The sequence below is a fragment of the Bacillus sp. AFS029533 genome (assembly GCF_002585125.1).
Taxonomy (GTDB): domain Bacteria; phylum Bacillota; class Bacilli; order Bacillales; family Bacillaceae_G; genus Gottfriedia; species Gottfriedia luciferensis_B.
Genome location: NZ_NUQC01000036.1, coordinates 1 through 57,671 on the forward strand (window position 1 = coordinate 1; position 57,671 = coordinate 57,671).

The 57,671-nt window shown below is 31.7% G+C and carries 62 protein-coding genes, 2 pseudogenes and 1 other annotated feature (1 of these 65 running past the window's edge); of the genes and pseudogenes, 35 read left to right on the top strand and 29 right to left on the bottom strand.

Annotation, left to right across the window (positions count from 1 at the left end):
- Nucleotides 1–80 precede the first annotated feature (80 nt).
- The 6 genes from COE53_RS18430 to COE53_RS18455 all read left to right on the top strand — a co-directional run bounded on the left by COE53_RS18430 (nt 81) and on the right by COE53_RS18455 (nt 4,019).
- A complete protein-coding gene (locus COE53_RS18430) occupies nt 81–380 on the top strand; it encodes a hypothetical protein (protein WP_069032617.1) in 300 nt (99 codons plus the stop codon).
- Nucleotides 381–601: 221 nt separating this feature from the next.
- The gene (locus tag COE53_RS18435; RefSeq protein ID WP_069032618.1) at nt 602–1,768 is read left to right on the top strand and encodes an MFS transporter; all 1,167 of its coding nucleotides are present in this window, start codon (nt 602–604) and stop codon (nt 1,766–1,768) included.
- Nucleotides 1,769–1,845: 77 nt separating this feature from the next.
- Nucleotides 1,846–2,694 carry a MerR family transcriptional regulator gene (locus tag COE53_RS18440; RefSeq protein ID WP_069032619.1) on the top strand — a complete coding sequence of 283 codons (849 nt, stop codon included), beginning with the start codon at nt 1,846–1,848 and terminating at the stop codon, nt 2,692–2,694.
- 294 nt (nt 2,695–2,988) lie between these two features.
- On the top strand, nt 2,989–3,357 hold the full coding sequence (locus COE53_RS18445; RefSeq protein WP_069034026.1) for a DUF2089 domain-containing protein: 369 nt from the start codon (nt 2,989–2,991) through the stop codon (nt 3,355–3,357).
- A 2-nt stretch (nt 3,358–3,359) separates the two neighbouring features.
- Nucleotides 3,360–3,746, top strand: coding sequence for a hypothetical protein (locus COE53_RS18450; protein WP_069034025.1), 387 nt, complete (start codon nt 3,360–3,362; stop codon nt 3,744–3,746).
- A 3-nt stretch (nt 3,747–3,749) separates the two neighbouring features.
- Nucleotides 3,750–4,019: a hypothetical protein gene (locus COE53_RS18455; RefSeq protein ID WP_069034024.1), complete on the top strand. Its 270-nt coding sequence runs from the start codon at nt 3,750–3,752 to the stop codon at nt 4,017–4,019.
- Between the two features lie 126 nt (nt 4,020–4,145).
- On the opposite strand, the gene COE53_RS18460 is transcribed toward COE53_RS18455, so the two are convergent.
- On the bottom strand, nt 4,146–5,300 hold the full coding sequence (locus COE53_RS18460) for a tyrosine-type recombinase/integrase (RefSeq protein WP_069034023.1): 1,155 nt from the start codon (nt 5,298–5,300) through the stop codon (nt 4,146–4,148).
- A gap of 285 nt (nt 5,301–5,585) precedes the next feature.
- Between COE53_RS18460 and COE53_RS18465 the strand changes: the two genes are divergently transcribed.
- Complete coding sequence (locus COE53_RS18465) at nt 5,586–6,593, top strand: helix-turn-helix domain-containing protein (protein WP_098948515.1); 1,008 nt, start codon at nt 5,586–5,588, stop codon at nt 6,591–6,593.
- 114 nt (nt 6,594–6,707) lie between these two features.
- On the top strand, nt 6,708–7,730 hold the full coding sequence (gene ltaE, locus COE53_RS18470; RefSeq protein WP_091021308.1) for a low-specificity L-threonine aldolase: 1,023 nt from the start codon (nt 6,708–6,710) through the stop codon (nt 7,728–7,730).
- A 208-nt stretch (nt 7,731–7,938) separates the two neighbouring features.
- On the opposite strand, the gene COE53_RS18475 is transcribed toward ltaE, so the two are convergent.
- The gene (locus tag COE53_RS18475; protein ID WP_025568359.1) at nt 7,939–8,145 is read right to left on the bottom strand and encodes a helix-turn-helix transcriptional regulator; all 207 of its coding nucleotides are present in this window, start codon (nt 8,143–8,145) and stop codon (nt 7,939–7,941) included.
- A 193-nt stretch (nt 8,146–8,338) separates the two neighbouring features.
- On the opposite strand from COE53_RS18475, the gene COE53_RS18480 reads away from it, so the two are divergent.
- The 3 genes from COE53_RS18480 to COE53_RS18490 all read left to right on the top strand — a co-directional run bounded on the left by COE53_RS18480 (nt 8,339) and on the right by COE53_RS18490 (nt 10,112).
- On the top strand, nt 8,339–8,779 hold the full coding sequence (locus COE53_RS18480; RefSeq protein WP_180242448.1) for a YybH family protein: 441 nt from the start codon (nt 8,339–8,341) through the stop codon (nt 8,777–8,779).
- Nucleotides 8,780–8,996: 217 nt separating this feature from the next.
- Entirely contained in the window at nt 8,997–9,374 is a 378-nt protein-coding gene (locus tag COE53_RS18485) for a DMP19 family protein (protein WP_091021306.1), read from the top strand.
- Between the two features lie 258 nt (nt 9,375–9,632).
- Nucleotides 9,633–10,112 (top strand): PaaI family thioesterase, encoded by a 480-nt coding sequence (locus COE53_RS18490; RefSeq protein WP_091021305.1) that lies wholly within the window; start codon nt 9,633–9,635, stop codon nt 10,110–10,112.
- A gap of 263 nt (nt 10,113–10,375) precedes the next feature.
- Here COE53_RS18490 and dltD read toward each other — a convergent pair whose 3' ends face one another.
- From dltD to COE53_RS18515, 5 genes are all read right to left on the bottom strand, one after another.
- Complete coding sequence (gene dltD / locus COE53_RS18495; RefSeq protein ID WP_025568363.1) at nt 10,376–11,593, bottom strand: D-alanyl-lipoteichoic acid biosynthesis protein DltD; 1,218 nt, start codon at nt 11,591–11,593, stop codon at nt 10,376–10,378.
- Nucleotides 11,594–11,627: 34 nt separating this feature from the next.
- Nucleotides 11,628–12,776: a D-alanyl-lipoteichoic acid biosynthesis protein DltB gene (gene dltB / locus COE53_RS18500; protein ID WP_025568364.1), complete on the bottom strand. Its 1,149-nt coding sequence runs from the start codon at nt 12,774–12,776 to the stop codon at nt 11,628–11,630.
- Nucleotides 12,777–12,808: 32 nt separating this feature from the next.
- Entirely contained in the window at nt 12,809–12,964 is a 156-nt protein-coding gene (gene dltX / locus COE53_RS18505; RefSeq protein ID WP_091021304.1) for a teichoic acid D-Ala incorporation-associated protein DltX, read from the bottom strand.
- A gap of 420 nt (nt 12,965–13,384) precedes the next feature.
- Nucleotides 13,385–14,041 carry a phosphatase PAP2 family protein gene (locus tag COE53_RS18510; protein ID WP_025568365.1) on the bottom strand — a complete coding sequence of 219 codons (657 nt, stop codon included), beginning with the start codon at nt 14,039–14,041 and terminating at the stop codon, nt 13,385–13,387.
- A 171-nt stretch (nt 14,042–14,212) separates the two neighbouring features.
- On the bottom strand, nt 14,213–15,475 hold the full coding sequence (locus COE53_RS18515) for a VTT domain-containing protein (protein ID WP_139226476.1): 1,263 nt from the start codon (nt 15,473–15,475) through the stop codon (nt 14,213–14,215).
- A gap of 580 nt (nt 15,476–16,055) precedes the next feature.
- Here COE53_RS18515 and COE53_RS18520 point away from each other — a divergent pair.
- The 3 genes from COE53_RS18520 to COE53_RS18530 all read left to right on the top strand — a co-directional run bounded on the left by COE53_RS18520 (nt 16,056) and on the right by COE53_RS18530 (nt 18,908).
- Nucleotides 16,056–17,078 (top strand): ROK family transcriptional regulator, encoded by a 1,023-nt coding sequence (locus COE53_RS18520; RefSeq protein WP_483295438.1) that lies wholly within the window; start codon nt 16,056–16,058, stop codon nt 17,076–17,078.
- A gap of 86 nt (nt 17,079–17,164) precedes the next feature.
- Nucleotides 17,165–17,545, top strand: a complete 381-nt coding sequence (locus COE53_RS18525) for a VOC family protein (RefSeq protein WP_025568367.1) — start codon at nt 17,165–17,167, stop codon at nt 17,543–17,545.
- 121 nt (nt 17,546–17,666) lie between these two features.
- Nucleotides 17,667–18,908 carry an MFS transporter gene (locus COE53_RS18530; RefSeq protein WP_091021302.1) on the top strand — a complete coding sequence of 414 codons (1,242 nt, stop codon included), beginning with the start codon at nt 17,667–17,669 and terminating at the stop codon, nt 18,906–18,908.
- 339 nt (nt 18,909–19,247) lie between these two features.
- On the opposite strand, the gene COE53_RS18535 is transcribed toward COE53_RS18530, so the two are convergent.
- Nucleotides 19,248–19,448: a cold-shock protein gene (locus tag COE53_RS18535; protein WP_025568369.1), complete on the bottom strand. Its 201-nt coding sequence runs from the start codon at nt 19,446–19,448 to the stop codon at nt 19,248–19,250.
- Between the two features lie 283 nt (nt 19,449–19,731).
- Between COE53_RS18535 and COE53_RS18540 the strand changes: the two genes are divergently transcribed.
- Nucleotides 19,732–20,199, top strand: a complete 468-nt coding sequence (locus COE53_RS18540) for a CarD family transcriptional regulator (protein ID WP_025568370.1) — start codon at nt 19,732–19,734, stop codon at nt 20,197–20,199.
- Between the two features lie 237 nt (nt 20,200–20,436).
- On the opposite strand, the gene COE53_RS18545 is transcribed toward COE53_RS18540, so the two are convergent.
- Nucleotides 20,437–20,649 (bottom strand): hypothetical protein, encoded by a 213-nt coding sequence (locus COE53_RS18545; protein WP_025568371.1) that lies wholly within the window; start codon nt 20,647–20,649, stop codon nt 20,437–20,439.
- A gap of 358 nt (nt 20,650–21,007) precedes the next feature.
- Complete coding sequence (locus tag COE53_RS18550) at nt 21,008–21,208, bottom strand: cold-shock protein (RefSeq protein WP_025568372.1); 201 nt, start codon at nt 21,206–21,208, stop codon at nt 21,008–21,010.
- Nucleotides 21,209–21,475: 267 nt separating this feature from the next.
- Between COE53_RS18550 and COE53_RS24425 the strand changes: the two genes are divergently transcribed.
- Entirely contained in the window at nt 21,476–21,655 is a 180-nt protein-coding gene (locus COE53_RS24425; protein ID WP_286143672.1) for a hypothetical protein, read from the top strand.
- Between the two features lie 15 nt (nt 21,656–21,670).
- A pseudogene (locus COE53_RS24430) lies at nt 21,671–21,853 on the top strand (DUF1259 domain-containing protein); the annotation flags it as partial.
- Between the two features lie 132 nt (nt 21,854–21,985).
- Here COE53_RS24430 and COE53_RS18560 read toward each other — a convergent pair.
- Nucleotides 21,986–22,321 (bottom strand): YciI family protein, encoded by a 336-nt coding sequence (locus COE53_RS18560; protein WP_091021301.1) that lies wholly within the window; start codon nt 22,319–22,321, stop codon nt 21,986–21,988.
- Nucleotides 22,322–22,558: 237 nt separating this feature from the next.
- On the opposite strand from COE53_RS18560, the gene COE53_RS18565 reads away from it, so the two are divergent.
- The 5 genes from COE53_RS18565 (at nt 22,559) to COE53_RS18585 (ending at nt 29,337) form a co-directional block, all read left to right on the top strand.
- Nucleotides 22,559–23,017, top strand: coding sequence for a MarR family winged helix-turn-helix transcriptional regulator (locus COE53_RS18565; protein WP_025568374.1), 459 nt, complete (start codon nt 22,559–22,561; stop codon nt 23,015–23,017).
- Nucleotides 23,018–23,032: 15 nt separating this feature from the next.
- Nucleotides 23,033–24,871 (top strand): ABC transporter ATP-binding protein, encoded by a 1,839-nt coding sequence (locus COE53_RS18570; protein ID WP_254664563.1) that lies wholly within the window; start codon nt 23,033–23,035, stop codon nt 24,869–24,871.
- A 190-nt stretch (nt 24,872–25,061) separates the two neighbouring features.
- Nucleotides 25,062–27,677, top strand: coding sequence for a phosphoenolpyruvate synthase (gene ppsA, locus COE53_RS18575; protein WP_091021300.1), 2,616 nt, complete (start codon nt 25,062–25,064; stop codon nt 27,675–27,677).
- A gap of 137 nt (nt 27,678–27,814) precedes the next feature.
- Entirely contained in the window at nt 27,815–28,432 is a 618-nt protein-coding gene (locus tag COE53_RS18580; protein WP_025568377.1) for a LysE family translocator, read from the top strand.
- Between the two features lie 176 nt (nt 28,433–28,608).
- Nucleotides 28,609–29,337 carry a type II toxin-antitoxin system HicB family antitoxin gene (locus tag COE53_RS18585; protein ID WP_091021299.1) on the top strand — a complete coding sequence of 243 codons (729 nt, stop codon included), beginning with the start codon at nt 28,609–28,611 and terminating at the stop codon, nt 29,335–29,337.
- Between the two features lie 71 nt (nt 29,338–29,408).
- Here COE53_RS18585 and COE53_RS18590 read toward each other — a convergent pair whose 3' ends face one another.
- The 5 genes from COE53_RS18590 to COE53_RS18610 all read right to left on the bottom strand — a co-directional run bounded on the left by COE53_RS18590 (nt 29,409) and on the right by COE53_RS18610 (nt 34,355).
- On the bottom strand, nt 29,409–29,717 hold the full coding sequence (locus tag COE53_RS18590; protein ID WP_025568379.1) for a CHY zinc finger protein: 309 nt from the start codon (nt 29,715–29,717) through the stop codon (nt 29,409–29,411).
- A gap of 47 nt (nt 29,718–29,764) precedes the next feature.
- Complete coding sequence (locus COE53_RS18595) at nt 29,765–30,865, bottom strand: acetyl-CoA C-acyltransferase (RefSeq protein WP_098948517.1); 1,101 nt, start codon at nt 30,863–30,865, stop codon at nt 29,765–29,767.
- Nucleotides 30,861–32,327, bottom strand: a complete 1,467-nt coding sequence (locus COE53_RS18600; protein ID WP_091021297.1) for an AMP-binding protein — start codon at nt 32,325–32,327, stop codon at nt 30,861–30,863. The genes COE53_RS18595 and COE53_RS18600 overlap by 5 nt, the downstream gene beginning before the upstream one ends.
- A 49-nt stretch (nt 32,328–32,376) precedes the next feature.
- Nucleotides 32,377–32,955 (bottom strand): biotin transporter BioY, encoded by a 579-nt coding sequence (locus COE53_RS18605; RefSeq protein WP_025568382.1) that lies wholly within the window; start codon nt 32,953–32,955, stop codon nt 32,377–32,379.
- 323 nt (nt 32,956–33,278) lie between these two features.
- Nucleotides 33,279–34,355, bottom strand: a complete 1,077-nt coding sequence (locus tag COE53_RS18610; RefSeq protein ID WP_069033115.1) for a DUF3900 domain-containing protein — start codon at nt 34,353–34,355, stop codon at nt 33,279–33,281.
- A gap of 347 nt (nt 34,356–34,702) precedes the next feature.
- Here COE53_RS18610 and COE53_RS18615 point away from each other — a divergent pair, with 347 nt between their 5' ends.
- The 6 genes from COE53_RS18615 to COE53_RS24095 all read left to right on the top strand — a co-directional run bounded on the left by COE53_RS18615 (nt 34,703) and on the right by COE53_RS24095 (nt 40,200).
- A complete protein-coding gene (locus COE53_RS18615; RefSeq protein ID WP_098948518.1) occupies nt 34,703–35,623 on the top strand; it encodes a DMT family transporter in 921 nt (306 codons plus the stop codon).
- 84 nt (nt 35,624–35,707) lie between these two features.
- Nucleotides 35,708–35,919, top strand: a binding site (T-box leader).
- Nucleotides 35,920–36,066: 147 nt separating this feature from the next.
- A complete protein-coding gene (gene proS / locus COE53_RS18620) occupies nt 36,067–37,500 on the top strand; it encodes a proline--tRNA ligase (RefSeq protein ID WP_091021296.1) in 1,434 nt (477 codons plus the stop codon).
- Nucleotides 37,501–37,541: 41 nt separating this feature from the next.
- Entirely contained in the window at nt 37,542–37,898 is a 357-nt protein-coding gene (locus COE53_RS18625) for a nuclear transport factor 2 family protein (protein ID WP_069033113.1), read from the top strand.
- 83 nt (nt 37,899–37,981) lie between these two features.
- Entirely contained in the window at nt 37,982–38,212 is a 231-nt protein-coding gene (locus COE53_RS18630) for an excisionase family DNA-binding protein (RefSeq protein WP_025569189.1), read from the top strand.
- Between the two features lie 42 nt (nt 38,213–38,254).
- The gene (gene putP / locus COE53_RS18635) at nt 38,255–39,730 is read left to right on the top strand and encodes a sodium/proline symporter PutP (RefSeq protein ID WP_069033112.1); all 1,476 of its coding nucleotides are present in this window, start codon (nt 38,255–38,257) and stop codon (nt 39,728–39,730) included.
- 320 nt (nt 39,731–40,050) lie between these two features.
- Entirely contained in the window at nt 40,051–40,200 is a 150-nt protein-coding gene (locus COE53_RS24095) for a hypothetical protein (RefSeq protein ID WP_175403466.1), read from the top strand.
- 131 nt (nt 40,201–40,331) lie between these two features.
- On the opposite strand, the gene COE53_RS18640 is transcribed toward COE53_RS24095, so the two are convergent.
- The gene (locus tag COE53_RS18640) at nt 40,332–40,583 is read right to left on the bottom strand and encodes an alpha/beta-type small acid-soluble spore protein (protein WP_069033111.1); all 252 of its coding nucleotides are present in this window, start codon (nt 40,581–40,583) and stop codon (nt 40,332–40,334) included.
- Nucleotides 40,584–40,715: 132 nt separating this feature from the next.
- On the opposite strand from COE53_RS18640, the gene COE53_RS18645 reads away from it, so the two are divergent.
- The 3 genes from COE53_RS18645 (at nt 40,716) to COE53_RS18655 (ending at nt 43,172) form a co-directional block, all read left to right on the top strand.
- Nucleotides 40,716–41,123 (top strand): cytosolic protein, encoded by a 408-nt coding sequence (locus COE53_RS18645; protein ID WP_069033110.1) that lies wholly within the window; start codon nt 40,716–40,718, stop codon nt 41,121–41,123.
- Between the two features lie 277 nt (nt 41,124–41,400).
- Nucleotides 41,401–42,306, top strand: coding sequence for a beta/alpha barrel domain-containing protein (locus COE53_RS18650; RefSeq protein ID WP_175495542.1), 906 nt, complete (start codon nt 41,401–41,403; stop codon nt 42,304–42,306).
- 86 nt (nt 42,307–42,392) lie between these two features.
- Nucleotides 42,393–43,172 (top strand): undecaprenyl-diphosphate phosphatase, encoded by a 780-nt coding sequence (locus tag COE53_RS18655; protein ID WP_069033108.1) that lies wholly within the window; start codon nt 42,393–42,395, stop codon nt 43,170–43,172.
- An 88-nt stretch (nt 43,173–43,260) separates the two neighbouring features.
- On the opposite strand, the gene ypeB is transcribed toward COE53_RS18655, so the two are convergent.
- Together ypeB and sleB are read right to left on the bottom strand one after the other, a co-directional pair.
- Nucleotides 43,261–44,580 carry a germination protein YpeB gene (ypeB, locus tag COE53_RS18660; RefSeq protein WP_069033107.1) on the bottom strand — a complete coding sequence of 440 codons (1,320 nt, stop codon included), beginning with the start codon at nt 44,578–44,580 and terminating at the stop codon, nt 43,261–43,263.
- A gap of 15 nt (nt 44,581–44,595) precedes the next feature.
- Nucleotides 44,596–45,381, bottom strand: a complete 786-nt coding sequence (gene sleB / locus COE53_RS18665; RefSeq protein WP_439097772.1) for a spore cortex-lytic enzyme — start codon at nt 45,379–45,381, stop codon at nt 44,596–44,598.
- A gap of 199 nt (nt 45,382–45,580) precedes the next feature.
- Between sleB and COE53_RS18670 the strand changes: the two genes are divergently transcribed.
- The 3 genes and pseudogenes from COE53_RS18670 to COE53_RS24435 all read left to right on the top strand — a co-directional run.
- Entirely contained in the window at nt 45,581–45,919 is a 339-nt protein-coding gene (locus COE53_RS18670) for a DUF3889 domain-containing protein (RefSeq protein WP_098948519.1), read from the top strand.
- 680 nt (nt 45,920–46,599) lie between these two features.
- Entirely contained in the window at nt 46,600–46,854 is a 255-nt protein-coding gene (locus COE53_RS18675) for a site-specific integrase (protein WP_098948520.1), read from the top strand.
- Nucleotides 46,855–46,940: 86 nt separating this feature from the next.
- A pseudogene (locus COE53_RS24435) lies at nt 46,941–47,141 on the top strand (tyrosine-type recombinase/integrase); the annotation flags it as partial.
- A 75-nt stretch (nt 47,142–47,216) separates the two neighbouring features.
- Here the strand turns inward: COE53_RS24435 and COE53_RS24440 are convergent.
- From COE53_RS24440 to COE53_RS18720, 8 genes are all read right to left on the bottom strand, one after another.
- A complete protein-coding gene (locus tag COE53_RS24440; protein ID WP_286162599.1) occupies nt 47,217–47,378 on the bottom strand; it encodes a hypothetical protein in 162 nt (53 codons plus the stop codon).
- A 198-nt stretch (nt 47,379–47,576) separates the two neighbouring features.
- A complete protein-coding gene (locus COE53_RS18685; protein WP_098233963.1) occupies nt 47,577–47,876 on the bottom strand; it encodes a hypothetical protein in 300 nt (99 codons plus the stop codon).
- A 498-nt stretch (nt 47,877–48,374) separates the two neighbouring features.
- Complete coding sequence (locus COE53_RS18690; protein ID WP_098233966.1) at nt 48,375–48,803, bottom strand: organic hydroperoxide resistance protein; 429 nt, start codon at nt 48,801–48,803, stop codon at nt 48,375–48,377.
- A 440-nt stretch (nt 48,804–49,243) separates the two neighbouring features.
- On the bottom strand, nt 49,244–49,429 hold the full coding sequence (locus tag COE53_RS18695; protein ID WP_098948522.1) for a hypothetical protein: 186 nt from the start codon (nt 49,427–49,429) through the stop codon (nt 49,244–49,246).
- A gap of 408 nt (nt 49,430–49,837) precedes the next feature.
- On the bottom strand, nt 49,838–50,152 hold the full coding sequence (locus COE53_RS18705; protein WP_098948523.1) for an iron-sulfur cluster biosynthesis family protein: 315 nt from the start codon (nt 50,150–50,152) through the stop codon (nt 49,838–49,840).
- 175 nt (nt 50,153–50,327) lie between these two features.
- Complete coding sequence (locus COE53_RS18710; protein WP_176525975.1) at nt 50,328–50,759, bottom strand: universal stress protein; 432 nt, start codon at nt 50,757–50,759, stop codon at nt 50,328–50,330.
- A 405-nt stretch (nt 50,760–51,164) separates the two neighbouring features.
- The gene (locus COE53_RS18715) at nt 51,165–52,337 is read right to left on the bottom strand and encodes an MFS transporter (protein WP_098948524.1); all 1,173 of its coding nucleotides are present in this window, start codon (nt 52,335–52,337) and stop codon (nt 51,165–51,167) included.
- 504 nt (nt 52,338–52,841) lie between these two features.
- Nucleotides 52,842–53,417, bottom strand: a complete 576-nt coding sequence (locus tag COE53_RS18720; RefSeq protein ID WP_098948525.1) for a TetR/AcrR family transcriptional regulator — start codon at nt 53,415–53,417, stop codon at nt 52,842–52,844.
- A gap of 582 nt (nt 53,418–53,999) precedes the next feature.
- Here COE53_RS18720 and COE53_RS24510 point away from each other — a divergent pair.
- Nucleotides 54,000–54,386, top strand: coding sequence for a tyrosine-type recombinase/integrase (locus tag COE53_RS24510; protein ID WP_353616545.1), 387 nt, complete (start codon nt 54,000–54,002; stop codon nt 54,384–54,386).
- Between the two features lie 156 nt (nt 54,387–54,542).
- On the opposite strand, the gene wrbA is transcribed toward COE53_RS24510, so the two are convergent.
- Both wrbA and COE53_RS18735 read right to left on the bottom strand, forming a co-directional pair.
- Nucleotides 54,543–55,214, bottom strand: coding sequence for an NAD(P)H:quinone oxidoreductase (gene wrbA / locus COE53_RS18730; protein ID WP_098948526.1), 672 nt, complete (start codon nt 55,212–55,214; stop codon nt 54,543–54,545).
- 603 nt (nt 55,215–55,817) lie between these two features.
- Nucleotides 55,818–57,671 carry the 3' portion of a S8 family serine peptidase gene (locus COE53_RS18735; RefSeq protein WP_286162596.1) on the bottom strand. Its footprint extends 1,689 nt past the window's final position, so 1,854 of the gene's 3,543 nt are visible here — the last part of the coding sequence; its start codon lies beyond the right edge, outside the window; the stop codon is at nt 55,818–55,820.

Below are 57,671 nucleotides of genomic sequence, written 5' to 3' on the forward strand. Positions count from 1 at the left end.
TATGAATTTCTAACTTATAAAGGTATTTCATTACTTTTTAGCAAAACCTCCTCATACAATTAGAATGAGGAGGGATATGGATGCAGAACATCGATTTTCATATACTTCAATGGTTTTTTGGTAGTACACCAATTCTTGGTTTAGCTTTAATGATGTTTATTGCTTCATCACTTGGGAAACGGCTGACTATACCAATAATTACAGTTATTGTAACATCATGCTTGTGGTTTATTTGGAAATCGCTTCCAAATGATATTTGGCATCATATGGGAGCAAACAATAATGTTGGACTTTACCAGCATATAACATTTGCGCTAATCCTTGGTTTTGTCACATCGAGCATTCTCGGAATGTTTCAAAAAACTCTTCACGCTAAATAAGATTCTCATTAAATATATGAAAATTTTAAAGGTTATCCATGATTTTAAATAGATGAATAGAATGAACCAACAACTATGAGCTTCTCTAAAAGAGGCTCCTTTTTTTATTTTAAAGAAATGAAAGCGGATTTATAAAAAAATAATAAAAAAACCAATTGACTCTCCCCTCAGAGGAGGCTTTACATTATGTTTTGTAGAGTTTTAAAAGGAGTTGAGTTTAGATGAAAAAACAAAACATCATGTTATCTTTAGTATTAATGAATTTATTCATTATTTTTTTAGGTATTGGGCTAGTTATTCCAGTCACACCTTCAATTATCAATGAGTTAAATATATCGGGTACAATTGTAGGCTATATGGTAGCTGCATTTGCGATTACACAATTATTTTTTTCACCAATTGCAGGTCGCTGGGTAGACCAGTTCGGACGTAAAAAAATGATTATAACTGGATTAATGATCTTTAGTATCTCAGAGTTTTTATTCGGAATGGGTAAAACAATTGAGGTTCTTTTTATTTCACGTATGCTAGGTGGAATAAGTGCGGCATTCATAATGCCAGCAGTAACAGCATTTATAGCAGATGTTACTACAGTCGATACTAGAGCAAAAGCACTTGGCTATATGTCGGCTGCAATTTCAACAGGTTTTATTGTTGGACCAGGTGTCGGAGGTTTCATAGCAGAATATGGCCCACGCATACCATTTTTCTCCGCTGCAGGATTGGCAATTTTCGCAGGCGTTTTATCGATTACAATCCTTCCTGAGCCAGAACGAAATCAAGAAAGTATTGAGGATAAAGGACAAAAACCAGGATTAAAACGTATTTTTGCTCCGATGTATTTTATCTCGTTTATGGTTATATTGATCTCACAATTTGGTTTGTCAGCTTTTGAATCACTATTTTCATTGTTCACAAATCATAAATTTGGTTTTACACCAAAAGACATCGCAATCATGATTACTGGCGGTGGTATTGTTGGTGCGATTGCTCAAATAGCATTATTTGATCGTTTAACAAAATGGATGGGAGAAATTCGATTAATTCGATATAGTTTAATCCTTTCAACAATACTGGTGTTTATGATGACAATTGTGAATTCATATTTTATGATTTTACTAGTGACGTTTACAGTATTTTTAGGCTTTGATTTAATGCGTCCAGCTGTTACAACCTATTTATCTAAAATTGCAGGAAATGAACAAGGCTTTGTAGGTGGAATGAATTCAATGTTTACTAGTTTTGGGAATGTAATAGGACCAATAATAGGTGGAATCCTATTTGATATTGACTTAAACTATCCATTTTATTTTGCAACAGTCTTATTAGCGAGTGGTGTTGGTTTAACAATTGCTTGGAAAATGCCAGTATATCGAACAGCATCATAATTCAAAAAAGCATATTCTATATTTTCGAATAAAGAATATGCTTTTTTTGCTAAAATAAGATAGTGGAGGTGATTGAAGTGAAGGAAAAACTTTATACAATAGGTGAGGTATCCAAATTAGTTAATATTTCGATTAAAGCACTCCGATATTATGATAAAATCAACTTATTTAAACCAGCGTATGTCGATCCAGATACGAATTATCGATATTACAAAGATTCACAAATTCATCTTCTCGATTTAATCAAATCACTCAAATATATTGGTACACCATTAGAAGAGATGAAAGAAGTACAGGGGCTAAAAAGGGATGAATTTTTCTCCTTTTTAACAGAACAAGAAGAAATTGTCAGAAAAAAAATAGATTCATTAATTGAGATTGAAAAAATCATTGCAAATGCAAAAAAGGGATTGCAAAAACAGAATGATTATCCTCATTTTGGTGAAGTGTTTTTTTCGTACGAAGAAGAAATGCAAATCATACAAACGAAGGCAAATGGAATTGACCCGAAAAATATTTTAAATGCCTCATACAGTAAATTGAAGAAATTTGCTGCATCCACAGAAGGTTTTAGGAACTATGGTTACGGAGCCATTGTGCCATATAAGTCTTATACACATGTTAGTGAAGTAACCTATCAATATTTATTTACACCCGTTTTAACAAAAAAACAAACTACACTACTATTACCGGGTACAGAGGTTTCAACCATCCCCAAAGGAAAATACATTTGCATTACTTATAAAAGCGTATCATCTGATGATTATTTTACAAACTTACAAAGACTTATTAATTATATAGATACACATCAAATAACGGTTAAAAGTGATATATATGAGTCATTAATACATAATAATTATTCACCGAATCAAAAAGAAGAATTTTTGATTGAAATGAGAGTATTAGTCGATAATGAAAGCGAATAGGTAAAAAATATGATACTATAATGCTCATAGAGATTTTTTAAAGACTCCTTTAGGGGTCTTTTTTTACTTTTATGATCCAAGCATAAATATATTTAATATACAAATTGAATTATTGAATAAAAAGGTAAACATTTATAAAAACATTAAACATTTGTATTCGGTGAATCAATTTATTTAATGTAATCATTTAATAATTTAATTAAACTATAAATTTTTATAAATAATTTTAAGTTTTTGTTTAAAAAAATAAATATATGGTGTATGATATGATTAAATAAAAGAAAGGAGTACAGTATGACGTATCCTTTACTCACTAATTGTCCTGTTTGCAGCAAGGCACTTAAAATTACTAAGCTACATTGTAATCATTGTCAGACAACAATCGAAAATGAATTTGAAGTATCAAGATTAGCGGCTCTAGGCCAAGAACAACTCCATTTTATTGAGATTTTTCTTAAATGCCGTGGAAATATTAAAGAGGTCGAAAAGGAACTAGGAATATCTTATCCGACTGTCAGAGGAAAGTTAGATGAAATTATCTCTACACTTGGATATTCCACTCAAAAGAAACCAGAAATAGATAAATCAAAAATTGTAACAATGCTAGAAAAAGGCGAAATTACGGCTGAGAAAGCCATTCAATTATTAAAAGAGGGGGAATAATAATGAAAGACGAGATTTCAAGAATCTTAACGTTGATGGAAGAAGGCAAGATTGATAAGGATAAAGCAAGTGAATTAATTAATATTTTACAAGATAAAGAACAGCCCGAACGCGTATCACTAAAAAAAGAACCATACGGAAATAAAATCTTAAAGATTCGTGTTAACTCCGAAGTAGGAGATAATGTTAATGTTAATGTACCGATTAATCTTGTAAAGGCAGTTTTAAAAGTAGGTACAAATATTGCTGAAAAAATTCCTGAGGCTGAAAAATATGTAAAAGATATTAACGTTGATCTGCTAATCGAAGCAATCGAAAACGAAATGGTCGGACAAATCGTTGACATCACTTCATCAAACGGTGATAAAGTTTTTGTTGTGATTGAGTAGATTATGATAAAGGTCAAGTTGAAAATAGATGGAAAGCGATTCTCCATTCCTGTTCCATATACAGTTTTAAATTTAGGTAGTGTGATCATCACATCAAAATTGCTTAATCGTATAATAAATAAAGCAATTAATGAAAATGGCAGTAAATTCAATTTTCCTAAAATTGATAGAAAAGATTTGAAACCGTTCCTACAGGGACTTTCAAAAAATAGTGGACTAATCCTTGTTGATACGAAATTAAAAGATGGAACAGAGGTAGTTGTAAAGCTTTAAGTTCACTCTTTTAGACACAATTTATATTTTCGCAAATTATTCTATATTTTACTAATAATAATATTATGTAAACTAATATGAAATATAAAAAGAAACCCCTTTTTAAAAGAATGGGGTTTTTTCTTTTTAATAATTTTCATCATCCCAAACATTACTTGCATTTTGTGTTCGATTCATCATTTTTGCTAAATAAAGTTCAGTCGTTTGAATACTTTCATGACCTAAACTTCGACTAACTTGATAAATGCTCGCACCTTTTTCAATTGAACGACAAGCATAATGATGCCGAAAGAAGTGAGGACTAATATTGCTTGATCGATTATGTTCTTTTACAAAAGGTAACCCAGAATCTTTTATCATTTCAATTACATATTTTGATAAATATTTAAACGAATAATGTTGATTCAATTTATTCGGAAAGAATGGACTTGAATCAGTTTTCGAAATGACATTTGAAAGACCACGTCGACTCCTTAGTTTACATAAATCTACAAAAACATGATTTAATAATTTAACTTCACGTTTTTTATTTCCTTTTCCAACAATTTCTAGCCAATAACCGTTTGAATCCTTTGTAACTTTACCCCAATTTGCCTCAGCCAGTTCCCGAATTCGCATACCAGTTGTAGCTAATAATTTGATTATAGTCGTTTTTAAAATATTTCTATTATAAAAATTCAACAATGCTTTAACTTCACTTTCTTCTAAATCGCGATTTGGTAGATCATCCTTTGTAATTTTTGCATTCAATATTCGAGTATATAAAGGTACTTGAACATAATGACTATCAAATAAAAACTTAAAAAAGCTTTTTAATATGACAAGTTTTCTTGAAAGAGTTGTAACACGATATTGTTGATTGTTCGGACCGTATTTATAAGTAGATAGCCATTGTTGATATGAATCGATATGTCTTTGTTTTAAATTTTTGAAAAATGAAGTCTCTATATAAGATTCTACATCCTGTCGCAAAAATTCTTCACTCTTCATCAAATATCGAAAAAACTGCATTAACTCTCTTATGTATTCCATCTTTGTACTATCTTTTCGTTGTTTCGATTTTTGGATATCTTTTCTTTGATGTACAAAGTAGTAGATCATATCTAAATCAGAAAAACCTTCATAGATCATACGATGATTTTTTTCATTTTCAAACTTTGTTTGTAGAAGAATAGGAAAGTAAGTTTCATCTATTAAATACTCAATTATATTATCTTCATTTAGATTCGTAGTTGGTAAATGCATTGAATTTGTAATAAGTAGATTTGATTTTACAACCATATTACTCACCTCATAATCTATTATACATAAATCTATGTATTTATAGCATTAATTTGAATACTTTTTCTAATTAACTTAATGTCTTCATTTTTTTATAAATATAAATAAACTAAAAATGATTAAGGTAGAAAAATACACTATTATTCTACTTTAAACAAATCACGTATAATTAATTATTTATAAATAAATAGATTTATTTGTATCTGTTTAATTGCTTTTTAACAATTTGTTGGAAATAATTATGATATAATAAGTCTATAAAACAATAAAAAAGGAAGAATTCAAATGTTAGAACAAGATCAAAAAATGAAAGAGATTGTTACAACAAATGAGGCAGTAGAACTGTTAGGTGTATCGAAACAAACGATTTACAATTATGTGAAGGCTGGAAAACTTAAACTTGTTTATGAAGATTGGCAAATCGATGGGACAATGAGGTTTTATCTAGAGGATCTTAATCTGTTAAAGTCCCAAACTGTAAAACCAGTAGGACTAACTGTTCTTGAAACAGCTAATTTATTAGGAGTATCGAAAGCAACAATTCATCAATATATAAAAAATGGAAAAATTAACGCAAGTAAAGTAAATTTTAAAGGTAGACAAACTGTATTTATTCCCGAAGAAGAAATTGAAAATCTAAAATTCTCACAAAAAAATGCATCAAGAAAAAAGTCTTTTTTTACAAAAGACTTAGAGTTTTACTTATTTGGACTTTATGAAATTCCAAACTCGAATGAAAAAGCTCGAATCATCGAACTTGATGAGACCTCTGATATCGTAGCAAAAACGAATATGGGCGAACTTTTAAATAAAGAAGAACTGACAAGCCGTGGATTTAGAAAAGCTTATGAAATGAAAAAAGCGAGTCATAGTACGAAAAGAGGCATGATCTCATTTCAATTTCCAATTCCTCAATCAATTAATGCCCCAATTTTTGGCATTATCGATTCATTTTATAAACACATTGGACATCAAAACATGAATCTTTATCTAATGAACAATTCAATTAAGGTTGAAGTAAAACCAATTAAACTACCATATCTTGATGCCAATATTGAACAAGATTTTGAAATTTTACAAAACTGTTTAATTGATGGTAAGCTTTCTACTAGACCTGGTTTTATTGTGTTTACGAGTAATCAAGAACAACTAACTATTTTCGTGAAAGATTCAATAAAAGAAAAGATTAAACAAATTGCACTAGATCATCATACTGGAATTGAGGATATTACTGAGAAGCTTTTGCTTATGGGTTTAAAGGAATTTGAAAAAAACAACTCATTTAATGACTAAATTTATCCTCCAATTTCCGACAACGAGATGGGTACTTGTATTAGAAATCAAATCTCGATGCGTCTATTAAACTAGTTTAGATAATTCTGAAAACAGTTAAAAAGGGGAATGAAAATGAAGTTTATCGATTTAAGAAGTGACACTGTAACAAATCCTACTGATGAAATGAGACAAGCAATGTTTTTAGCCGAAGTTGGCGATGATGTTTATGGAGATGACCCAACTGTACAAAAATTAGAAATTCTAGCTGCTTCTATGGTTGGAAAAGAAGCTGCTTTATTTGTACCAAGTGGAACATTTGGTAACCAGCTTGCTTTGTTTACACATTGTGATCGTGGTACTGAAGTCATTCTTGGAGAAGATTGTCACATATTCGAACATGAGGTAGGAGCTGCATCAATTATTGCCGGAGTTCACTTAAGAACATTACAAACAACTCACGGTAAGATGGAGATTAACCGAATTAAACATTCGATCCGTCCAGATGACATCCATTATCCAGAAACTTCATTAATCTGTTTAGAAAATGCTTATTCAAGTGGATCTGTTGTTGATATTGACTACATGAAGCAAGTTTATAGCATTGCAAAAGATGCAAATATTCCTGTGCATTTAGATGGTGCAAGGATTTTTAACGCAGCTACTTATTTAAAAACAGATGTTAAAGAATTATCTCAATATAGTGACTCGGTAATGTTTTGTTTATCAAAAGGACTTTGTGCACCTGTAGGTTCAATACTTGCTGGAAGTAAAGAATTTATTGAAAAAGCAAAAAAGAAACGTAAATTACTAGGTGGAGGCTGGAGACAATCTGGATTTTTAGCAGCCGCTGGTCTAATCGCATTAGAAAAAATGACGAAACGATTACAAGAAGATCATGAAAATGCTCAATATTTAGCTAATAGACTTAGTGAAATCCCTGGAATTAATGTTGACACATCTCAACTTCATATTAATTTAGTATTCTTCCAAATGACTGATATGAGAAGAAGTCCCGAGGAAATTGAAGCAATTTTTAAAGAGAACGGAATTATTACTTTTGCGCCGGATGAAGATGGAATGATGCGATTTGCTACACATTATTGGATTACGAAAAATGATATTGATAAAGTAATTGAAGTGATGAAAACAATCTAAATTTCGGATGTGAAATTTTAAAAAAGAGGAGAAATCCTCTTTTTTATTTTGAGGACATTTAAAGTTAATTATTATAACTTCAACTAGTTGGTAGTTTATTAGAATAACGAATTATCAAATAAAGGATTAAATTTTTATTATACATATCATTATATAAGTGGGGGAAATGTTATGAATAATTTAAGATAATAAATCAAATTAGTTTTTTTCATATACTTTCATCCTCCTCATAAATAAAGATGTCTTCGATACTCATACCGAAATAACGAGCAATCTTGAACGCCAAAAGAATAGATGGGTTATAACGCCCGTTTTCTAGAGAACCAATCGTTTGCCTTGACACTTCAAGAGCTGTTGCTAATTCCTCTTGCTTAATTCCGCGTTGTTTGCGGATTTCTTCTAAACGGTTAAGCAACGTGTTCCCCCCTTTGCTATGGAAAGTTAACTTTCCATAGAGTAAGTTTATTTTGCAACAAATGTAATGTCAAGCGTACTTTCCATGAGGAGAGCTTTGTTCTAACTCGCAGTTTACTTAAAGAGGGAAAAATGGTTGAATATAGAATTCATCAATAGAAACTATTTTTCCAATTAATAAGGAGATGAATTTAATGACGGGTAGTTTTTTTAAAGTACAGGACGTTCTTGAAAATTATAAATCAGCAGTTTACGAAAAAGATGTTGAAAGATTCATAAATATGTATGCTCCGGATATACATATTTACGATTGCTGGGAGAATTGGGAGTGCAAGGGTATTTCCTTATGGAAAGAAGATGTGGAAGATTGGTTTAATGGATTGAGTGTGGATGGTGTTTTACTTAAAGTAGATTTTAATGACTTACTAGTTGATGAAGATTCAAATCTCGCAATTGTTCATTGTGCTGTTATATTTGCTGCTTATCATGAAGAATCTGGAGAGAAACTTCGTCAAATGACAAATCGGTTCACATATGTTTTAAAAAAAGTGAACGAATCTTGGGTTATAGTTCATCAACATTCATCATTGCCTATAGATATGGAAACTGGCAAGGGGAGTTTTAACCTAAAGTAAAAAATAAAGGGAGTAAACCAAACGGTATAATGTAAGGATCCCAGTTGTTTTTACTGTCCAAATCGTCCAGAAAGGCCACTACCATTTTAAATAGTGTTGTTCAACTATCGCACTTTGATCGGCTATTTAGTCGTTTTTTTTATATGTTAGGATAGTAAAAAAGTCGGATTAGTTTTAAAATTTATAAGCAAATATAAATATCAGGGGAGTTCATCAAATGAAAAATACAGAAGATCTATATTTAGAGATGTCTGATAAAATTTTGGAAAAAGAAAGGAAAAAGGGAGTTGTGGCCCTAAATGAAAATGAAAGAAATTTTTATTTAATAGATAGTCTCTTAATGGAATTGAATAACGGTGGATTTGATCAATATTTCTTAAATTGGACTGGCGAACATTGGCAGGAAACTGTTGCGATCTTAGATAAATTAGAAATAAGTTTCCTATCTAAATTAGTTAAAAAAGCTAATGAAATCTATCGAAGTGGTAAATCCGAAGATGATATTCTTGATGAACTTAATGAATTAGATAATGAATTTTATAATAATTTGAACTATAAAGATATTTATGAAAAAGTAATGAAATTTTCCAACTAATTTTTTCCAAAAAATAAAATTATCAGTAATACAATAAGAAGTAGTTCCAATAGTAATTCTCCTTGTGCATATAATTTTTAGTTAATTGTAAACTTGAAAAATATTACTCTACTTTAAAAGTATAGTTAATATTAACGGAATTATCAGGAAACTATTGTACATAAGTAAGACCTTGTATATATTTAAAGTACAATATGATCGAACGATTGCTCATATTATGATTAATTTTATTTAAAAACCGATTAAGGAGGATGAATGATGGAAGAAGTAATTGAAAAAGCAATTCAAGATATCTACCCAGATGATTTCGCTTGGTGTTATGGATGTGGTCGTTTAAATAAAGATGGTCATCATCTTCGCACTGGTTGGCAAGGTGATAAAACAGTTACGATCTTTACACCTGAATCAAAGTACATGGGCATTCCGGGTTTTATTTATGGTGGATTAATAGCTTCGTTAATTGATTGTCATGGGACAGGTTCTGCCTCACTCGCTTTACACCGTAAGAATGGAAATGAAATAGGAGATGGCACAGTACCACCTAGATTTGTAACCGCTGCCCTTAATGTAGAATATCTTAAACCTACACCACAAGATGTTGCACTAAAAGCAGTTGGAACTGTTGAAGAAATCCATCCTAAAAAATGGAAAGTTCATACAGAATTATTCGCAAATGATATTCTTTGTGCACGTGGAGAGGTAGTACTTGTTGTAATGCCTAGCACATTTTTAAAATAAAATCTTTAAATAAATATCTACTTCGTTCCAAGTCTAAGAGAAAATTTCTTAGCCATTTTAAGTAGGTTATTTAATGTGTAAAGAAATAAAGAAATATGAAGTTATGAATTTATTAATCCATGCGAACGATTACATACATAGAAACTATGGCTGCTTAAAGTAAAGAATTTTAAAAAAAGCTTCCGAACACTCAAATTTTGTGTTCGGAAGCTTTTTTCTATGGCCAATATTTAATCTCATATACACATTTTAATCATGGTCAATCAGTTAACCACTAAGTTTTGAGAATTTTTATTAACTTTTTCTTTATTGTGCAAGAAAGATTCCATTGCTTGATCCACATAAACCCATCCCTTTAAACTTAAATGAAGTGAATCTCTGAAAAAATATTTATCATATTCATGGTTCGATAAGTCTTCAACTTCAAATCCAGAATCACGAATTTCTTTAGATACTTTTTTATAATACAAAGTACGTTCTTCTTTTTTAAAACCAACGTAATCATAAAAGTACCCATTTACTGGAATAGATATGAAAAGTGGTTTTGCGCCAGCGCTTTTTAATAAATCTAATTCCAGTTGTAGGTCCTTATATTCAGGTGATTCTTTATAGGAAGCTGTGGATCTAGAGTTCTTTAATTGACTAATTTTATTAGCAAAATGCAATGTATAAATACTGTTTCTAATATAAAATGGATTATTGGTTGCTGTTTTCTTTCCTTCTTTTTCTGCAATTGCCATCAGCTCTTTATATGATTTATTCTTTGAAGTTGAGTAATTATTTATTTTAATATTACTGATAAAATTAAATTTTGATGTAAGTACGTCTTGTTTATTTATAATTGATAAATAAGGATTGACTAAATTATTAGTAATTAGTTTATTAGTTAGTTTTTCTGTTTTCATTCCAAGTGCCTGCCTCATCAAAGTCGCAAGCATTTTATCATTTCTTACTATTGTATAATCAAGTAATCGATTAATTGCTCTTTCTTTTATATCCATAGGGATTTTATTATTTTTTGCAAATTCAATTGCTTGTAACTTCGAAAAATTCGGGTCAAAACGTTGTTCATCTAATCCTCTTTTATTAAACCATTGTGGTGAAATTATAAAAATTATCTTTTTCCCTTTTAGACTTGAATAGTTAGCAGATAAACTAAGGAAATGTATTAAAGATTGAGTTCCTCCTCTTCCAATTAGGAAAGGTGTATATTTTGGATCATATGCCTTAAAAAAATTTGAAGGATGAAACTGATCAAATCTTGAAAGTTCAGACGAACCATAGATTGGTATAATGGTAGGATCTTTCATAACTTGTTTTTGTACTGTAATACCTTGGAAGATAGCAGGACTAAGTGAGCTAGATTGATGCCTAGCTGTTCGATTTGTAACTAGTGGTGTTAACCATTGCTTTGGAATGGTAATTATTAATATAACAACTATAACAGCCAAAAACATTGGACCGAAAGTAGTTTTTTTCATATCTAATCCCTCATTTGAAGTCTAATTATTTGTTTTAGAATAATGTTCCTGAAAAAATTAAAAAACCAAAACAAATAAAGTGAAATGTAATAATTATTGAAAGTATATCAGTGAATTTTGTTCGCCGAATTAATTTCTTTTCTTTGTTTTTCCTTTCAAATAGATCGTAGCAAATAATTAAAATAGCATGGTAGATACCATAAACAATGAAATGCAACGCAAGTCCATGCCAAAGACCCATTAAAAAAAATAAAGTAAAGTAAGAAATATACGAAATAACATATCGATTTTTTATTATTTTCTTTTTTTGTAAGAAAAAAACTAGCCTCATATAAACATAATCTCTAAACCAAAAAGACAATGTCATATGCCAACGATTCCAAAAATCTTTAATATTTCTACTTAAAAATGGTTTATTAAAGTTCTGTGGTGTTTGAATACCTAATAAATAGCTAACTCCGACTGCAAAAGCACTATAACCTGCAAAATCAAAGAACAAATAAAAACTGTATGCATACATGTATAAAAGTTTTAAGACAAATAGGTCTTCATGTAAATAGACATTTGAAATAATATACAAATTGATAGCATGGGCAATAATATACTTATAAAGAAACCCTCGAAAAATTAAGTTTATACCATTAAATAAAAGAACTTTATATTCCTCAGGTTCAAAGCTATTCTTGAAATCCTTCTCAAATCTTCGATATCGATCAATCGGACCAGACGTAAAAGTTGGGAAGAACAAAAAGAACTGTAGAAACTCAAATAATGTTAACGATTTGATTAATCCATCCCTTATTTCAATTAGTAATTGGATTGATTTGAAAGTTACATATGAAATACCCAAAAATCCAATTATTGAATTTGGAATTAAAAGTGGCTGAACCTTAGTTAAAATTAACGGAAATAACGTTAATACGATTAAAAAATAAAAAACACGAGGATTATTGTATTTCTCACGATACTTTCTATAGTTAATGACCAATACTGATTGGAAAATAGTAAAACATATAAAAAATAACAACTGTTTTATATCGTCTTTAAAAATTAGTAAAATAAGTGTCCAGCCAACAAGCGTATTGTAAAATGTTATCTTTTTTCCTCTTAACCCATAAATAACAATTGGTAAGAATAATAACATCAATAATAAAAAATATAGTAAATTTTCGTATGGTGTCATTTGAATACCTCTATAAATATTAGTTAATAAAATTAAAATTCATTATAAATAAATGTTGATGAGCCAGAGGAATTACAAATGTAAAAATATATTAGCAATATGATGATCATCAAATAATAACTAGTTTTGAAAAACCATTGAAAAATCATTGCATTTTTATAAACTAGTTTTGTTTTCTTTTCTTTCATAGTTAATTCTCCCTTTAATTTCTAAGTTTAAAATTGAATGTTTTAATTTGTTTATAAGTACGTGAAATGTATAGCATTGCTATATAATAGCACAGTAAAAAAGCAAAAAAGATTATATTTTTTTAATCAATTTCACTATAATTTAATGATTGGCTATAAAATTTATTATTGTTTATATTTAGGCATTTTTTTGATTGTATAAGTGGTTAATAATTAAATTGTTTTAATGAAATTTAAAGTGAATTTTCATAATAGAATCTACGAAATTTAACATAATTTTTTGAAGGAATATCATAATATTAAGCAAATGAAAAAGAGAGAGTTACGGCACTCTCTCTTTATTGTTTGTATAATGCAAGGCTTCTCTCATCAATCCGAACAAATATAAAATTTCTTTTTTTACTATAAGTAATAAAACCTTTAAGCGCATTGTTTTCGTTCATATTGCTTTTCTTTATAGCGCTGATAATACCAAATGGCAATACTAATCCAAAATCCTCCAGTAAAGTAGCCAGCAATTACATCGCTTGGAAAATGAACTCCTAAATAAATTCTGCTTATACCAATTAAAAGAATCATTATGAAACTTATTAATATCAATAGAGAACGCCCAGATTTTGTACGAATATTTCTCCACAATATAAATGCTAAGATTCCATAAACTGTCATAGCATTAGTTGCATGCCCACTCGGAAAACTAAATCCACTTATTTCAATTAAACGGTGTAAATCAGGTCTCATCCTATGAAAGAAGAGTTTTAATAAAATACAAAGAATATTTGAGCCAATAAGAGCGGCAATAAATAATATTAATTCAGAACGGTGATCTAAAACTTTATAAAGAAAATATAGAATACCTATAGAAAGTAGAATTATAAATACGCTTGAACCTAAAAAAGTTATTAATTTCATAAAAGATGTCATGAAGGGTGATTCAAGCCCTTGTATAAAGTTGATAACTGTACTATCAAAATGATATATACTATGATTGCTCACTAGTAATACCATGAGTCCAAAACCAAAAAGTGACAAAAGACTAATTAAAAAAGCAATCGACAAAAAATACTTTAAATTCATTTAAAATACCTCAAATTTATAAGATTTAAATTGGATCTTACTAACTATAATACTCTTTCGTAACACTCAGCTAATGTAAGTAGAATGAAGTATTCCATTGAATGATTATAAAAAACATAGGTTATAAATCCATCCTAGCACTCAGATCCATAGATATATATATATTAATGTCTAAATGGCGCGTTTGTTTGGAAATGTCTTATATTGTTGTATGAGACGAAGTATTTCAAGTAGTAATAAGTTTAAAAATAACCATGCTGCTCCAAATGTATATCCTGCTATAAGGTCACTTGGAATTTGAATTGAGAAATAAATATTTGCTACTCCAATTAATATTAAAAGAAATAAAACTAAAATTGGAGTGATTAATTTGATTCGAGTAAAGATATCGTTTTTTAAATGGCGCATCAATACAAAAACAAAATAACCATAGACGACAATTGACATATAAGATTGTTCATTTGGAAACTCAAAGTGTAATAAAGAGCCGGTATTAGGTTTTAAATAATGAAATACATGCGTAATTACTTCTTTAAATATCACACCGCCAACAATAGATGTTATAAAAAATAAGAATTCCAATATTAAATTTCTCTTATTAACAAATAGTAAGATTAAAGAAACCATTGAAATAATAAGCAAAATTAAAGGTATTTGAAGAACAAGTAATCCCTTCATTATGAAATTCCAGTTGTCTCCAAAGAGTTCATTTATTATATATATACTAACTTCATTTAACTCTTTAAACTCATTGTGTAAATATTGTTCACTCAATCCTAAAGTAAAAATAAGCATACTTAAAAACAAAACAGCAAGGCAAATTATAAAAATTTCAATTCTTTTTAATGATAAAAAAAAACGAGTTGAAAATGAAGTTATATAATTATTTAAAAAGTATTTTAAGGATGTTTTGTATCTCCTTAGCATGAATAAAATTACAATAAAACTTAAAAGACCAACTATTCCTATTCCAAGGTATTTACTTGCAGAGTGATGAAATTTCTCCCACTGAGGACCAAGAACCTTACCAAGAGTGACAAAGGTAATAGACCAAAGAAACGCACCAATATATGCATTTCGTGCAAATATTTTAAAAGGTAATCGGGAAATCCCACTAAAATACCCGGTAAAATGGCGAATCCCAGGTATAAAAAAAGCAAATACCAAGAGTTTATTACCATGATGATCAAACCATTTTGCGGTTTTATTATATCGTTCGGGACCAAAGTGTATATATTTTCCGTACTTTAGAATAAGATTATATCCGAATCTATTACCAATCAAATAAGATACAGTAATTCCAATAACAGCACCCAATGTTGCTATGAAAATAGAAAGAATATAACTCATTTTACCTTGGTATATTAGATACCCTGTATAACTCATAGTGATTTCCCCTGAAATAGGTAATGCAATAAGTTCAAGTAGATTCACTGAAAATAACAATAGATAACGATGGTGTACGATTAAGGTAAGGAGTATGGACAAAGGATTTTTCCTTTCTAATTATATAAGTATTTATTTATACTCGTTGCTATATAGAAGTTCATGATTATTAGAATCTATACAAATATTAGAAATGAAAACTATAATATAAATCAATTTTGTTTTGGATTTTATCACAACTATATTAGTATGGTTAAGATATACACTAAAGTCCGTGAATATCTATATTTAGATTAACCAAAATGAAATATTAAATGTACTGGGTTCTATTAGTATTTACTGTAAGTATTGGTATAGATGTGATTTAGAGCAACTGTTTTCAGTTGCTTATTTTTTATAAATGAAATTAAAAGATATGTTACTAAAAAAATAAATAAATCGATTTTCAAACATGCAAATAGACCAAAATCTATACGAAGAAAAAAAGAGATGGAGAACTGCTAAATCATACCACCACGGTTTAATTTCATTTAATTCAATTTCAATTGTTTTAATCAAGTGTATATGGTAAATTAAGGTCATCAACTTATTAAAGGCGTTTAATAAGTTTTTTAAGGCGGTGAATTTAGTGAATGAATTTTTAGCAACTCCAAGCAATATGAAGAAAATGGTTCTTCGTGGTATTCGTACTACGCTCTTAAAATTAGGCAGTGCAACTAAAGTTGAATTAAGTCAAAGTCTAGAAATTAGTTTCCCGACAATTAGTAAGTTTCTAACAGAAATGGAAAAAGAAGGAGAAGTTCTTTTAGTCGGATTAGATCATTCTAGTGGTGGAAGAAGAGCAAAAAGATACTCTTACAATCCTGAACATATGTTAGGTTTAGTAATATTTTTAGAGGGAACTGAAACGAACTATATCATTTTTAATTGTATTGGTGAAGTAAAGGAACAAGGCAAAGCACCGAGTGCATTAATAGATAATAGTTTGCATTTTTTAACGATGACCATTGAAAAGATCATAACTAAATATCCGAAAATCAGTTCAATGTCGATTGGAGTACCAGCGGCGGTTAATAATGGAAAGGTGTTTTATATACCTGGATATGAACAGTTTCAAAACATTAATTTAAAAGAATATTATGAAGAACATTTTTCGATTCCTGTCATAGTAGAGAATGATATGAATGCAGCTGTTTTAGGTTTTCACAATAATAGAGGAATAAAAGATAAACAATCCCTTGTTTATTTGTATTCAGGTCAAAACGGTCCAGGTGCAGGAATTATGGTAAATGGAGATGTTGTAAGAGGAAATACATTTTTCTCAGGTGAGGTTTCATTCGTACCTCAATATGATGAAAGAAATTTTGGGCAGGCATTAGGAAATAGAAGAGGACTTAAAAACCTAATAATAAGTGAAGACTATGAAATTGATGCAATCAGCAGATTAGTCGCCTCATTTGTAGCGATCATTAATCCTCATTTCATCATTTTTTGTAAAGATGAAGTTGAAAACGTAATATTAGATAAAATTAGAATTGCTAGCTCAAATTATATTCCGTCCGAACATCTTCCTGTACTTACGACGAGTGATTGGAAACAAGATTATTTATTTGGATTACAAAGTCTTTGTCTTAAACTTATGATCGATTGAATATTTAAAAGGGAGTCATATAAGGTGGAGTGTGAGTTCATTTAATACTAAAATTTAGAAAAAATGATATTGGGGAGTTAAAATAAATGAAAATTGAACATGTTGCTATATGGGTTAAGGATTTGGAAGGGATGAGGGAGTTTTACGAAACATTTTTTAATTGTAAGTCTAACAATAAATATCATAATAGTGAAAAGAAATTTGAATCTTATTTTCTTACCTTTGAATCTGGCGCACGATTAGAAATTATGCGTAAAGAGGGCATTGTTAAGGCTAACCTCGAAGATCAAATTGGTTGGGCTCATATTGCAATCTCCTTAGGAAGTGAAGACGCTGTCAATCAGATGAGTGCCAAATTTAAAAATAGCGGTTATCCTCTTATAAATGGTCCTCGTAGAACTGGTGATGGGTACTATGAGAGTGTAATTAAAGATCCAGAAGGAAATCTTATTGAATTGACAATTTAACTTATTAAAATGGTAATTAGGTAATTGATTCGGTACTTTTTAAACGAGTTTAATAAGTTTGTTTTTTTATACTTTTTAAACACATTTAAAAAGTTTTAACGTTATAACTAGGAGGTTAAATATGGAAACTTTATTAAATAGCCGCCAAATTCAATTATGGCGGGTCGCAATTTATTTTATTTTTGCTCTGACTGGATTTGCATTTGCATCATGGGTATCTCGTACGCCTGCTATTAGAGATGCGCTTGGTTCTACAACAGCAGAGATGGGTGTAATCATATTTGGGCTTTCCGTAGGGTCGATCATCGGATTGATAAGTGCCAGTATTCTTATCGCTCAAAAGGGCGGACGTTTTGTCATGGTTTTTGGTCTATTAGTAGTTTCTATCGGACTTTTAATTGTTGGAATCAGTGGTTCATGGCTGACAAATAGTTTAATTGTATTTATAGGGCTAGTTGTTTTTGGTTTTGGGCAAGGGATATGTGATGTAGCGATGAATGTAGAGGGAACCGCAGTTGAGAAAGCTGCTCAAAAGTCGCTCTTAACTGGTTTTCATGCTGCGTTTAGTTTGGGTACGCTTCTTGGAGCATTGTTTGGTTCGACAATGACTAAGTCGGGAATCTCTGTACCTATTCACCTGTCCCTTACAGCCTTAGTTATCGTTCTGACTGTTTTGTATTTATACCGTTTCATACCTGCTGACACAGGTAGAGAAGCTGCTAGTGACTCTTTTAAAGTAAACAGAACGAAGGAATATATGGCCGTATGGAAAGAGCGACGAACAATCATGATCGGTATTATTGTACTTGGAATGGCTTTCGTTGAAGGATCAGCAAATGACTGGTTACCACTTATTATGGTTGATGGATATAAGGTTACACCAGCTATGGGTTCTGTTGCATATGGTATATTTGTCGGTTCAATGACAATTGGACGTGCGATAGGTGATAAAATATTAGACCGATTCGGTAGAGTTATCGTTTTGCGCGCATCAGCACTTTTGGCTTTTGTTGGACTGATTATTGTTATACTGAGCCATAGTTTCGTAGTAGCAACGATTGGTATTGTTTTTTGGGGGCTTGGGGCAGCATTTGGTTTTCCAGTTGGATTATCCGCTGCTGGAGATGATCCTCACAGGGTAGCTGCAAGAGTAAGTGCAGTATCGACGGCTGGTTACCTCGCATTCCTAGTAGGACCACCATTTTTAGGAATTATTGGTGAACAAGTAGGGCTACTGCGTGCTCTGATTTTCGTACTTATTGCTGTAACGATCTCTGGACTGCTTTCAAAAGCTGCGAAACCGATTGGAAAACAAAATGATTTGGAAATGGACTCAAAAGTATCTAATTCATTAAAATTGTAGTTTGAAAGTATTGATCCTGGAATCAGAACATATTTAAAGAACGAATAGAGGAAAATCATTATACGATTATCCTCATTTTTCTTAATATCATGTTAGAATACAGGTAAACATTAGATAATGATTAAAAAAATGAATAATCTTAATAGTTTACTAACGATGTTCTTTTAGTAGAAATTTGTATATCCATTTTTTATAGGCTATAATACTTTAAACCATTTCTTTACCTGAGCTCCACGTTTAAATTTCCCCCTATTCTTAAATGAATAGGGGGTTACTATTTTTATTAAATAAAAAAAAGTCAGATTCTATTATTAGAATCCGACTTTTTAATTTTTTTAATTATGCTTTTTTAACGTTAGTTGCTTGAGGTCCGCGTTGTCCTTGTTCTACATCAAATGTAACTGCTTGACCTTCATCTAATGATTTAAATCCGTCAGTTTGAATTGCTGAGAAGTGAACGAACACATCATCACCATTTTCACGCTCGATGAATCCAAAACCTTTTTCTGCATTAAACCATTTTACTTTACCTTGTTCCATTTTTGTTTCCTCCTAGTGCGCTTTACACACGTTGTTATAATCCAATCTTAACATTAAATGTAAAGAAAATCAAATCCACCTAAATATTGGTGAAAAATTACATATTTTTTATGATCAATTTTCACTTAATTCTTAGACATTCATTTTAAAAATAAAAACACTAGCTAAAAAAAACATTTACTTATTGACATGACTTATTTAATACTGGTAAAATATTTATTTTGACAAAAAAATAATAAATGTTATGCTTAGATAGGTTCATAATTAAATGGGGGTGTAGATAATGTTTGAAGTTGGTGATAACATCTTTTATCCAATGCAAGGAGCAGGTGTAATCGAATCTATTCAAGAAAAAGAAGTACAAGGTGAAATACAGCAGTATTTTATTATAAGATTACTAATTAAAAAGATGGAAGTAATGATTCCAATTTCAAAAATGAGTAATTCAAGAATTCGAATGGTCGTTGATTCAAATACACTCGACAATATATTAATAAATTTCCATAATGGAGAATCTGATCGATCTCTATCATACAAACAAAGATTCAAGCTAAATACTGAGAAAATGAAAACAGGTAATATTGAAGAAGGCGCAGAAGTAGTACGTGATTTAATGCGTATAGATAAAGAAAAATCTCTTAATTCAAGTGAAAAACAAATGTTAGGTAACGCAAGTAAAATTTTTATAAGCGAACTTGAATTAGTTAAAGGCATATCAGAAAGCCAAGCCAAAGAACTATTATTCGGCTAAAAATCTTTCACTCAACTTACAAAGGAAGATTACAAAAATTAAAATTTTCAAACCGTGTATGAAACGAAACCCCTTTTATAAGACATTAGCAAAGCTCAATTATTGCTAGTGTTCCTACTTTTAAATTCCATTTAGAATATAATGATGCTAATTTAAAATTAATCCATTATATATTGATACTGAAATCGAGTATCTATTTCATATTTAACTTGTTCAACAATAAAAAAAACATCCAAATTATTTGGATGCATATTTAAGTATTCCACTTAAAAAGAGTGAATCTTCTAACTGTGTGCACTCTTTTAATTTGATTAATCCATCTAGTTCTAGTTCCTTAGCTAGTTTTTCAATTATATTTGTATCATTTTCCAAGGAATTTTTAATGTCGATTATAAAGAAATTTCCTCTTGTAGCAAGTCGAAGGTTCTTTAAAAGATTTTCCTTACTCATTTTCACATCTCCCTTCTAAATTATATAATTCGACACAGAAGGGGTGTTGTCCTGTAAATTCAATTAAGTTACAAATTATTTGTAGGATGATCGATGATCTTAAGAGTATAACATTAATAATTCTCATACACTTTCAAGATACAAATACACATAATATTGTGAAAAATTAACTTAATGAAGGTATAAAATGAATGTTGTGTATTCATTTTTTATAGGCTATAATACTTTAAACCATTTCTTTACCAGATCTCCACGTTTGAATTTCCCCTTATTCTTAATTGAATAGGGGGTTTTTATTTTTTATTAAATAAAAAAAGTCAGATTCTACAAATAGAATCTGACTTTTTAATTTTTTAAATTATGCTTTTTTTACGTTAGTAGCTTGTGGTCCGCGTTGTCCTTGTTCTACATCAAAAGTAACTGCTTGACCTTCATCTAATGATTTGAATCCTTCAGATTGAATTGCTGAGAAGTGAACGAATACGTCATCACCATTTTCACGCTCGATGAATCCAAAACCTTTTTCTGCATTAAACCATTTTACTTTACCATGTTCCATTTTTACTTCCTCCTTATGTGCTTGAACACATTTAATGTTTATATAATAACAATTTAAATTAAGATAATCAAATTGTCTTACTAAAAAAATAGGTCTTTTCACTTATTTAAATGGAAATTAAAGGATTTTCTTTAATTTTTAATTAGAAATCATTGTGTAGTAGTAGCTATTTACGATGATTAGTTAAGGATTAAGATAGGCACTCGCCCTTCATTTTTTTCATAGGATACTGAGTAAAAAATAAAAAGAATGAAGAGAGTGATGAATATGTCAACTTGTCAAAGACTTGCGGATATGATTGGAGGAGAAGTCGTTCAAGCTACACCTGTATGTGTAATTATGCGTCTACGTGATATTAATGCGACTATTTTAGGTCGTAGGACTCGTTCTCCATTAGCACTTCCTTTCATGTTATCTTTTGAAGATAATGGGTTAAACCTTGGCTAATCTGTTGTCCGTCAGAAAGAGATTAACCCATTAATGACAGCTTTACGAAAAAGAGGAATTATCGTGACAGCAGTTCATAACCATTGGCTGTTTGATAAACCACGTTTAATGTATATGCATTGGGAGAATGTTAATTTAGATCCAGTTGAATTTACAAGAGTTAGTTTTGAAGCAGCAAAAGAAGCAGGTCTTTTTTAAGGATACTTACTTTAAAATAAGTGACTAAAATTATAAAAAGTAAATAAAATAGATGAAATAAAAAAAGCAATTGAACAGTTCACTTCTGATCCGATTGCTTTTTTTATTTCGTTCTTTTTTTCAACAGCTACGTCATAAAGTTTGTTTAGGTAGTACTGCAAGCATCGGATAATATTCCGTTGTCATGATCCCAGCAATCACAGCTGGATCTTCTTCGATAAGTTTTGGGACTTGCGCTTCATTTTCAACTTCAATGATTGCAACTCCATGAGGTGATGAAGGATTTCGAACCGGTCCAAACACTAGAGCAATTCCCTGGTTTTGTTTTCCCGTCCAATAAGCAATATGTTTTCCCATAATATTCCGTTCTTCATCTGTCATGTCCTGTTGAAAGGTTGTTCTTGGGGGAATAGATTTTAGCATAAAATGCATCTTTACTGAGCCATTAATCGGGGTGTTATCTGCCATTCTTAATTAACCTCCATTTTTTCTGACGATCCTTACCTTCAATTATTTCACAAATCACCTTTGAATACACTTCATATAAGATATAACAAATTACTGAATAAATTAGGAAGTGCAGTAGAAAATATCCTATTGTCTTTTTTATTAATAACTTTTAATTGTACAAATGAACAATAAAGATTTATTATTAGTTTACAATGTAAACAGTTTATAAAGTAAACTAATATGAAAGGTGATATGATGCCAAATTTTCAACAAGCAATCGATTTAACAAATTCGTTTGTTTCAATTGCGCGCCAACTTAAAAGAATAAACTTACAAACTGCAACTAAACTTGGATTAACCTTCCAACAGTTAATTATTCTCAATTCAATTCGAAATAATGAAGGGCTCTCACAAAAAGAACTAACTGAACGTATTAGAACTGCTAAAAGCAGAGTGAGTCTTAGTATTGATGAGTTGGAGAAGAAAAATTATGTAAAAAGAGAAACGTCAGCTATTGATCGCAGAGAAACTCAATTATTTTTAACGCCAGATGGAGAAGAATTATGTCAACGCTATCGCGAAGAATCAGAAGCATATAAGAGTTTAGCAAATTCACTGGAACAATTTTCACAGGATGAGCTTACTATACTTATAGACATGCAAAAAAAAATTTTAACTGATTTATCAAATGAACAAACTAATTGTTCGAAATAAGGAGGACGTTTAATTATGTCAGGATGGGGTGGTGGACCTCCGATGGGTCCTCATGGTTTTGGGCGAATGAAATATGATAAAAACGCTCAAAAACCAAATATAACAAAGGCAATACTACTCAGAATTGCAAAATATTTTATTCCATATTGGAAGCAAACAACACTTGTTGTGCTTATTTTATTAGTTACTTCAGTATTAGGCATTTTACCGCCTATCATCATTCAACATATTGTTGATACAGCCTTACCAAATAAAGATTTAAGTCTCCTAATCTATCTCGTACTTGCCTCTCTTAGTACGACGATTATTTCAGAGTTATTGGGTGTGTGGCAAAATTATTTAAATGCATATGTTTCTCAAAAAATTATTTACGATATGAGAAACCAGATGTATCTTCATTTACAACAAATGCCATACCAATTTTATTCAAACGTAAAGCAAGGTGAAGTAATCACCCGAATGACGGCTGATATTTCTGGTGTTAAAGCTGTTTTTGATAGTACGATTGTAAGTTTCGCTAATAATTTATTCATTCTTATTTCTACAGCTACCACTTTGTTAATTGTGAACTGGAGGCTTGGAATACTAGGATTGATTATTGTACCATTATTTATTCTACCGACTCGTAAAATGGGGAATGTTCGTTGGAATATTGCAAAACAGACACAGGAAAAAACAAGTGAGCAAAATCATATTATACAAGAAACATTAAATATTAGTGGTTATTTACTAATGAAGCTTTTTACAAAGGAACAAAGGGAATTTAAAAATTTTGATGAGATTAATGTACAGGCTACTAATCTTAAAATAAAGGAATCTATGGCAGGGCGCTGGTTTATGATGATTTTATCAACCTTTACTAGCATCGGCCCAATGCTCATCTATTTATATGGTGGATATTTATTTATTCATGGTCAGATTACAGTTGGGGCTATTATTAGCTTTGTTGCTTTACTCGGTCGTTTATACGGGCCAGTTGGACAATTAACAAATCTATATGTAAATATTACAAGTTCAATCGCTTTATTCGAACGAATTTTTGAATATTTTGATATGAAACTAACGATTAAAGATCGTGATGATGCGACGGAAATGAATGTTACTCATTTAGATATAGAATTTAACGATGTATCATTTTCTTATCAGAAAGATAAAACGGCTTTGCAGAATATTTCCTTTATTGCTCCATCTGGTACAATGACTGCATTAGTTGGACCTAGTGGCGCTGGTAAAACAACCATTACCAATTTAATCCCTCGTTTATATGACTTCACTTCAGGTTCAATCAAAATTGGCGGTCGTGATATTAGAGAATTCACGCTAGAATCATTAAGGTCTCATATTGGACTTGTTACACAGGATAGCTATTTATTTAATGGAACGATTAAAGAAAATTTATTATATGCAAGCCCTGATGCATCAGATGAAGAGATTACAAATGCTTGTAAGGCTGCATATATTCATGATTTCATAATGGACTTACCAAATGGATATGAGACAATTGTTGGGAATCGAGGAATTAAACTTTCAGGAGGCGAAAAACAAAGAATTTCAATCGCTCGTGTATTATTGAAAAATCCTGAAATCATTATTCTTGATGAAGCAACTTCCTCATTAGATACTTTATCTGAATTTTATATTCAAAGTGCAATACAAGGATTATTAAAAAATAAGACGTCCATTGTAATTGCTCACCGACTTTCAACTATTATGGCCGCGGATCACATCATTGTGTTAAAGGATGGTCAAATTGTTGAGGAAGGCAAAAATGAAGAATTGTTAATGCAAAATGGATTATATAAAGAGTTATATAATAAACAATTTGGAAGAAAAGCAATCGCATCAATTGAATAGAAAAAAGCACAGATTAATTTCTGTGCTTTTTTCATTATGTATAGAAGTTAATTCAATTTTTGTTGTTTTGATTTTGTTACATACTCTTCCTACTTTAATTATACCATAAAAAAAAAGGGTAAAATAGACTTTATCTTCTTATTTTCTACTGATAAAATCAATAGACATTAAAGGTTAGGAGAGATGTGGAATGAATTCTTTAGTTCTCGATTTCCAGGAGATTGATAAAAACCAACTTTTACTCGTTGGCGGAAAAGGCTTAAATTTAGGAGAATTATCAAAAATTCCAGATATAAAAGTTCCAGAAGGATTTTGTATTACAACAGCTGGGTTTCAAAGAGCCATCGAACAAAACGATTCATACCATGCTTTATTGGATCAACTAAGTAGGTTAGATGTAAAAGATCGAGATCAAATTAGTGAGATTAGCAGGAAGATTCGAGAAATTATATTAGAAGCAGTAATCCCTTCCGATGTTGTAAATGCAGTTTCTACCTATCTCTCCAAATTCGGTGAGGAACTTGCTTATGCAGTGCGTTCTAGTGCAACTGCTGAAGATTTACCACATGCTTCTTTTGCTGGCCAACAAGATACTTATTTAAATATTATTGGTAAAGAAAATATCTTACAACATATTAGTAAATGCTGGGCTTCTTTATTTACGGATCGAGCGGTAATCTACCGTATGCAAAATGAATTTGACCACAATCAAGTTTATTTATCCGTTGTTATTCAAAAAATGGTTTTCCCACAGGCTTCAGGGATATTATTTACTGCTGATCCTATTACTTCTAATCGAAAGGTACTATCAATCGATGCAAGTTTCGGACTTGGAGAAGCTCTAGTTTCTGGTTTAGTATCGGCCGATTGTTATAAAGTACAAGGGAATGAAATCGTCGATAAAAGAATCGCGACAAAAAAATTGGCTATTTATGGTCGAAAAGAAGGCGGAACAGAGACACAGCAGATTGATTCCAAAAAACAAATGGCTCAAACACTTTCTGAACAACAAATTTTACAACTTGCACAAATTGGTAGACAAATAGAAGCTTATTTCCGTTTTCCACAAGATATCGAATGGTGTTTAGTAGAAGATATATTTTATATTGTCCAAAGTCGTCCAATCACAACTCTATATCCGATTCCTGAAGTTGATGACAAAGAAGATCACGTCTATCTGTCTGTTGGACATCAACAGATGATGACCGATCCAATCAAACCGTTGGGATTATCGTTTTGGATGTTAACGTCTAGGGCACCTATGCGAAAAGCTGGAGGTAGATTATTTGTTGATATCTCACAAAATCTTGCTTCACCTGACAGAAGAAAAATGTTTATAGAGGCTATAGGAAAATCAGATCCGCTCTTAAAAGACGCTCTATTAAAGGTTGTAGGCCAAGAAGATTTTATCGAATCATCATCACCTGTGAATCAAGCACCGACACCAACTAGAACTGATCAAGCACAATCGTCGTCGAGTTTTAAAGCACTGATTGAAAACGATCCAACAATTGTATCTGATTTGATTAAGAAAAACGAAACCTCAATCGAAGAATTAAAACAAACCATTCAAATGAAATCAGGATCAGATTTAATGGATTTTATTTTAGAAGATCTTCAGAAATTACGAGAGTTATTATTTGACCCACGAAGTTCGGCAGTCTTTATGTCTGCTATGAATGCGACAGAATGGATCAATGAAAAAGTAAACGAGTGGTTACATGAAAAGAATGTAGGAGATATCATTACGCAATCTGTACCAAATAATATTACTTCAGAAATGGGTCTAGCACTAATGGATGTTGCAGATGTAATTCGTCCTTATCCAGAAGTAGTCGATTATTTGCAACATATAGAAGATGATAACTTTTTGGATGAATTGATTAAATTTGAGGGTGGACAGGAAACGAAAGATGCAATCGATGAATATCTGAGAAAATATGGCATGCGATGTACTGGTGAAATTGATCTGACTAGAACTCGTTGGAGCGAAAAACCAACTACACTCATACCAATGATTCTTAGTAACATCAAAAACTTTGAGCCGCATGCAAGTAGACGGAAATTTGAGCAAGGGCTAGAAAAAGCATTGAAAAAAGAACAAGAGCTTGTAGAACGATTGATGGAATTACCAGATGGTAAACAAAAAGCGGTAGAGATAAAGGAAGTTATTAGTCTAATCAGGAATTTTATTGGATATCGAGAATATCCAAAGTATGGAATGATTAGTCGCTATTTTGTGTATAAGCTAGCTTTATTGAAAGAAGCCGAACAACTTGTTAAAAAGAATGTCATTACTGAAGTTGAAGATATATTCTATCTCACATTTGAAGAACTTCACGAAGTCGTTCGTACAAAAAAACTAGATTACCAAATCATTAACAAACGAAAAGACGAGTATAAATTATTTAATAAACTAACTCCTCCACGTGTTATAACATCTGATGGTGAAATCATTGTAGGTGAATACAAACGAGAAAATCTTCCACCTGAAGCCATTGTAGGTTTGGCTGTTTCTTCAGGTGTAATTGAAGGAAGAGCACGTGTAATTTTAAATATGGAAGATGCAAACTTAGAAGAGGGTGACATATTAGTTACTTCATTTACTGACCCAAGTTGGACACCTTTATTTGTTGCAATAAAAGGACTGGTCACTGAAGTTGGTGGACTGATGACACATGGAGCAGTTATCGCAAGAGAATATGGCTTACCTGCAGTTGTCGGTGTAGAGAATGCTACCAAGCTGATAAAAGATGGGCAAAGAATTCGTGTTCATGGAACTGAAGGATATATTGAAATATTATAATTGTTGAATGAATAAGTCGTTTTTCCAAATGTGGAAAGCGGCTTATTTTTATTGAAATTAATGACGATTTAGGCAATTAGTGCAAAATTATGTTGTATAATAGTCTAAATATAAAGTAACGAGGGGAGAAGAACATCATGCTTTCATTTATTTTAGTTGTATTAATGCTATTTTTAATACCAGGACCCGCTGTACTTTTAACATTATCCCAAACAATGAAAGGTGGGAAATGGAATGGCATCTTAACAGGCGTTGGGATTGCTGTCGGTGACTTAATTCATACATGTGCATCAGTATTTGGATTATCAGCAATTTTAATGACTTCTGCATTTGCTTTTGAAATCGTTAAATATTTAGGTGCAGCCTATTTATTTTATTTAGGAATTACTGCAATCATTAAAAAATCGAAAAACAGTAAAAAAGCAACTGAACAAAAAGAAGTAAATAGTAAACTTTCTTTTCGTCAAGCAGTGCTGATCGAAGTATTAAACCCTAAAACTGCACTATTTTTCTTAGCTCTTTTACCTCAATTTGTTCAACACAATGGACATCCGGTATTCATTCAACTTTTAACTCTAGGTTTGACATTTGTATTACTGAGTATTTTGTACACAACTTTACTAGTGCTTTTATCAAGTGTAATCGGTAAAAAAATCTTTAGTAAGAAGACAAAAGGACCAAAATGGATGGGGAAGGCAATTGGTTTAGTTTATATTGGGTTAGGTTTAAGAGTTGCTCTTCAAACGCAATCGTAATAGTTTAATAATATTCAATAGAAAAAGGAGGCCGACTGGCATCCTTTTTCTGTTGCACATAATATTTGTTAAATCAATTTTTTTGTTATCTCAGATAGTAGAATAGTTACCTGAGAAACTATTCTATTTTTTTTCTATTTAAACCTTAGTAATTTTTTGAAAAAAGGTGAGTTCATATGATTAATTTTGAAAAATATAGATATCCAGCAATAATTAAACAAGAAGTAGATGGAGGTTTTGGTGTTTATTTTCCTACTCTTTTCCCTAAACATGGTTGGGAAATTTCCTTATCAAATGGCAGAACAAAATTTGAAGCAATCAAAGAGGCAAAGAAAAAATTAGCATTTAGCTTAGCAGGAATCTTAGATGATAATGAATCACTTCCGAAGCCAATACCAATTCAACTTGAGTCAATTTCAAATGGCATGGAGTTAATTGATATAGAAACCTCTTTTCATCCATATTGCGATGAAATCAAGCGGCATTTAATAGGTCGTCATTGGCATATTACTTTTTTCATAGAAGAATATGAAGAGGAAATTGAGGCGATAGCATATAAAAACAATCAAGGATTATGGGATATTCTTTTTGAAGATTATTCTAAGACAGAGGAAGAACTATTTTTCGATTCTTCGATTAAGAAACATTCAGAAAAGCCTAAAAGCATAATACTTTTTTCAGCCGAATTGCGAAATGAAGCACAAGAGAAATTTAATCAATTCATTCAAAATGTTATCTTAAAATACCGTACTAAAAAAGAATGGGAAGAAAGAAGAAAACTAAGAGTAAAAATGGAACAAAATTTTAAACAATCAATTTTACAAATAATAGATGAAAAAGTAAAAAGCGGTGAGATAACTGAAGATGAAGCTTTAATATTAAGGGAAATAAACAAAAAAAGCTAAAATTACATTAAACAAAAATAAGGAGCTGAATTTTCAGCTCCATAAACATAAACTAATAAAGTATTTCATATTCACTCAAAATACAAATGGTAATGGTTTTTGCACCCTGGATTAAAATCAGATTCACATTTAGGGCATTTGTAGTTACAATCTTGATATTCCCCTATAGTTAATTCCTCATGACAATTACCACAAAGAATTGCTTTTGTTTGCCATTCGTCTTTATTCCATGTTTTTGGTTTATGATTAGTGCTTTCCTCATGGCAATAATAACATCCATAGTACGTATCACAGCACTTGAATTTGATGGCAATGATATCTCTTGCAGTATGGTAATGTTTACAGCGTGTATGTAGATCGATTGAACCAATTACTTTCATATGTTTACCTCTCTTTATACTTCTTACTACTTGATGATTTATTAATTTTATTTTACGACCTCGAACAAGACAGCTAATCCGATTCCACCACCACTTCCAATTGCAGCGACTACATAACTTGATTGTAAGTTTTTTCTTCTTTGTACTTCATAAAAAAGTCTCGTGACCATGATACTTCCAGATGCACCATATGGATGGCCGATCGTTAATGCTCCTCCACAACTATTTAACTTGGAAGTGGGGATGGAAAGTTCTTTTGAACAAGCTATTACTTTTGAAGAAAAAGCTTCATTTATTTCATAAAGTTCAATATCTGCAACTGTTAATTTGTTTCTACTTAATAAATCTTGAATAGCAGGGATCGGTGCTGCACCTGGATAATTAGGATGAACACCCGAAACTTGACTATCCACAAATCGTAAAACTGGTTTAAAACCGTTTTTTATCGCTTCATTTTCTTCCATGATGACAACAGCGGATGCGCCATCATGAATCCCACAACTATTTGCAGCTGTGACTGTACCATTCTTTTTAAATACTGGTTTTGCTCTTTTTAAAAGTTCTTCCATTTTCCTTTTTTTGAAAAATACTTCATCTTGGTCAAAACCACCAACTGGAATAATCTCCTCATTGAAGTATCCATTCTGATGAGATTCCCAGCTTCGTGTATAACTTAATAACGCATATTCATCTTGAGTTTCTTTTGAGATACCATATTTTTCAGCTACATTTTCCGCTGCAATGCCCATATCAGGATCACCAATTTTGTCAGGTGCAAATCTAGCTCTAGCAGGAAATGGGGAAGTACTAGTACTTTCAACACCACCAGCAAGATAGCAATTACCAGCACCACCTTGAACTAAGTAACAAGCCATTCGAATCGCTTCTAATCCTGCACTACATTGACGATCAATTGTAATCCCAGGGACTGAGAGAGGAAGATCCGCTTCTAATGCAGAAACTCGAGCGACATTTCCTCCTGGTCCAACAACATTTCCTAAAATGATGTCATCAATCTTTTCATTTAACCCATCTGCCAAATGCTTGAGCAATGGGGCAGCAAGCTCATGTGGTTGAAAATCTCGTAAAATTCCACCTTTTTTTCCGATAGGTGTTCGCTTTACTTTGACAATGACAGCTCTTTTAATTGTTAGTCACCTGCATTTCAATTTGTTTAATTAACTCTGCGCGTGCGATCTTTCCACTCGTCGTATACGGCATTTCATTTTGAAAAAACCATTTACGAGGAATTTTATATGCTGATAGTTGTGTCTTACAAAATCTTTTTAGCTCAAAAGAATTACTATTACCTTTGATCACTGCAGCAACAATCTGACCCCAATACGGGTTTGACAGACCAACGACTGCAACTTCCTCAACATCCGGATGAAGAGAAATAACTTTTTCGATTTCTTCAGGAAATATATTAATACCTCCGTATAAAATCATGTTTTTTTCACGACCGTTTATTGTTAAAAAACCGTCTTCATCAATAAAGCCCATATCATGAACTGTAGCCCAGCCGTCATCATCTTGAATTGAATGAATAGTTCTTTCATTTTCTTCAAAATACCCATTTATTAAATATTTACTTTTCACATATATTTTTCCAGTTTCATTCGGTTTAGCAAACTCTTGGTCTGGTCGACGAATTTGTAACTCCACACCATAACAAGGTTTCCCGACCGTTTTTGCCTTATGGACACCATCTTTATCAGACAAAACGGTAATGAAGCTTAGTTCACTAGCGCCAAAAAATTCATAAATCGTCATCGCAGGAAACAAATGACGAAATTCAACTTTTGATTTTTCAGTCCACTTTGCACCAGACGAAAGTATTTTCATCGCTTGATCGATTTGAATACCTTCTTTTATTAACGCTTCAATCATTGTCGGGACAACATAAATTGTTGTAATAGGAAAAGAATTAATTCTTGATATAACGTTTAAAGGAGAAAACTTTTCTAAAAGGTAAACTGTTCCACCTAAATATAAAGTACTAATTGCACCATATAAAAAATGAGAATGAATCAAAGCTCCAGGTATGAGAGTTTGATCAGTTTCATCTAATCCAAAGTCAAATCGATTACAATCAAAGCTAGCAACCCATGAATCTTGAGAACGGATAAATGCTTTGGGGCTACCGGTTGTGCCTGAAGTAAATCCCACATAGAAAGGTAGGTCCTCATTTATCTCCATTGAAGATAAGCTATCAAATAGGGCTATTTCTTGTAGGATATCATCTAAAACTTTCACATTTGGATGGATCGAATGAATCTTATTGTACATTTCTTTTGTTGTAACAATGATTGAAGGATTCGAAAGCTTTACCCTTTTTTCCAAATCAGCAAGATTCCATTTCATATCATAGGGAACAGCGATCCAACCTGCTTTAGAAGCTCCTGTAAACATCTGCAAAAACGAGATACCATTCGGTAAAAGGATACCTATTGTTCTCGAATTTGATCGATAAGAGTGTAGCCAATTAGCCGTTTGATTAATTAATTGATTCCATTCCTTATAACTGATTTGATTCGTACTCGTATGTATCGCAATTTTGTCAGGCGACAAATTAGCGTTTTTCTGATAGGTTTCTGTAATATTTGCCATTTTAAATCACCTCTATAAAAAAGAGACACAACTAGAGTGTCTCAAAGATTTACATATTTTCTGTTGATTGATTTGAATAGTTTTTTGTCAATGTGCTCAAAAAAACTGGTTGCTGTCTTAGTTTGAATACTAAAATTGAAGCAAGAATCGCTTTTAATACATCTCCTGGAATATAAACTAAACTTAATTTAGCCGCTGTCATAACTGGAATTCCCATCATAACCGCTTGAATTGGGATACCGATTAAATAGATTAATAGAATTCCAACAGTCAAGTTAATCAATAAGACATGTTTTAATTTTAACGTTTTAAAACGAGATAATAAATACCCAATTACAAAAGCCGTAATAGGCCATGAAATTAAATAACCAACACTTGGTCCTGCAAATACACTAAAACCACCACGACCACCGGATAGAAGCGGCATTCCAACTGCAACTAGTAATAAAAAGATAGTTTGGCTTAATGCACCTAACCTAGCACCTAAAACACCACCAGTAAGAAGAACACCAAGTGTTTGTAAAGTAATTGGAACTGGTGTAAAGGATAACATAATCGGAGGAACTTGTCCAAGGACACCCATAACTGCTGCAAACATTGCTACAAATGTAATTTCTTTAATCTTCATTTTAATTCTCCTAATGTCAATTTTCTAATAACTTCTTTCATATTAATGAAACTCAAATTATATGTCAACTAAATATTTTAGTTGGTTAACATATATTATAGTAAGATAGAAAACTAGAAAAAACTAAGAAGAGAGAATTAAAGATCAGAGTAGAAATTGGAAGATTTAATAGATGAGAGAGTAAGTAAAATTATAGTTATTGGTTTTGGTGGAGCGAGTAATTCTACTCTAATTGAAATCAAAAAGACAGCCAACTAGTAATAGCCAACTGTCTTTTAATTTTTTACTATATTCATTATTTTTAAATTGAGTTATTCGATCGATCAATAACCTGGAATATTTACTTTCTGACCAATTCGCTCAATTACATCTTCCAATTCGTCCGGCTTCAAAAACTCAATTGGAGAAAATCCCTTTTCAAATTGCAATACATCAGCTTCTAAAATTACGACATATCGACCGTTTACTTTCGCAATATGCAGGTTATCACCAAAATCAGCTAATAATCCTTTTACAGAAAAATGATCCGCTTTAAATGATAATTCAATTTCTGGTGTATGTTCCACGATTTGTGCTGCTGCTTCGATGACTTCATTGGGTGTAAAATGCTCTTGAATTTCACGTTTAGGACTTGCTGCCCATACTTCCATTGCTGCATCAAATTGTTGTCTTTCAACACTTTCCTCTTCAAATACATCTTCAATTTTGTCATATACCATTTCCATTACTTGAGATTTTACAATTTCAGGCATTGATTCAGAATAGGAAACAAATTTTAAAAAGTCTTCAAAATATCTAGCGTGTGATGCCTGATGGATTTTTAATTCACTCTCTGAGATCATCCCTAATTCTTCCATATAAGGGTATTGAATTGATTTCATATTTTTCGTGGTAATTGCCATTTCAACTGTTTTAATGAGTGTTGATTCATCTGAAATGGAGGCTACTTTTGGTTCAAAATCACATTTTAGTACAAATAAGAAAGGGTCATCAAAATATTTTCTTAGTTTCGCTTGAATAACTAGAAATGCTCCTCCGCGAACTGCACTAGTATCAATATAATTAATGACTAAAGTCTCATTTTCTGCTTTAAAATCTTCAATCGATTTTGCATCACGTATACGCTGGAATAAATTATAATTTGGATTTGAGTCTAAAGAATGGCCTTCTTCGACGATAAAGTGACCTAATTTTGTAGGTACAGAATCAGATTTTGGATGTTTTTCAACTTTTCGATTTACAATTCTTTCAAGTTCACCTTCTAAAAAGCCTTTCAATTCGCTTTCTTCAAACATTGATTCATCTAATGTTTGAAAATGTTTATATCGTTTATCAGATTGTTCACCTTTCCCTTCAACAGTTACAACATAAAACGATAAATATGTAATTTCAAAATCCATCCAATCACCTTTTCCTATTTTTCTGTATTTAAGTATATGGATGAGGCTTCAATGAGTCAATCATGAACTAATCAAGTTTTGGGCAAAATTTCCATAAAAACTATCATAAGATAGAGAAATTTTACAGTTATGAGACAAATTGATTACACACTATGATAAAATAAAGATATAATTTAATGTGGAACCAATAAAATTATAGTACTTGGATGTGGGAATATCACATCTTTTTTTCGTTAAGTGGGAAAAATAGGCAGCAATCTAGTGATTTCAGCATAGTCGCCATTTAGGCTCGTCAATCAACGAGTTTTCTTTACTTGCATTTTATGGGACCAACTTAGGGAGAGGGGATGAGAGACCTGAGAATAGAAAGAATAGCTACAATCTCATTAATTATCGTAACATTACTTTGGGGCACAACATTTGTAGTAGTCCAAAATGCGATTGCATACGTTGAACCGTTTGCATTTAACGCATTTCGATTTATACTCGCAACTTTAGTCCTTTTACCATTTTTAGTTAAAAGAAAACAAAAAACTAAATTAACGGTTAAACAAATCGTTATTACTAGTGGTATTGGATTTATGTTGTTTTTAGGGTATTTACTTCAAACATTTGGATTGAAGTATACAACTTCATCAAAATCAGGTTTTATTACTGGTCTATGTGTTGTATTAGTACCTGTTCTTTTATATTTAGTCTATAAAGAACGGTCTAACTGGTCTACTGTAATTGCGTGTTTAATTGCATTACTTGGACTAAGTTTCTTAACTTTAGGTGATTCATTCTCTGTAAATCTAGGAGATGTACTAACACTAATTGGGTCGGTTGCATTTGCATTCCATATTATTTTATCAGGAAAATATACGAAGCAAATGGATCCACTCAGCTTTACAACGATTCAACTAGCAACTGTTGGCATTAGTAGTACGATTTTCTCTCTAATTTTTGAAGATACTTCCGTTTCATTTTCTAAAGAACTTTGGGTCAACCCGACATTCATTTTTGCAGTCATTGTAACAGCAGTATTCTGTACGAGTGTCGCATTTTGGGTCCAAATGTTTGCTCAACAACATATTTCTTCAACGAAAGCAGCATTAATTTTTATTTTTGAACCTGTTTTTGCCGCATTTACCGCAGTACTTTTTGCAAATGAAACATTATCGATCCAAACAATTATCGGTGGGACTTTTATTGTAGGTGGTATGCTGCTATCTGAAGTACCCTTACCCAAGAAACGAGCAAAAGAAGTAAAAAATGAGGCAATCTAGTAAGAAATGTAAGAAATTTTAAAAAAATGGGTAGAATTCACATTGACAGATACAATTTGTTCACGTATTATAACTTTAAATTAATAAACGACTTAGAAAAGGAATAGTAAGTTTATAAGCTTTTAAGAGAGGGAATGGTCGGTGCAAATTCCTAAAGCAAGTATTCTGAACCAGCCTTGGAGTCTCTGTACCGAAATAATAGTAGGCTACAGCGGTTTTCCCGTTAAAGATGTTAAGAGATTATGTAGAGCTTTTACATAATAAGTAGGGTGGTAACGCCATGAATGGTCCCTTTTGATCATTCATGGCGTTTTTTGTTTATAAAAATCCGCTTATTTCGTATTTTCTATATAGTAATTAGGGTGGTAACGCCGAGAATGGTCCCTTACAGATTATTCTCGCGCGTTTTTTTTATTTTCTAAAAATGAATAGGAGTAGAGAAAATGACTACAAAAAAATTTGTTGAAGCAATTACAGATATGGATGTTGATTTTGCACAATGGTACACAGATATCGTAAAAAAAGCAGAATTAGTCGATTACTCAAGTGTTAAAGGTTGTATGATTATAAGACCTTATGGTTATGCATTATGGGAAAATATCCAAAAAGAATTAGATTTTCAATTTAAACAAACAGATCATGAAAATGTATATATGCCAATGTTTATCCCTAAATCATTATTACAAAAAGAAGCTGATCATGTAGAAGGATTTGCTCCTGAAGTTGCTTGGGTTACGCATGGTGGGCATGACGAATTAGCTGAACCATTAGCAGTTCGTCCTACATCAGAAACACTATTTTGTGAGCATTTTTCAAAAACAGTTGGAAGCTATAATGACCTACCAAAACTATATAATCAATGGTGTTCAGTAGTTCGTTGGGAAAAAACAACAAGACCATTTTTAAGAACGACTGAATTCTTATGGCAAGAAGGTCATACAGCTCATGCAACCGCTGAAGAAGCACAAGCAGAAACAATTCAAATGCTAAATGTTTATGCTAATTTCTTAGAAGACTTCTTAGCAATTCCTGTTATTAAAGGGCAAAAAACAGAAAAAGAAAAATTCGCAGGTGCAAAAGCTACTTATACAATTGAAAGCTTAATGCACGATGGGAAAGCATTACAAAGTGGTACATCTCATAACTTTGGAGATGGATTTGCAAAAGCATTTGATATTCAATACACAGATAAAAACTCTAAAAGACAATATGTACACCAAACTTCTTGGGGTATGACAACAAGAGTAATCGGCGCTTTAATTATGGTTCACGGTGATAACAGCGGATTAGTATTACCACCAAAAGTTGCTCCAACTCAAGTAATGGTCATTCCAATTGCTCAACATAAAGAAGGTGTGATCGAAAAGGCAACTGAATTAAAAAACCGTATTTCAAAAATTGCTCGAGTAAAAATTGATACTTCAGATAAAATGCCAGGCTGGAAATTTAACGAATATGAAATGAAAGGAATTCCAGTTCGTGTTGAAATTGGGCCAAAAGATATTGAAAAGAATCAAGCAGTTTTAGTAAGACGTGACACGCGAGAAAAAACGATTGTTTCATTAGATGCTTTAGAAGAAAATATTACAAATTTACTTCAAGAAATCCAAACATCACTTTACGAAAAAGCATTAAACAATCGTACAGAAAAAACATATGAAGCTACTTCAATGGAAGAACTAAAACAAATCAGTGACGAAAAACAAGGCTTTATTAAAGCGATGTGGTGTCAGGATCTAGCTTGTGAAGAACAAATTAAAGAAGAAGCTGGTTTAACTTCAAGATGTATTCCATTTGAACAAGAAAAACTTGCTAACACATGTGTATGCTGTGGAAAGAAAACAGATGTAATGGTCTATTGGGGTAAAGCTTACTAATTTGACATCAATCTAAATCAAACTAAGAGGGTGAATGAATAATGGAAAGTTTAGATTTTTTAAAAGAACATCTTTGTATGTTAGAAGAAAAATTACTACAACCAGAAATTCGCACCTCACAAATTGAACTAAAAAAGCTACTAGCCGATGAATTTTTTGAATTTGGTAGTTCAGGAAGGGTTTTATATAAAGAAGATCAATTCGAAACTGGCATTGGAATCGTAAAAATGACATTAAGTGATTTTGAAATTCATCCATTATCAGACGAAATTACATTAGTAACCTATCGAATTTTTAATGAAATAAAAAAACAACATTCCTTACGTAGTTCAATTTGGAAGTTAAAAGATGGTCAATGGAAAATGTATTTTCACCAGGGCACACCAACAGAGATTTAGGTAATGTATATGTATATTAAACAAAAGAACATATTCAAAAAAATAGTAAGATAATGTAAGAATGAGTAGGTAAGGAGAACAAAATGTATTTAACAATTAAAGAAACAGCGGAATACTTAGATCTTGATGAATCCTATATTAACCAGTTAATTCAAGAACGAAAAATAAGAGCAGTCCATGATGGTGAACAATATTTAATCTACAAAGAGCAATTTAATAATCATCTAGAACAAATGGAAAAAGCAAAAAAAATGATTGCAGATTACTATAACGAACCAATTCCTGAAGATATAGATGTAAAGGACGAAGACTAAATAAAATCAGATTATAAGAAGTTGCTATAACGGAGGGATAAAATGGATTCGCAAGTACTCATATCAATTTCTATTTACTTTATTTTTATGTTAGCTATAGGTTTTTACGCTTATAAAAAATCTACTGATAGTTTATCCGAGTATATGCTTGGTGATCGTGGTCTTGGACCTGCAGTTACTGCTCTTTCAGCTGGTGCAGCCGATATGAGCGGATGGATGTTAATGGGATTACCTGGTGCAATGTACGCAACTGGTATCTCATCTGCATGGATTGCTATTGGATTAACGCTTGGAGCATATTTAAACTATTTACTATTAGCACCCCGACTACGTGTATTTACTGAAGTAGCCGATAATTCAATTACAATACCAAATTTCTTTGAAAAAAGATTCCAAGATTCAACTCGAATTTTAAGAATTACTTCAGCTGTTGTTATTATCATTTTCTTTACACTTTATTGCTCAGCTGGTTTTGTATCTGGAGGTACATTATTTGAATCAGCTTTCGGGATCGATTATAAAGTAGGATTAATTATTACAGCTGCGGTTGTAATTGCCTATACATTATTTGGTGGGTTCTTAGCTGTAAGTTTAACAGATTTCGTTCAAGGTCTAATTATGTTTATTGCATTAATTTTGGTACCACTTGTTGCTTTTACAGATGTAGGTGGAGTAAAGCCTGCTTTCGATGAAATTAAAAATATAGACCCTAAGTTATTAAATATCTTTACTGGAACTTCATTTATTGGAATTGTTTCTTTACTTGCTTGGGGATTAGGTTATTTTGGACAACCTCATATTATTGTTCGATTTATGGCGATTTCAACTGTAAAGGAATTAAAGCCAGCGCGTCGTATTGGAATGGGATGGATGATTTTTACGATTGTTGGTGCAACATTAACAGGACTAGTTGGAATTGCATACATTTCAGTTAACAACTTAACATTAGATGATCCAGAAACAATTTTTATCTATTTCTCAGAAACATTATTTCATCCACTAATTACTGGATTCTTGTTATCTGCTATACTAGCAGCGATTATGAGTACTATTTCATCTCAACTTTTAGTAACTGCAAGTGCTTTAACAGAAGATCTTTATCGTATCTTTGGTAAAAAGAATGCATCTGATAAAGAGCTTGTTCGTATTGGTAGAATAGCTGTATTAGTCGTTGCGATCGTATCATTACTTTTATCGTTAACACCGAATGATACGATTCTAAATCTTGTTGGTAATGCCTGGGCAGGCTTTGGTGCTGCATTTGGTCCGGCTATATTATTAAGTTTATTCTGGAAAAGAATGACTAGCTGGGGTGCACTTGCAGGCATGTTAGTAGGGGCAGCAACTGTTATCATTTGGATCAGCGTCGATGCGATTAAAGAAGCAATCAACTTATATGAAATGGTTCCAGGTTTCTTTTTCAGCTTACTAGCAGTTATTGTAGTTAGTCTATTAACTTCAAATTCAAATCCAAAAGTAGAAAAGCAATTTGAGGAAATGGAAAAAAGAATAGCATAAAAACAAAAATACATTTTCTAAATTTAATCAGTAGAAATAGGGGGCGTGCTATGCACACTCCTATTTTTTTTTGACAATTTGCAAATGTGTTACTGACGATGCAAATTAGTAAATATTTTCAGGTTCAAGTTCTAAAAAAATAAAATCAGATTGTAGTAGTTGCTAAAGCAAGTTACTTCTTACAATCTGATTTTTTTATCGTTTAAAAAGTAATTTTTATTGGTAAAAATTCACAATTGAATAATACGTACACATTGTATACAATTTCGATATAGTCAGAAAATTATAATTTAAATTGTACTTTAAGGGGTGTTGTTTATATGAAAAAGGAAGTAATGATTATAGTCCCAATCCTTATATGTATATCAGTTGCATTAAGCATGAATAATGCCTATCACGAAATGGTTTTTACAGGTGTAGGAGAAGGTTTTACTGATTTTGTGAAATATATTATTCATGGACTTTTCTAATAAATTTTATAAAGAGATACGATCGAAAAAAACCCTGTTTCTTTTTTGGATTCAGGGTTATTTTTTAATTAATTTACTTTAATTTAATAGTCTCGAATAGTTAATATGACAATCACATGTTCAAAAAACCTTTATCGTTTATTCAAATTCTCCTGCGCCATTCTAACTAATTCTTTTACCATATTGCCACCAATACGTCCACCAACTTTACCGTTTTCATGAGACGTTAAATTGCCATTATATCCCTTCGTTAAAGGAACTCCAACTTCCTCAGCCGCTTCGAATTTAGCATCTTCAGGATTTGTTGTATGCATTACTTTTGCTTTTAGTGCATCAAGTGCTTTTCTAGATTCAGGAACTAAGATTTTATTCTTTCTACTCATCAAACCCACTCCTTTTTAGTTATAGATTTCCCGTTTATTGATTTTTTTAATTATGGAAATAATTGCTATAAAATAGGGAATGTTACATAATGAAGACATGCGTTGATCAATCGATATAAAAGGAGAATGATGATGAAATCTTTTAATGTAACATTTCACAAAGAAGATAATGTAGATAATATGTTAATCCAAAAATTGAATGACGAGGAATACCATAAGTCTACTGAAGGTGGAACTAGACATTTATTCGAAATCGATACGAATATAGGCTTTTTTGTGTTTTTAGATTCAGAGGATAATGAAGGAAATGTATCACATTTAGTCCTTCAATATAATGAAGAAGATGAAGAACCAGTTGCTTGCTATTCATTTGCAATGAAAGATTTTTATGAATTCATGGCTTTATATTTAAATGATTTAGAATTCGTTGATGAAACTTCTGAAGAAGAGGAAGTTGAACTGGATGCTTCTAGTTCAATTCATCATTTAGTTCATCTATTATTCCATGTAATTGAAGAAGGCGAAGATTTAGAAGTATAAACTACCAAATAAATGTATATTCTTCCAAAAAATACCGGGTTTATATTTCTTGAATTGGATATTTATGCAAAATATGGAAATTTCACTAATTTGTTTTGGTTATTCATTTAAAACAATGATTTCGAAAAAGCTCTTGATATTTATCGGGAGCTTTTTTTATTTTTAGGATTCACTTTGTCTATCATAAATAACTTTCGACTAAAGTAGAATTAATACAAGGATATTTTCAGAGGAGCTAGTTTTAAAAAAATAAAAAGTAGAATAGGAGTCGATCATATTGAACTTGCCACAGTCTGTATTCATAAAAGAAATTGGACCTCGTATTAATTTTCAATATGGATCACGATTATCTATTGACCAAAAATTACAATGGATTAACTATCTGATTGATAGTGGATTAAATCACATCGAAGTGTCCACGTTAATGAATTTTCCGGATAAACAACAGTTTAATAAGGCTACCGAATTAGTATTGAAGTTAAAAAGAGAGCATCACATAACATATGGAGTATTAGTACCAAATAAAAGAAGTCTAATGAGAGCATTTGTCGTAGATGCAGATGAAATTAACTTTTTTATCTCAACAAGCGAGTCATACAATGTTAAAGTTAAAAATTGCTCGATCACTCAATCTTTGAAAGATATTAAAGAAATGACAAAAGTAACAAAAGATTATGAAAAGCTTACGCGTGCTTATATTACAACAGTATTTGGCGATCACGATGAAAAAGTAAGTCATCAAAAGGCAATCGACTTGGCATCGCAATTATTAGATGATGGAGTGGAGGAGGTATCATTTGTTGATACGCAAGGCAAAGCAACACCTCATCAAGTTAAGTTATTTTTGGAGGATTTATTAATAAACATTCCTAAAGAGCGTTGCTCAATGCAATTTTATAATACTTTTGGGAATGGCATTTCTAATATCTATACATCACTTTCATATGGGATTCAGCGGTTTGAATCAGCTAATGGAGGGTTTGGAGGTTGCTTTCCATCTAATGAACAAAATCGAATGATTGAAACGGAAGATTTAATTTCATTTTTGCATCGACTTGAGATTACTACTGATGTCGACGAAGAAAAACTACTTGCCGCTACAAACTATATTTCAAACCAATTAAATGAAGAGCCTACTAGTAAGTTATTTTCAAGATTACCAACCAAAAAGCATCTTACATGATGCTTTTTTATATTTTTAATAATTTGGACAAGAATTGAATTTTTTTTGCATATAATTTACTAATTTGAATGAAAGGAGAATTGATTATGTCTAACTTTGAAGCAATTATATTAGGCATCATTCAAGGGTTAACTGAATTTCTCCCAATCAGTAGTACCGGTCATTTATATATTGGTAGACATTTATTCGGCTTAGATGAGGCAGGCTTATTATTAGATACGTTAATGCATATTGGTACTTTATTAGCGGTGTTTGTTTTTTACAGTAAAGAATGGAAAGGTTTGATAAAAAAACCTTTTTCAAAATTAACTTTATTGCTTTTTGTTGGCACATTACCCGCAGTAATTGTAGGCTTATTATTTAAAGATTTTTTCGATAAGATATCTGTTTCGGGTAAAACGATTGGGTGGGAGTTTATTTTTACTGGTATTATTTTATTTATTGCTGATAAAAGGAGAAAAGGGAAGAAAACAATGGAGGAGCTAACATGGGTCGATGCCTTATTCATCGGCTCATTTCAAGCACTTGCTATATTTCCAGCGGTTTCTCGTTCAGGATTAACAATCGCTGCAGCATTATTTAAAGGAATGGAACGAAAAAGCGCTGCGTATTTTTCATTCTTATTATCTACCCCTGCAATTTTAGGTGGAATCGTCTTCCAGGGAAAAGATCTACTTGGTGGAAACGCGGAACAAATTGCGTTTTTCCCGCTATTTCTTGGTACATTAGCCGCCGCTTTATTCGGGTATCTAGCCATTAGCTGGATGATCAATTTATTGAAAAAACAATCACTGAATATTTTTGGCTATTATGTTATCTTTTTAGGGGTTAGTATCGTAGTGCTTCAGTATTTAAAGATATTTTAAATGTAAATCGATAAAAATTACAAAGATAAGTTATCGTTTTGTATACAAAAGAGCACAGGAAGTGATTAACCTGTGCTTTTTTGATTACTCATAGTTTTTTAACTTTTTCTTCATCACCAGTCATTGCATTAATAAAGATATCATATGTATCGTGATTATATGTACCTAAAAATTCATAAGTAAGAACTTCTTTATTAAAACTATTTAAGATAACCGCTAGGCGTTCTTCCTCGACTTTAACATTTTTGTTAAGCTTTGCTTTTGCTTGCTCAAGCGTAAGCTTAGGAGTAGGGATTTTACGTACATGGTTTGAAGTAATATAGTTTTTAGCATTAAAGCCGATGATTTGCCCGTTATCTAACGCTACCTTTAATTGAATTGCTTCTGGATAGATGCGTACGTCGTCTATTGCATGAACATATTGAAGCACACCGATTGTATCATATTGAGAGCTATCGTATAATTCCATATCTTTATAGTTTTTAGAATCTAAATAGTTTAGACCTTTTTTTACTGCATCATCTAAGCTAATTTTTTGCTTATTTATTGGTCTATTTGTTATAAAAAAGATCGGTAAACCCTTAGTTTCAGTTATTTGCATATAAGTATCAGCGGTCGGGTTAGTATGAGCCATAGTAACAGCATAAAATGGTTCGAAATTTTTGTTCTCACTTCTAGTAACTTGAGTTTTATTTACATTTTTAAGCGGAACAAATTTTTGGGCTATTTTTTTAGCTTCATCCTGAGAGATTTTTTTACCTGTAAGTTTCTTTAATCCTTTAGATTCTTCTTGCCCATTTGTGAAGGTAGGACCAAAATCTTGGTCAGTTGTTGCTTTTACTTGTTCAATATGTTTAAAACCATCCACGATACTATTGTCTCGAGGCGCTTTTCTTTCTTCAGTCATTTGACCAACATCAATCCAACTTAAGTTTTTATTCATGATGTTTGTTTGTACATTACGGAGTCCATCTTGAATTTTTTCAGCTGTCGAATACATATCACGTAAAGTTTTATATTCCTTTGCAGTTAAAGGTTCTTTATTTAAATCTCGAACCGCTGTTTTATAGCTAAAGTTTCCTACTCCAGTTAAAAAGGCTTGAGTTTTGTCAAAAGGCACAAATTTTAATGGGAGCTGTGCTATGTCAGATTTAGAATGAATCGAAATTCGCCATACATCTGCTAAAGCAGGGGAGAGAGACGTTCTAGAATTCATTGCTAATGTCGTTCCAATTTTATCGTGTAATAAATCAATATCGTATGTTAATTCATTAAAAGCTCTTTGATAATTATTTTCGGCTTTTAAATTCATTTCATTCAATTCACGATGTTGCGTGTATCCCCAATAACCAGATCCGACTAGAGCGGCTGCTAAAGCACCTGCAACAATCCAACTTCCTTTCATAATTACACCTCACTACAATTATTTGCAAAAAATATGTTGACCAATAGTTAAAATAATAGGGCGGCCCCGAATCCATTGGTTTGTTGCTGTTTTAGGATTGTAATAATAAATACAGCCAGTGGTTGGATCCCAGCCATTTATTGCATCAATTACGGCTTTTTTAGCCTGAGCATTAGGTGTTAAATTAATTTGACCGTCAGCTACTGCCGTAAAAGCACCTGGTTGATAAATAACACCAGCGATTGAATTTGGAAAAGACGCATTTGTTAAACGATTTAAAATGACTGCTGCAACAGCAACTTGACCGATATATGGTTCACCACGTGATTCTCCATAAACAGCATTTGCCATTAATTTAATATCGTTATCTGTATAACCGTTTGGTGCGTTTGCAATCGGTTTATTATTTGGTTTTGCATTCGAATTATTAGGGTTACTTGTATTTGGTTTAGCCGGTTTATTGTTGTTATTAGAAGTATTATTATTTGATGTATTATTGGCCGTATTACCTTTATAATTTTTAGTTGCTTTTGTCAGCTTTTCTTTTAATTTTGTTCCTGCGACACCATCAACCTTCATACCAAATTCCTTTTGAAAATTACGAAGAGCCCAGTAAGTATTCCAGCCGAAAACGCCATCAGCCTTATCGTCTAAAAAACCTATAAATATAAGTCGTTCTTGAAGTTCCTTAACATCTTGACCTGTTGAACCACGGCTAAGCACTTGACTACTAAATGCATCAACTTGTTTTTTAGGTAAGTAAATATTTAAAGTAATCAGCGAAATACATATTATGCATAAGATAACAAATGCAGTTTTATAGTGAAAATTTTTTTGCAAAATAAATCCTCCTTAATCAAATACATATAGGATTACTATTTGTAAAAAATTTCTTTTTATTAGTAAAAAGCGTAAAAACTGATATAAATTGCACAAACAGGAAGCGAATAGATTGAGTAGAGAGGTCGAATAGTAAAGATAGGAGCAAAAAGGAGGAGGTATTTTGAAAAGAACATTCAGAGCCATTTTCATTTTCTCATTCTTATTTTGTATTTTTTGCAATGTAAACTCAGTTGCTGCAGAACCTGTTTATGAGCCTCCATATGCTAAATGGGGGAAAATTGCAGTTGAAAAAACAATCCAAAAATACCCACAATCGGATGTTATAGATTATTTACACATAGGAAGGGAACAAAAAACACCAACAGTCTCAGTAGAAAAATTCAAATTATGGTTAAGATTAAAAGATGGAAGCAGGGAATTCGGGGTATATGTAAATGTTGAATTTGAACCAAGAACTGAAAGGTACTTAGGAATTACATATACAGAAACAGATCGATAGGTAACCAACTTTAAAAAACATCACTTAATTCGTGATGTTTTTTATTGAGATACATATTGTGAGGGAAATCACATGAAGAGATTATAAATAGTTTGAAATATGTTTTTAAAAATAGAATATATTGAGGATTGAAAGATTGATTTTTAATGATGGAACGGTAATTGAAATCAAATAAAAATCAGTAAGTGCAATTAAAAAATAAAATGTTTGAATTGTTGTAGAAACTTACACAAATTAATTAATAAAATTTTATTTTTTTTGATGAAAATTTTTAATTTTACTCAAGTGTAATTGTTAAAATTTCTAAATAAAATTTGAGTTTTAATAAATTAGTTAATATTTAAACTGATTTGATATTTATTGATCTGAGTGTTCAAATTGATGATTTTTTCTATTTTATCTCAAAACACTAAGAATACTTGCTAATTGAGATGGATTATAGTGATTTTACCTCAACTTCCTATAATATATATTATGTAAACTAGAAAAAAGTAAAGAGTACCAATAACTCCAGGTACTCACTTCCGGTAATATTCATTATTAGGCAGTTCTCGGTATCACCTTCACAATAAGTAACGGATATTACCAATAATCTTTCAGGTCATACCAATAATTATTTGGTTCAGTACATAATTCTCGGTTGCATCCTTATAACAAAAATATTAGGAGGTATTTTGCAAATGAATATTCAACATGCCGTTGATGAGTTTTTATCTTACATTAAAATTGAGAGAAATTTATCAAACAATACTTTTATCTCATATGAGTACGATTTGCATTGTTTTGTTCAGTTTTTAAAAAATCATAGTCGATCACTTGTACTTTCGGATATTTCAAGCTCTATTGTTCGTCGTTTTATACAGGACCAAGTCATACACAATAATATTAAACCTAGAACACTACAACGCCAGCATTTCCTGTCTAAAGTCATTTAGTAATACTGTGTCAAAGATCATTTCGTAAACTTTGATTTTATGGCTGGAGTTGACTCTCCTAAATTGATATGAAATTACCTAAGTATATGAAATTAAGTGAACTTCAATTGTTCTTTAATTTTTTAGAACACGATAATCATCCTTATTCGCTGCGGAATGAAGTTATGTTTAAGTTATTGGCAACAACAGGTATGAGGAGATCAGAACTTGTTAGATTAACTTGGGAACAATTGGATTTTGAAAACAATACAATATTAATCCATGGTAAAGGAAATAAGGAACGTCTTCTCCCTCTTCACTTATTTATAATACCTTTATTTCATAAGGTTAAAAGTAATCTTTTTAACGAACATACCCATTCGTCAGAACCAGTTCAGCAAATGAATCCTACGATGAGCAAGTCGAAAAGAGACAATCGTTTCATAATTATTATAAAGATCACTTAAAAATAGAAGAGGGTCTTTTCGAAACTCATTTAAATGTCCTAAAGGTGAAAAAGAAGCCAGTCCTTTCACTTCAAGCATATCGTTTCACTCCAATCAAGAAAGTTTAGTCACAAGATATTCTTATTATATTAACGCAATAAATCATGCTATCTATAAGAATGTTTAGTAACTTATCCTTTTATAGTTAAATAAAAAACCCCTTAAAGTAGATTACTTAAAAAATCTACTTTAAGGGGCTTCAAATTATTATAAAGATTTCGCTTAACAAATTGCTTACTATCGATTTTCAAAATACACGGATAATGCATTTTTCAAATGTTCGAAGTCTCCACTAGTATGAATTAAGTAATGGTCACCTCTCACTGCAGAAGAAAAATCATTAATTCCTTGATGACTTAAAAAGTCCTCAATATCAGAAAGCTTTTCACCAGCGCTCTTTAATGTTTTATGTCCGACAAGCTCATCATTTACATACACTTCATATGTATCCTCATTTAATTTCACACTGTTCTTAGAATCTAAATCTACTCCTGAAATTGGAAATGGATAACTGTCATTAGGATTTTCAGTGCTCATTTGGATTTCCTCCATTCATTTTTTTATTACGTTTTCCTTAAAATGTAGAATTATGCTTATATTGACCTATTTGAAGCACGTTGAATGATAATATTTTATGAATAGGAAAACAATAGTGCTTAGGAAAGGAGGGATTGCAAATGTCATCTTTCGTATAATCTTTTAGCATTTTCATTCCAAGAATACGCATGTAATTTAATTCTATTTTTAGTCCATCGTTGTTGAGCTAACGCGCCAGTTAGTTAAATATGTTTAGGAATGGATCTTTACAATAAGGTTATAGCTTATCAAGTAAGCGAAAGGAACAATTTAAAATTAGTGTTAGACACACTGAATAAAGCTTGAAATGATACATTTGGAATGTATACTCTAAATTCCTATATAGTTTTCCTGTGTTCCTCAACACTGAGCTAATTAATAATTTGTACTGTAGAACTATAGTAAATGATGAAGTCTTACATTTGACTTAATTCTTTTTAAAAAAGTACTGAATCCATATTATTCAATAACCTCAAGTGTTACATCAATATTTCCTTTTGTTGCTTTTGAATATGGGCAGAATTCGTGTGCCTTATGCACAAGATTTTCTAATTTTTCTTTTTCAATTCCAGTTCCTTTTACTTGTAGCGTTACAGATATTTTAAAACCTTGATCCGCTTCATCTTTTAAGAAATTTACATTTGCAGTTACTTGTGTTTCGACTTTTATATGCTCTTTCCTAGCCACGTGCTGTAATGCACCATCAAAACAGGCGGAGTATCCAGATGCAAATAGTTGTTCCGGGTTGGTAGCGTTTGGTAACTCTTTTGCTCTTGGACTTCCTGGCATTGCGAGATCAAATTTTATCTTTCCATCACTCGATTCAACTCTGCCTTGTCTTCCTCCAGCAGCAGTTGCTGTAGATGTAAATAATGGTTGTTGATTCATTTGTTATTTTCTCCTTTTGTGTAAATTTTCATTTTTCTCTACCTATTATTTCCATCTATCTTTATTGATATCCTAATTATGGAATTCAAATTTATTAAGACAATCCCAAATCTAGAATTTGGCATCATCTAAATTGATTGACACAATTTAATGTTATTAAACTACCCAATCCACTGTATTTCGTGTCATCCTTAAGTATTGTCACTTTTGTCTTTTCCAACGGTAATAATTACATTTTGGGAACCCAAGAAACTTTAATATTTCTCGAATTGGGTTTCTTACTTAAAGTGCTTCTAATACCTTTACAATACCTGTTTTCGTTAATTTTTTGATATCCCTTTTAACTTTCCCAGTATTTCATTCTGCATCTCAAGTTGTTTAACTCTTAATTTAAGTGCTTCAATTTCCGAAAGTTCTTCTATACCTTTATTAAAAGTATCTTATTTACCAACTGGCTGATTAAATCGATGTGTATCCCCGGCTCGGTACCACCTCATACATCTTTTAATTTGTGAAACATTTTTTATTCCTAACGTTTCCATAATCTCTTTATTCGTAAAGCCATCCTCATTCATTTTTACAGCTTTCCTCTTAATATCTGAATCATAATGAACTCTTGTCCCCATAAAAAATACACCCCTTATGAAATATAGTTTAACTATACGACATAAAAGGTGTTTTTTCTTGTGTCCCACTTAGAGGGTTCACTCTATTCTATAATCAGTTGGATAAAAGTGCTTTTATGATGCTTTTATTTATTAATACGTTTTAGTAATTCAGCTTTTTCAGCTTCATAACCAGGTTTACAAAGAACTCTACAGATAGAATTGGAACATTTCCATCTACATGTGCTAAAACGGTACCTTGAAAAGCATTCTTATTGACATAATCCATTGTTTTACCAACAAGATATTTTAATCCAGAGAGTGGAACTTACCCTCTCCATTAGGATGCTAAATCACCTTCCAGGTTTTACCTCTTCAACTTATTTTCAACCTTAATATTTTATGACTACCTATGGCGCATGTTTAATACTAAACATATCTAAGGCCTATTTTATTATTAAATATTTGATTTTTATTTTTAAAGATAAATGATCCGTTTGAATAATCTATTACTAATTGATTATCATACACTTCTTCAAAGTCATTATTAACTAAAAATTCAATGTTATCTACTGTTAAAATTTTTTCATATGCGTCATTTCGTCTTTTGTTAATAACTTTCATTTCGTAAATATTATTTACTATGTCACAGCTTCCACGATCAAATGACAATTGAATAAATTGATTTTCATCCATTTTATTGCACAATACTTCCTTTGCAGAATCAGTTATTTGAAAATCCACTTATATACCCTCCTTACAATAAGGATATTGTTCTAACAAAAAACCATTATAACACTAATCATATCCATACGATTTAGCTTGCTTAATTAATTCACCATTTAAAAACTCTATAATAAAACCTGGCTTACTTCTTGTCCTTTTTCTCTTAGTACTTTGGGTAACAATCACCTCTTATTTACTTTACAATCATTACAGCACAATTCGCATGCTGGACCACTTTATGGCTTACACTTCCCAAGAGCAGTTCTGAAAAGAGGCTAAGTCCCCTGCTACCCATTACGATAAGATCGTAATCTCCCTCTTTTGCTTTCTTGCATATCATTTCTGCAGGATCTCCTATATGGTATTCGCTATCATATTGTATAGATGATCCTGAAAGGACTTGTGCGGATTCATCTAAAATCCTCCTAACTTCCTCTACTTGCAATTGTTCAATATCCACTCCGTAAGCAAATGTATTGATATTGTTGATATTGTTACTAGGAATGATATTAAGAAGCGTTATACGGGCATTTATCCCCATGTTTTGCGCCAACTTTTTTGCCGATTTCAATGCATGTTTAGAGTGTTCGGATCCGTCAACTGGAACCAAAAATCGTTCATACATATTGTTACTCCCCTTTTTATAAAATCTTATTTTTATGATTAAACCCATGACGGTGATTATCTTTTTTATTAATCAGATCTGATCCTCCGCTTTGATGAAAAAACTTGACGGTCGATTAATAACATATTTTAATTTGATGCCTTTTAATAGAATCCCTCTAAGTTTTCCATTGTATGCGCAACTTTTCCATTGATCGCGAAATCATAGAGGAGATTCTCCTATCTATAAAACCATATTTGCAGTTGCTTTAATCGTAACTAATAGCTGAAGACCCCGATTGAGAACGTTCATTCTCAATTATCCAAATAAAAATTAATGGTTTGTTTGCATTCCCCCTCTCCGTTCATTATTACATATCATCTTGAAGCTCCTTTATTTGGAACTATTGTACTATATGTCTCACGTTTAACTGGAAGTAACTTGTTTAAATCTAACTGAATACAACAATACATAAACGACAATCAAGGAAGAAAACAGATTTAGCACGACAAGAGAAATGTTTAAATTGAAAAATTGAGTAAGTGCTCCAACAAAAACTGGAGGCACAATAAACCCTATATACGCACACATCCAGAAAGCCGAAATCACACGTGGTTTCGCTTCAGGCTCAGGCAGTTGCCCTGCAAAAAATAGTGCATTTTGGAAAGTCCACCCACCACCAAGTGCTTGTATGAATATACTGATCCATAATAATGGTAAACTTGCTATAAAACCAGATGTAACAATCAACCAAGAACCAATAACTAAAAGCAAGATCCCCCATCTTATACGTGTAACCGGTTGAGAAGGTCTAGGAATAAACTGTGCGAATGCACCACCACCTAATAGAATTAAAAAGATCAAACCAGAAATAAATAAATTAGATGTTTGAATAACATTTTTCACGAAAGTAGGAATTAGAGCAAGTGCTGTTCCTTGGATCGTAAATACTGTAAAAATAGAAAGTCCAGACATCGACCAAAAGTGAGAACGTATTTTTTTTGGAACCCCAAGTGATATCCTATGTTTTGCAAGCTTTTGTTCATTTGAAACTACATCCTTTGGTAGAGATCCTAGTATGACAATCGAGATAATTAATAATCCAATTAAGATCCAAAATGGTAATCTAAGTGGTTGAATAGGGAAATATTGTAACATGAAAGCCGCTATAGCCGGTCCAAGTCCAAAGCCAACAAGTACAGTAACTCCTGAATATTTAATAGCTTTACCAATTTTTTTTTGATCTGATTGTCTAATTAGAAAAGCCACAGACGTACCAGTAAACGAACCATACGCAATTCCCTCTAAACTTCTTCCAACATATATCATCCACGCTTCTGTACTACCAATCATGAGCAAAGTTGAAACTATTGAAATCAAAATACTAATGCTAAGAACTTTTTTTAGTCCCCAAGCACTTCCTTTTGCACCCACAACAAGTAGAGTCGGTAACAGGAATGCAGCATAGATAGCAAACAAAATCGTAATTTGCAAACTGTTTAATTGATAATATTCGCTATACAGCGGAAATAATGGAGTTACAAAAGTTGCTCCACAAGACATCAATAATATAACTAATAACATTCTTTTCACATTCATTTTCCTCTCTAATACTTAATTTTAATTCTTATCTTTTTTTATCTTTTAAAAATTTTCTTACTCTATAGCCATTCGTCCCTCTTTCGAGAATGTTCATTCTCGAATGTACAAACCTCCACAACACCTCGATTATCAAAAAGGATTTACTCACGTTTTCGCAATCTCAAAATATGTCAAGAATCGCAGTTATCTAAATTCATAAAAATAAAAATTTCATGCAGAATTCATGCTCCAATAATTGTATTTTAATTAACGCTTGCTTGCGAAACTCAATACATAAAAGCTATTTATATTAGTTTCAGATACTATTAATTGTTTATTGCTATTCATCAATGCAATTATTAACTTCCTTCGACGTTTATATTTATAACACATTAAGAACGAACGGTAAAGAATTATTTATTACCGTTCGTTCTCAAATGATTATTAAAATACATAGCAACAAAAAAAGTTAACTGTCTTTAGTAAGGATTTTTCATTCACTTTAAAATTAGAAATCCGGTTCTAATCTAATACAGAGAGTGTCGTATCAATAATATTTTTAAGTTTATTTTTATCGTTAGTTGTCTTGACTAATACTCGTAAACCTACAAAAGAATTATGAATAAACTGAGATAGTTTTTCTATATCATGGTGTTTAGGAATTTCTCCTGAATCTTGTCCACGTAATAGTAATTCAAGTATAATTTTTTCTGTTTTAGAAAAATTTTGTTCAATTTTTTCCGCTACTTCTTGATCATGTAAAGTCAACTCAACTGCACTATTAATAGTCAAACAACCAACCGATTTTTCGTTATCTTGGTAAATGGCCATTTCTAATATACTTCTAATAGCATCTTTCACAGTTGATGAATTCTTAACTTGTATATCCATTTTTTTCTTCATTTTGTGATCATAATGTTCCAATGCTTTAATAAATAGTGTATGTTTGTCACCAAATGTATCATATAAACTTCTTCGGTGAATCCCCATATGAGAAACAAGATCTTGCAATGAGGTTTTTTCGTAACCTTGATACCTAAATAGTTCAGTTGCTTTTTGTAAAACTTCTTTTTCATCATATTCCTTATGTCTTGCCACGCTAGTACCTCCTTTTGAAAGATTATAGCATACTTAAAAATAAACATTGTATAATTAGTAATACACTTTTTAAAAAGGAGTTTGACAGATAAAGAATTCTAAATTCAAAATTGCGGTTTAATAAGTGTTCGTTACTTATGTTAAACGATTAAGTATTTTCTAGATTAAAAAGGCGTCTTCGTTATTTTCCATACCCTGTGAAACAGGTAATCCTTTATTGCTGACTTGGGAATTTAACTGGGTTATATTCGCTGGCACTTTTATATTCATATTAAATTTTGGAAAACCTTATTTGCTATCCTTAGGGTAGGTGCTACCTTAAAGCCTGCAAGTCTGGCACATCGGGTACGTTTTATTAATTCTTTTTTTCGGTGGGCGCATGAAGAAGGTACAATCCAAAGAAATCCTTCCTCAAAGCTAAAAGAGCCGAAGTCAGAAATTCGAATCCCTAAATTTTTAACTGAAAAAGAAATTGAACACCTTCGCGAAGCATGTCAAACTGCAAAAGAACATGCAATAATTGAATTTATGTATTCATCAGGATGTAAGATAGGTGAAATTGTGTTAATAAATTGAATAGATATAAATTGGTCTAATAGCTCCGTTGTTGTACGAGGGAAAGGTGATAAGGAAAGAAAAGTTTATTTCAATATTCGTACTGAAATTTGGATAAACAGGTATTTAATTGAGCGAAAAGATGAAGATGTCGCATTATTTGTAACAGAGAAAGCCCCTCACAGATTAAGTATCGCACAAACACGATATATCATTAAAAATGTTTCTTTACGTTTAGAGTTTAATAAAGAAATTTCCCCACATCAACTTAGACACAGTTATGCAACTCATTTAATGGATAATGGTGCTCCTCTTGAAGTTATTCAAAGTTTATTAGGTCATGTAAACAATGTGAAGACAGGCTATAGACGTAATGAAACCTACTTTAAGTATAATTTTGGGGTAGTGATTTGACAGTTTCGTTCATATCCGTTCAATAAGCAAATCGGAATTAAACATTATAAATTACAACATATGTTTTAATCACATTCCATTTAATCACTTCTTTTAATTCTTAAATGTTTGTAAAAAAAAGAGCTAACCAACTAATTGTTGATTAGCTTATCATCATTATTGAATTGCTTTTTTCACCCATTCAGCCACTGTAACGGTACGTTTTGCCTGATGTTTAACAGCTGCTTCTACATCTTCGATCATTTTACCATCTTGTCCAACTGTAACACTCGTTCCATATGGATTACCTCCAGCTCCAAATGTGACAGGATCTGTATATCCAGGAGCTGCTACTATCGCTCCCCAATGATACATAGTTGTGTAAAGAGATAAGATTGTTGCTTCTTGTCCACCGTGAGGGTTTTGTGCTGAGGTCATCGCACTGACAACCTTATTTACAAGTTTTCCACCAAACCAAAGTCCCCCAGTTGTATCAAGGAATTGTTTCATTTGTGCTGGCATGTTTCCAAATCGAGTAGGTACACTGAATATAATTGCATCTGCCCACTCTAAATCATTTAAAGTTACTTCAGGTACATGACTTGTTGCATCGACATGTGCCTTCCAACCTTCATTTCCTTCAATAACAGATTGTGGTGCAAGTTCAGGCACTTTTAATATTTTTACTTCAGCACCTGCTTCTTTTGCCCCCTCTTCCGCCCATTTTGATAATTGATAATTTGTTCCACCCATGCTGTAATAAATTACTGCTAATTTTACGTTTGTCATTTTTTCTGTCTCCTTATCAGATGAATTTCCATTTCCTAATAATTTGGATAAGAAACCCATTTTAATACACCACCTATTATTTCTTGCTATTTAAATCTACATACATTATTTCTTACTATCTGAATTTACATACATTTTTACGCAGCTCTTTTTATCCCATTGGTATCTTTTTGAAAAATCAATTGACTAACTGATAATACTTACTTCCAGTGACTGCTCTATTTCAGGTCAGGTTAGTCGAATAAGAAAAAAGACCGCCGAAGCAGTCGAACGTAATTGAACTAACGCTCTCGTTAGCCAACCATGAACCTTTAGATTCACAACAGTGAATGGAAGTTTTTATTGTACTCCCATGGTAGTTTAATTACGATTAACTAAATTTGAATACTTATTTAATTAATAAGTTTTAAATGTCTCTGATTCAATTCCCATAAAGCTGTTTTATTGTTATCCCATTTTAAACCAAATGGTAAGAAGAAAATTGCTAGAATGTATGGAAATTATCAAAAAAATTCGAATGAACTATCTGGTTTCTGTAATGGCCTAAGTGTATTAATTCGATCTATTAATCTATGTGATATTAGAATAAGTAAGAATTAAATTTTATTAGAGAATAATAAAAAAATGCCAGCCCATGGAATATGAGAATGGCATTTTTTATTACTATTTTTGTAATACAGTAACAGTTTGTGGGGTTGTCGTTACTTTAAAGCCTTGTTTATTTACAACGTCTGCTGAAACAAAATACTTACCATTTGGAACATCTAATTCAGGGGTCCACTTTATATGGATTTCGTTTTCATTTTCAACTACAAAAGAATCAATTACTTTTCCATTTATATCTTTTATATTGATTGTCCAATTTACATTATTATTAGCAAATCCATCGATTCCAGCAGGTATGCTTGCACTAATATCTTCATTTGGCCATACACTAAAGTAGCTAACTAGCATTTCTTCATTAATATATGAAGGGTCTCCCCACACTGAATATCCATGATTATAAGCATAATCAGAGCCCAATACGACAACGCTTTTTGGTTCTTCATTCACAAGGACTGATGTCTGTCCAATCTGTAATGGCTTATATTTACCGTTATACCAAATAATTCCAACTTTAAATCCACTACCATTTTCATTGTCTACTGCTTTGAAAGAGATTTCATATTGTCCATCTTTCGGTTGTACTTTAATATCCGAAACGACTGGAGCAACAGAATCTACTTGAATAGGCAGTTTTACAACTTGTGGTTTAGCATTCCTATAATCTAGAGTTGTTTTTATTACATAGTTATAATTACCATCTTTGACTACCTGGTCATTTTGGTCTTTTACATCCCACAAATAACCACCATTTAAATAGTTACCATAAGACATAATATTTTTACGGAATTTCCATGGCTTTCCAGTGTATTCACTAAAGTCGCCAAGATATTGAATCATTTCACCATTTTCATTCTCAACATACATTTCAGTTTTTTGTAAGTTTCTTAGTGTCGTAAAAGTTGAGAAAACATTTTTAAAGGCAGCATTCGGAGAAATAACCATTCGACTTTTGTTAAATGTTCCTGTTTTCGGATCATAACCTAGTGGGAATGTACCTTCTGAACCTGGTTCATCATTCCAAAGAGCTGTGTAACCTAAGAAAGCATCTTTATCCCATGCCACAGGGTCAATATTATGTGGTTGATCCCATTTTCCGTAGTAGCCCATATATGGTACAGAAATTGGAACAGCTAAATCTGCGTTTTGACCTGTGGGAACTAGTCGTACATATCCCTCAACAAAAATTCCCTTCTTTAAATTGGAAGGTAATTCAACTTGAATATCGAGATTCTTGTTTTGTCCTGTCTTAATTTTTAATATCTTTCCTTGAGAGTTAGATACTTTTTCTCCATTCACAGAAGCTAAAGCACCCAGTATTCGCTCACTTTTTAACGTTAAATACTCTTTTGAATCCAATGTACCATCATTGTCTAAGTCAAATTCTTTCTTTTCTTTGCCGTCTGTTAGTACATCTACATAAACTTTGTATTCAAATTCTTCTTTATCTTTTCCTTTTACTTTATTATTTTGAAGTGCTTCTATATTCAATTTAAAATTGACTTTATTCCCATTAAACTCTTTTAATGCAACTGATCCTGCTTGTTCTAGAGGAGTTTTTTCTCTCGTTACGAGTATAGGTGTTTTAATTGCATTTTGTATTTGCATCAATCCAGACCCTTGAATTCGTGGAGAGTAAGGAGCTTCAGTATTTGTCCGTGGATCTTCTATAATTTTAGATGTGTTCATTAAAGCAATTTTAGCTTTTAAAACTGTTTCCTTTGAATGTGCTAAACCTTTTTCATATAAGGATTGTAATAAAAGTGCAGACCCACCTGCTACATGTGGAGTTGCCATTGATGTTCCACTCATAACCTCATACTCATTGCCTGGAACAGTTGAATAAATATTACCGCCTGGTGCTGATAACTCAGGTTTAAAGTCTAATGTATGTGGAGTTCCGTAAGATGAGAA

Bases quoted from the DNA above. Each gene is read 5' to 3' on its own strand.
- COE53_RS18430 (WP_069032617.1), top strand. From the start codon at position 81: ATGCAGAACATCGATTTTCATATACTTCAATGGTTTTTTGGTAGTACA.
- COE53_RS18435 (WP_069032618.1), top strand. From the start codon at position 602: ATGAAAAAACAAAACATCATGTTATCTTTAGTATTAATGAATTTATTC.
- COE53_RS18445 (WP_069034026.1), top strand. From the start codon at position 2,989: ATGACGTATCCTTTACTCACTAATTGTCCTGTTTGCAGCAAGGCACTT.
- COE53_RS18450 (WP_069034025.1), top strand. From the start codon at position 3,360: ATGAAAGACGAGATTTCAAGAATCTTAACGTTGATGGAAGAAGGCAAG.
- COE53_RS18455 (WP_069034024.1), top strand. From the start codon at position 3,750: ATGATAAAGGTCAAGTTGAAAATAGATGGAAAGCGATTCTCCATTCCT.
- COE53_RS18460 (WP_069034023.1), bottom strand. From the start codon at position 5,300: ATGGTTGTAAAATCAAATCTACTTATTACAAATTCAATGCATTTACCA.
- COE53_RS18465 (WP_098948515.1), top strand. From the start codon at position 5,586: ATGTTAGAACAAGATCAAAAAATGAAAGAGATTGTTACAACAAATGAG.
- ltaE (WP_091021308.1), top strand. From the start codon at position 6,708: ATGAAGTTTATCGATTTAAGAAGTGACACTGTAACAAATCCTACTGAT.
- COE53_RS18480 (WP_180242448.1), top strand. From the start codon at position 8,339: ATGACGGGTAGTTTTTTTAAAGTACAGGACGTTCTTGAAAATTATAAA.
- COE53_RS18485 (WP_091021306.1), top strand. From the start codon at position 8,997: ATGAAAAATACAGAAGATCTATATTTAGAGATGTCTGATAAAATTTTG.
- COE53_RS18490 (WP_091021305.1), top strand. From the start codon at position 9,633: ATGGAAGAAGTAATTGAAAAAGCAATTCAAGATATCTACCCAGATGAT.
- dltD (WP_025568363.1), bottom strand. From the start codon at position 11,593: ATGAAAAAAACTACTTTCGGTCCAATGTTTTTGGCTGTTATAGTTGTT.
- dltB (WP_025568364.1), bottom strand. From the start codon at position 12,776: ATGACACCATACGAAAATTTACTATATTTTTTATTATTGATGTTATTA.
- dltX (WP_091021304.1), bottom strand. From the start codon at position 12,964: ATGAAAGAAAAGAAAACAAAACTAGTTTATAAAAATGCAATGATTTTT.
- COE53_RS18510 (WP_025568365.1), bottom strand. From the start codon at position 14,041: ATGAATTTAAAGTATTTTTTGTCGATTGCTTTTTTAATTAGTCTTTTG.
- COE53_RS18525 (WP_025568367.1), top strand. From the start codon at position 17,165: ATGAAAATTGAACATGTTGCTATATGGGTTAAGGATTTGGAAGGGATG.
- COE53_RS18530 (WP_091021302.1), top strand. From the start codon at position 17,667: ATGGAAACTTTATTAAATAGCCGCCAAATTCAATTATGGCGGGTCGCA.
- COE53_RS18535 (WP_025568369.1), bottom strand. From the start codon at position 19,448: ATGGAACAAGGTAAAGTAAAATGGTTTAATGCAGAAAAAGGTTTTGGA.
- COE53_RS18540 (WP_025568370.1), top strand. From the start codon at position 19,732: ATGTTTGAAGTTGGTGATAACATCTTTTATCCAATGCAAGGAGCAGGT.
- COE53_RS18545 (WP_025568371.1), bottom strand. From the start codon at position 20,649: ATGAGTAAGGAAAATCTTTTAAAGAACCTTCGACTTGCTACAAGAGGA.
- COE53_RS18550 (WP_025568372.1), bottom strand. From the start codon at position 21,208: ATGGAACATGGTAAAGTAAAATGGTTTAATGCAGAAAAAGGTTTTGGA.
- COE53_RS24425 (WP_286143672.1), top strand. From the start codon at position 21,476: ATGTCAACTTGTCAAAGACTTGCGGATATGATTGGAGGAGAAGTCGTT.
- COE53_RS18560 (WP_091021301.1), bottom strand. From the start codon at position 22,321: ATGGCAGATAACACCCCGATTAATGGCTCAGTAAAGATGCATTTTATG.
- COE53_RS18565 (WP_025568374.1), top strand. From the start codon at position 22,559: ATGCCAAATTTTCAACAAGCAATCGATTTAACAAATTCGTTTGTTTCA.
- COE53_RS18570 (WP_254664563.1), top strand. From the start codon at position 23,033: ATGTCAGGATGGGGTGGTGGACCTCCGATGGGTCCTCATGGTTTTGGG.
- ppsA (WP_091021300.1), top strand. From the start codon at position 25,062: ATGAATTCTTTAGTTCTCGATTTCCAGGAGATTGATAAAAACCAACTT.
- COE53_RS18580 (WP_025568377.1), top strand. From the start codon at position 27,815: ATGCTTTCATTTATTTTAGTTGTATTAATGCTATTTTTAATACCAGGA.
- COE53_RS18585 (WP_091021299.1), top strand. From the start codon at position 28,609: ATGATTAATTTTGAAAAATATAGATATCCAGCAATAATTAAACAAGAA.
- COE53_RS18590 (WP_025568379.1), bottom strand. From the start codon at position 29,717: ATGAAAGTAATTGGTTCAATCGATCTACATACACGCTGTAAACATTAC.
- COE53_RS18600 (WP_091021297.1), bottom strand. From the start codon at position 32,327: ATGGCAAATATTACAGAAACCTATCAGAAAAACGCTAATTTGTCGCCT.
- COE53_RS18605 (WP_025568382.1), bottom strand. From the start codon at position 32,955: ATGAAGATTAAAGAAATTACATTTGTAGCAATGTTTGCAGCAGTTATG.
- COE53_RS18610 (WP_069033115.1), bottom strand. From the start codon at position 34,355: ATGGATTTTGAAATTACATATTTATCGTTTTATGTTGTAACTGTTGAA.
- COE53_RS18615 (WP_098948518.1), top strand. From the start codon at position 34,703: ATGAGAGACCTGAGAATAGAAAGAATAGCTACAATCTCATTAATTATC.
- proS (WP_091021296.1), top strand. From the start codon at position 36,067: ATGACTACAAAAAAATTTGTTGAAGCAATTACAGATATGGATGTTGAT.
- COE53_RS18625 (WP_069033113.1), top strand. From the start codon at position 37,542: ATGGAAAGTTTAGATTTTTTAAAAGAACATCTTTGTATGTTAGAAGAA.
- COE53_RS18630 (WP_025569189.1), top strand. From the start codon at position 37,982: ATGTATTTAACAATTAAAGAAACAGCGGAATACTTAGATCTTGATGAA.
- putP (WP_069033112.1), top strand. From the start codon at position 38,255: ATGGATTCGCAAGTACTCATATCAATTTCTATTTACTTTATTTTTATG.
- COE53_RS24095 (WP_175403466.1), top strand. From the start codon at position 40,051: ATGAAAAAGGAAGTAATGATTATAGTCCCAATCCTTATATGTATATCA.
- COE53_RS18640 (WP_069033111.1), bottom strand. From the start codon at position 40,583: ATGAGTAGAAAGAATAAAATCTTAGTTCCTGAATCTAGAAAAGCACTT.
- COE53_RS18645 (WP_069033110.1), top strand. From the start codon at position 40,716: ATGAAATCTTTTAATGTAACATTTCACAAAGAAGATAATGTAGATAAT.
- COE53_RS18655 (WP_069033108.1), top strand. From the start codon at position 42,393: ATGTCTAACTTTGAAGCAATTATATTAGGCATCATTCAAGGGTTAACT.
- COE53_RS18675 (WP_098948520.1), top strand. From the start codon at position 46,600: ATGAATATTCAACATGCCGTTGATGAGTTTTTATCTTACATTAAAATT.
- COE53_RS24440 (WP_286162599.1), bottom strand. From the start codon at position 47,378: ATGCTTGAAGTGAAAGGACTGGCTTCTTTTTCACCTTTAGGACATTTA.
- COE53_RS18685 (WP_098233963.1), bottom strand. From the start codon at position 47,876: ATGAGCACTGAAAATCCTAATGACAGTTATCCATTTCCAATTTCAGGA.
- COE53_RS18690 (WP_098233966.1), bottom strand. From the start codon at position 48,803: ATGAATCAACAACCATTATTTACATCTACAGCAACTGCTGCTGGAGGA.
- COE53_RS18695 (WP_098948522.1), bottom strand. From the start codon at position 49,429: ATGGGGACAAGAGTTCATTATGATTCAGATATTAAGAGGAAAGCTGTA.
- COE53_RS18710 (WP_176525975.1), bottom strand. From the start codon at position 50,759: ATGTATGAACGATTTTTGGTTCCAGTTGACGGATCCGAACACTCTAAA.
- COE53_RS18715 (WP_098948524.1), bottom strand. From the start codon at position 52,337: ATGAATGTGAAAAGAATGTTATTAGTTATATTATTGATGTCTTGTGGA.
- wrbA (WP_098948526.1), bottom strand. From the start codon at position 55,214: ATGGGTTTCTTATCCAAATTATTAGGAAATGGAAATTCATCTGATAAG.